Source organism: Bacillus sp. SB49 (assembly GCF_000469135.2).
Classification (GTDB): Bacteria; Bacillota; Bacilli; order Bacillales; family Halobacillaceae; genus Halobacillus.
Map to the genome: position 1 here is coordinate 3,430,003 of NZ_CP048117.1, position 57,671 is coordinate 3,487,673.

The window sequence follows — 57,671 nt, forward strand, 5'->3', positions numbered from 1 at the left end:
AAAAACGCGGAGTCGGTATGGTATTCCAAGACTATGCCTTATTCCCTCATATGACGGTTGCTGAGAACATCCGCTTCGGACTAAAAGGCATGAAGCAAAAAGAAAAGAAAATGCGCGTGGATGAAGTTTTGTCCTTAGTAAATATGACGGCATTTACAAAACGGTATCCGCATGAATTGAGCGGCGGACAGCAGCAGCGTATCGCTTTGGCCCGGGCACTTGCCCCAAAACCTTCTCTGTTATTATTAGATGAGCCTTTCAGTAATCTTGATGCGGATTTACAAATTAAAATCCGGAGTGAGTTGAAGGACATTATTAAAAAGACAGGAACCACATCCATCCTGGTCACGCACGACCGGGAGGATTCCAAGGCGATAGCGGACAGGATTCTCACCATAAGAGACGGCGCAGCTTATAACTGGGAATCCATCTGCACAATGAAACAGGACCCTTCCCCCCAGTCACAACTTGTTCATATGAAATAAACGTAAAAGACGGGCTTCTTTTAAAGAAGCCCGTCTTTTAATCATTTATTTTTTCCAAGGCAGGTCTGTCCCGAACTTCTCTGCCAGTTCTTTCGATTCTTTCCTGCGGTTTTTGCGGTATTCATGTCTCTTCTGAGCTCCCGCATGGAGCCATTTCTCTTCTTCTGATTCCGGATAGACTCCAGGCACTGGAGAAGGTTCATTATTCTCATCCACGGCAACCATGGACAGGAAAGCCGTCGTACATACTTTCCGTTCACCGGAAAGCAAATTCTCTGTCGTCGCTTTTACGAACACTTCCATCGATGTGTTATGTGTCCAAGTGACGAAGGCCTCCAGGCAGATCGTATCTCCTTCAAAAACCGGCTGCAGAAAGTCTACAGAGTCCGTTGAAGCGGTGACAACGGGTTTACGACAATGACGGACGGCGGCAATAGCGGCTACGTCATCAATATGGGCCATCAACTTTCCTCCGAACAATGTTCCGTGGCTGTTCGTATCCGGTGGGAGCACGTGTGAACTTTTAACAGTCAGTGAATCTATACATGGTTTTGCTTCCATCGTCTCTGTCCTCTCTTCTATGTGAAATCGTTCTCTGTTCCTATTATACCATGTTCTTCCGTTCTCACTCTCTTCTAAAAAACTGGACCTCGAAAACAGCCCCGGTCCCGTTCTTCTTGTTGGACGCGCTGATTTCTCCACCGCTCCGCTCAATAATGGCTCTGGCAATAGCGAGACCAAGACCTGTTTCTCCTCCTTTTCCTTTAATGAAACGCTCAAACAATTGTGGAAGCAATTCTTCCGGAATACCTCCTCCATCGTCTATAACACGGACCAAAAAACGATTCTCTTTCTCTTCCGTTTCGATAGAGACCTTCGTTTCGGCATGACGAACGGCGTTGCTTAAAATGTTGATCAGCGCCTGCAGTACTCTTTCCGGATCTACATTGGCGCGGAACGGCCTTGCATTTCCCATCTCCAACGCAATTTCTTTGTCTCTCGCCAATGGATAGATCAAGTCTTTGGCCTGATTGGCTATTTCAGAGAGATCCGTGTCTTCCGGATGGTAGACGTCTTCATTACTGTCCAGCTTAGCGAGTAAGATCATTTCATTTACAATCTTCTTCAATCGTTCCGTTTCGCTTACCATTACATTCAAGCCCTTTTCTCTTGCTTCCCCTTCAAACACCCCGTCCCTGATCCCTTCGGCATAACCTTGGATAGACATCAACGGGGTCTTCAATTCATGGGAGGCATTTTGGAAGAACTGCTTCTGCGAATGAATGTAGCGCGAGAGTTCTTTCGCCATCTGCCTTACGCTCTGCTCCACTTCCCGGATTTCTCCGGAAGCTTCCACCTCCTGAACATCAGAAAACTGCCGTTTCTCAATTTTCTTTAATTCTCGTTTCAATTTCGTCAGTGGAGTGACGAGCCTCCAAGTCAGCACATAGCTGACGATGATAGCCATGAACAGACCGATTACGAAAACAGCAAGCATCCGGAGCGCGAAGACGGATTGGACAGCCTGCAGGTCATTGAGCGGTGTAGCCATCACCAATACTTGATCGTTTCCGGAGTTCACTGCAAAATCGTAGACCACATATTTCTCTTCCCGGCTCTCCCACACTTCCTGCCCCATCAATTCATCCTCATACCTGTCGATCCAGGTGTATGCGATGTCTGCCGGCATCGTCCGGAACAATACTTCCCCCGTACTCCTGTCGAATAGAAGGATCGGATAATTTCTATCTTGAATCAGCTCGGACAACTGTGTGTTCCTGTCGGGTCCGTCTTCATTAATGACGTTGATCAGCAATTCGGCTCTCCCCTTCAATTGTCTCTGTTCGTCCTGAATCAGCATATCCATGAGCAGAGAATAAATGAAGAAAGCGGTAATGGACATGATTGCGATGATCAAGGCAGCAAATGCGGCATTCAGCTGGTATTGAAGCTTCATGACCCCTTCTCCCGGAGCCGGTAGCCATGTCCCCAAACGGTCTCAATCGGAAGCTGGCTCATTTTCTTCCGCAACCTTTTGATGAGATCATCCACCGCCCGATCGCTTCCGAAGTAGTCCTCTCCCCACACCTTGATGAGAAGTTCCTCCCGGGAAAAAGCACGATTAACTTGGGATGCGAGGATGCGGAGCATTTCGAATTCTTTTGTCGTCACTTCCACCTCTTCGGATCGGAAGTAAGCCCGACGCTCGGAATAACTCAACTCCAGCTCCCCTGCGATAACCCTGTCTCCCTGTTCTTCGGAGACAGGTCGTAATGCTTCCCATCTCTTTAAATGACGCTTCACACGCGCCATCAACTCTCTCGGGCTGAAGGGCTTCGTCAAATAATCATCTCCACCAAGCTCCAGCCCCAGGATTTTATCGACTTCATCATCCTTCGCTGATATGATTAAAATGGGTACTTCCGACGTCTGCCTTATCTTCTTACAAAACTCATACCCGTCCATACCTGGAAGCATAATATCCAGCACCCACAAGTCAGGTGTCTCTTCCTCAAATACCTCCCACGCCTTTTCAGCCGTATCGGAAGCGTAGACACGATAGCCTTCTTTCTTCAAATATCCTTCCACAATATCTCTTATATTCGGATCATCTTCTACAAGACCGATCTTATAGTCCATGCTTATTCCTCCTTCAAACGATCGTCCTCTACTTATTTTCTCATATTAGCGGGCGTTCTCCCTTCATTACACACTTTTTCCACATTTACTCCAAAGTCATTCCATATATCGAGCGTATTATAAAGAATGTAAGAGACATCAAGAGACATACATCGAAACGAAGAGAAAGGAGCCAGCGCTTCTCTATGTTTGATGACGAAAAACAGAAAAAACACCGAAAAAGCCAGTATAAGCGTTCTGGATTGGCCTTCAGCGTCCTAGGTGCCATCATCGCTGTTTTTCTTGTTACGACTGTGTTCCAATGGAAAGGAATTTCCATCCATATCAACACAGATCAGCCTACTGCTCAAGCGAACGAACTTGAGATTGGAGAAACACAAGAGGCCGTAACACAGGCGATAGATGAAGCCTCCCCAGCAGTCGTCGGGATAAGCAATATCCAGAATGGTTCACAAGGTGCAGAAAAAGCCGGTACTGGATCCGGGGTCATTTATAAGAAAGACGGTGATAAAGCTTTTGTTGCCACCAACCATCACGTAGTAGAGAATGCTTCCGAACTGGAAGTCATTTTAAGTGATGGAACGAAAGTGAATGCCGAATTGAAAGGCAGTGACCCGTTAACAGATCTAGCCGTTTTACAGATAGATAGCGAACACGTCCAAAAGGTTGCCCGGTTGGGTGAAGCGAAAGACGTAGAGGTCGGCCAGACAGCCATAGCCATCGGTAACCCGCTAGGCATGGAGTTCGCTGGATCAGCCACCAAAGGTATTGTCAGTGGTCTTAAAAGGGATATCCCTGTAGATATTAACGGAGACCAACAGCCAGACTGGCAGACCGAAGTGATCCAAACGGATGCTGCCATCAACCCAGGAAACAGTGGTGGGGCATTGATAAATCTGCAAGGGGAAGTCATTGGGATTAACTCGATGAAAATTGCCAAAGCAGAAGTGGAAGGCATCGGATTTTCCATCCCGATGGATGTAGCCAAGCCAGTCATCGAGGACCTGGAATCCAAAGGACAAGTAGAACGGCCTTATATGGGCGTTTCACTCCAAGATGTCACTCAGGTACCTAATCAAATCCTGCAGGATGAATTAGGGCTCCCGGAGGATGTTAAAGGAGGCGTGCTTGTACAGGGTATCGAACAAGGTTCCCCCGCCCAAAAGGCAGGAATCGACCGGTACGATGTCATTACGGAAATCGATGGGGAAGAAATAAAATCCCTCATTGATCTAAGAAAGTATCTTTATAACGAAATGGACGATGGAGATACTGCAGATTTGACCGTTTATCGTGACGGCAGCCCAATGAATATAAAACTTACGCTAACCTCTCAATAAGAACAACAGATAAGCTATTAATTTGATATGTCTTGAAACGTCTGGCGGTTAAAGGGGACCAGGCATACGATCCCCCCTCCAACCAATGCCTGATTGAACTTTGCCGCAGACCTTTCAGACACCATTATTATAACCAACCTCTCTCGAAAGAGCCCCTGCGCATTGCGCAGGGGCTCTTTTTATTTCCGCTTCTATTTAAAGAATCGGTGATAACAGCCTGGAAATGGCTTCTTTAAACCTTATCCATTTCGATCTGGATTGATAGAGCTTCAAAGTGAGCTCTGTCGAATCTGCAATGTCTTCCTGAAATCGGTCTGCCAGGGTTTTGGAGATATCCGGATGGTAGAGGAAGGCATTGACCTCGAAATTCAACCGAAAGCTTCGAACATCGATGTTTGCTGTTCCGACGGATGCTATATTCCCATCAACTACTAACGTTTTCGCATGCAGGAACCCCTTTTGATATACATAAATGGTTGCTCCCGCCTTCAGCATATCGCCGATATTGGAGTAAGTAGCCCAGTATACGAATGGATGATCCGGCTTGTTGGGGATCATAATCCTGACGTCGACCCCGGAAAGGACAGCTACGCGGAGTGCATCCAGCAAACTGTCATCAGGAATGAAGTAAGGCGTTTGAATGTACACATAATCCTTAGCAGACAGAATCATCTTAATGTACCCATGCTTGATCTGCTCCCATTCGGAATCCGGCCCGCTGGAAACGATCTGCATGCCGACATCCCCCTTCGGTTCCGCCTGATAATAACGCTCTTCATAGACGATATCCCTTCTGGAAGCCTGATTCCAGTCGAGAATGAAGCGCGTCTGCATGTGATTGACCGTTTCCCCTTCCACTCTCAAATGCGTATCACGCCAGTATCCGAAACGCTTGTTGAACCCTAAGTATTCATCGCCGATGTTGAAACCGCCGATGTAACCGATCTTCCCATCAATAATTGCCAGTTTTCTATGATTACGATAATTGATTTTGAAATTGACCTTTGGAATAAGAGACGGAAAGAAAGACTCGACTTGAACTCCTGCCTCGACCAGCTTCTTCTTGTACTTTCTCTTCAAGAGCCTCGAGCCCATATCATCATATAGTAATTTTACCTCAAGTCCCTGCTGTGCTTTCCTTATCAGGACGTCCGCCAGCCTCTGCCCGAGATTATCATCTCTAAGAATATAATACAGCAGATGAATGTGATCCTCCGCTTCTTCAATATCCTGCATCAGAGCATGGAATTTCTTCTGGCCGTCCGTGAATATTTCCACTTCATTGTTCTGGGACAGCAATGCATCATTATTCTTTAAGTGCATATAAATTAAATCTTCATATGGAATGATGTCCTCATGATACACTTCCAGCTTATCCTCCTTGATCGCCTGCAGCTGCTCCTGCACAGCGGTCAGTAAGCCAAGCCTGCTTTTCTTATCCCACGTAAAAATTTCTTTGTTGCTCAAACGCCTTCCGAAGATTAAGTATAAGATAAAGCCGACGATCGGTAAGAACAACAAGACCATCAACCATGCCCACGTCGCACTTGCATCCCTTCGTTCGAGGAACACAATCGCCAGAGCGAGAAGAACGTTAAATGCTAGGAGAAAGCTGAGTATGTGAGGTAAAAAATCCATTGGAATCACCTGCCTTTACCTATCTTACGATTATTATTTAAATATACCACACTCATCCCCGAAACCACCCTGATTAAAACAGAGGGATATCTCTTCCGCTTCATAAGAAAAAAGGGAGATGCTTCTTGATAAAGCATTTCCCTTTTTTCTGCATGGCTATTGATTCAGAAGAATACCGGCTTCTTGCAAGGCTTCTTCTGCTTCATCCAATGCTTCCTTATTATCCGCTGCTATCGTGTGGGTGTGAATACCTCCCGTGAGTTCCAAAAGATACGAGGCGTTGGTGGACTCGACCTTCCGAATGAACTTCTTCACATCCCGCCTGTTCGCTATGCGCAGCTGAGCTGTCAAGTCGCCGTAAATCGGATGTTCTACGACGACGTCCTGGACATGGACTCCGTGGTCAACAAGAATATTCAATTCTTCTTCCGTTGATTCACCGGCATGCTGGCAGACAATCGTCCGTTCGAATGCCATGTCTTCTTTCGCATCTGTCATGTACATGTACCCCTGACTAGTAGCGACAATCGGTTCATTGGCAGCTTTCAACAAGGACACATCGCCGACGATCACCTGGCGGGTCACGCTCATTTCCTCTGCCAGAGAGCTTCCCGTTACAGGAGTACGCTTCTGTTTCAATAACGTTAGAATATGGTCGCGCCGTTCACTTGCTTTCATTTTTTTAGAAGATTGACTCATCACATGACCCCTCCGTACGATTAACATAAGAACATTTTATCACAATCTGTATTTATTCTGGAAGCACACGTCCGTTAGCAATCAGGCGTGTTGAAAACCATCCAGCTTCCATTGTTCAATAGAGAATGTACTTTCACCGAGGGAGGTGAACAGAATATGTTCTTCTTCCGGCTGAGGGAAGATTCGTGAAGTCATAACTTCTTCCCCTTCATTTATGAATACTTCAAGAGAGGAGTGGTCGACGTACAAACGCATACTCTTCAACCCTTGTTCAAGGGCGACCCGACGGAATTCCGTTTTCGTTTTGTCCTCCAAATGGGGCCTGGACAAGGTGAGCACGCCGTCCTTATAACTTAAAGAAGCGTATTGGAAAAGCTCGATGGCGAATTGATCCTCAATTTTCTCAAACTCCAGGTTCCACTCAACGCTTTTCCCTTCTATCCCTCTGATTGCCTTTTGATCATTGTTAATCGTAATAGACGAATGAAGGAGCACCGGTCCTCTCATCTGCTTAAGCTCTTCCGCAGGCTTCTGAATGATCTGCGTGCCATTCCAGGTCAATTCTCTCGGAAGGGTCATGCAGTGAACCCACTGATATTCGATGGTTGGATGGGCCTGTTCATACTGGTCAGGCACACCCATCCATCCGAAGAGAAGCCTTCTCCCCTGTTCGTCCAGGGTCGTTTGAGGGGCATAGAACTCAAACCCTCGGTCTAGTTCCCGGAAGTCTTCGTGCTCAAGCTTTCCAGTGTTGTAATCAAGAGCACCTGCGAAGTATCCACTCTGATACGTATTGGCATAGTTCATACCTTGAGGTTGCAGCCCTTGAGGCGATACGATCAGGATGTCTTTTCCACCTAGTTCAAACAAGTCGGGACATTCCCACATATAACCGAAGGAGCCAAGGGTCCCCTCCCCGCTTCCTGTCACCGGACCCATCAACTCCCAGTTCTTTAAGTCTGATGACTGGAACATAACAACTTTCCCTTGAAGATCTTCGCTTTGTGCTCCAATGACCATATACCAATGATCGGCTTTCTTCCAAACTTTTGGATCTCTGAAGTGAGGTGTGTACCCTTCAGGAAGGTTGACAGCCACCCCTTGTTTCTCGAAGTGTACACCGTCTTGCGATACTGCGATGCATTGATAAGCCTCCCGGTTATCATTCTCGTCTTTTACATTTCCCGTATAGAAAAGATAGAGTTCATCATCATGAACCACTGCACTTCCTGAATAAACTCCGTTTTTGTCAAACCAGTCCGAAGGCGTCAAAGCTATGGGCTCATGCCGCCATTTCACTAAGTCTTCGGAGGCGTAATGGCCCCAAAACTTCGCACCATGGCCGGTGTCGAAGGGCATCCATTGGTAGAAAAGATGGTACGTACCTTTCCATTGAATAAATCCGTTCGGATCATTCAGCAGCCCGACCGGGGGCATATGATGATACTTCAGGCGGTAAGGATCGGATTCCACTGTGTCCTTATGCTTCTCCACTTCTTCGTTAGCTAGTCTTCGTAATTCTAAATCGCGTTCTGACAAAACGACGCCTCCCTTATTTCAAATATCCTTCGACCTCATCCAAGGTCGGTAATGCCGTCATTGCCCCTTTGGTCGCGGCCGCAAGCGCACCCGATACACTTGCAAAACGAGTAATCGATTCCATGTCTTCCATAGATAACTCGTCAACAGCTTGATTACGCTCGCTTAATTGATAAAGGATCCCTGAAACAAAGGCATCCCCCGCTCCTGTGGTGTCGACAGCTTTTACTTTCATAGCCGGAACGTGGACATGACCGGAATTTGTAAACAGATGACTTCCTTCCCCGCCCATCGTTACGTAAAGCAATGGAATGTCATACGATGCAAGTGCTCTTACACCTTTATCTATTTCCTGTTCCCCTGTAAGAAATTCCAATTCTTCTTCTGAGATTTTCACAACATCCGCCTCTCCGAGCATAGAAAGAATTGTTTCTTTCGCCTGCTCTCCGGAAGGCCACAACCCGAGTCGGAGGTTAGGATCATAAGAAACAATCATCCCTTCTTCTCGGGCACGCGCAACCGCCTTCTTGGTAGCAGACTTCGAAGGCTCATTGATCATGGAAATCGAACCGAAGTGGAATAAGTTATGAGCTCGGAATAAATCATCATCAATCTCTTCTTCCTCAAGAAAACGATCGGCACTTGGGTCGATGTAGAAATCAAAGCTTCGTTCTCCGTCTTCCCCAAGCGTAACGAATACGACACCGGTCCTCGTGTCCTGCGTTAAGTACATGTGGTCCGTATGTACACCATAGCTGCCCAGTGTCTCTTTCAAAAAGCGTCCGAGTACGTCGTCTCCTACTTTACCGAGGAACGTAGATTTTGCTCCAAGCCGTGCAAGACCGACGGCTACGTTAGCAGGTGCCCCACCGGGACTTTTTTGAAAATTTATGTTCTGATCATCCAAAGGGATAAAATCGATCAGGGCTTCTCCTAAACTGATGATACCTTTCTTCATATCACTCATCCTCTCTTTACAATTGGCCGTTCCCTTACCATTGGGACAAACTCTGTTTTCATTATACGTCGTTCCCGGTAACGTTTCCAATCCTAATCTAAGAAAGTTTCCGATCTAAAAAAAAGCCCTTGAAATACCTCATCAAGGGCTTGTCCTTTTATTTTGTCTGGAGTGTGGCAACGGTCGTCTGACCTGCGCTTGCACCGTCGGAATAAGCAGGGTCGAATTGATCGACGATATCATCATAGTTCGTGATGACCACTGGTGTAATCGTGCTTTTCGCTTTCTCTTTCACTAATTCAACATCGAACGTGATCAAATGATCTCCGACATCCACGTGGTCGCCGGTTTTCACATGTCCTTCAAACCCTTCTCCTTCCATGGAGACGGTTTCAAGACCGATATGGACAAGAACTTCCACACCGGATTTCGTTTTAATTCCGATCGCGTGATTCGTCGGGAACAGCTGGACAATTTCTCCGGAAACGGGTGCCACGACCTTTCCGTCGCTGGGTTCGACAGCGATTCCGTCCCCCATCATCCGCTGACTGAATACAGGGTCGTCCACTTCGTCCAGAGGTACAACCTTACCATTTACAGGTGCTACGATTTGCTCTTCTACACTTTTCTTACCAAATAGTTTCTTAAACATACTGCATCGTCCCTTTCTGCTTATCATTTGTATTTAGAGGGTATTGCTGTCCGTTTCCTTCCTCACATTATCCATGTGTTTCTTTTCCCTTCAAAAAATAAGGTAAACGCGGAACCTTTGTCCATTTAAAGAAGAAGCCGGTTCAAATTGCTCCGGCTTCTTCCCGCTCACACGGATAATGCTTGATATATATCATGCCAAATATCATCAGCTGCTTCAAGTCCTACGGACAGGCGGATCAGCGAATCGGTAATCCCCATTTCTTCCCTTTTGTGTGCCGGTACGACTGCATGGGTCATCGAGGCGGGGTGCTGAATAAGCGTCTCCGCATCCCCAAGGCTGACGGCAATCCGAATAAACGATAATCTGTCAATGAAGTTCTGCGCCTCACGCTTGCCTCCACTCAGTTCAAAAGCAACGACTCCACCGCCATTTCTCATCTGCCGGCCGGCCGGGCTGTCTATCTCCCTTACTCCAGGATAATAGACACGCTCTACTCTCGGGTGAGAAGCCAGCTTATCAGCAATCACTTGTGCATTTGAACTGTGGCGATCCATACGGACATGGAGCGTTTTTAATCCTCTCAAAAGCAGCCAGGCATCAAAAGGAGACAATACTCCACCTATGTCCTTCTGTTCCGACATTCGAAGACGGTTCATGAATTCTTCATCGCCGACCACAAGACCTGCAATAACATCTCCGTGTCCGCTGATATATTTCGTCGCACTATGGATAACAATATCGCACCCTTTTTCCAATGGGCGCTGGAGATAAGGGGTGCAGAATGTATTGTCCACCACGACCGGAACACCATATTCCTTAGCTGCTTTTGCGACCATCTCAAGATCAATCACCCGCATTGTAGGATTAATCGGCGTTTCAATGAAGACACACGTCGTCCTATCCGTTATTTGCTCCCGCACTTCCTCTTCTGTCCTCATATGACTGAAACTGTGTGTAATGTCATACTTCTCCTCCATCATGGTAAGCAGCCCGAATGTACATCCGTACAACCCGTTGGAACACAGGATATGATCCCCTGTTTTCGTCAGGGCGATCAACACAGCGGAAACAGCTGCCATTCCCGATGCAAAAGCAAGCCCTTTCTCGCCGCCTTCCAACACAGCGATTCTATCTTCCAACGCCCGCACGGTCGGGTTTCCGAGGCGCGTATATATATACCCTTCCTCTTCCCCGGCAAATCGGCGCTCCCCCTCCGCAGCCGATGAGAACGAAAAAGTGGACGTTTGAAAAATCGGTGCTGCTAAACTTCCTTCGTAGTTTCTTTCCGGACCACCATGGATCATCTCTGTCTCTATCTGTTTTTTCTCCCTTTTCATACCTATCTCTCCCACCTATATATTGTAAGCGTTTACAATAATCTTAACAAAAGAAGGAGGGAAAGACCTCCTTCTTAACTACTATATTCTATGCGGGGGCTCGCCTTCTGTTTCCTTCTTCCATGGAGAACCATATAAATGATGATCCCGGCAAAAACAAGGAAGGAACTATTGAAATACAGAGAAGAAAAGCCGATTCCTGATGCCACTGCTCCTACTACGTAAGAGCCGACACCCATTCCCGTATCGAAGATTGCGAAGAAAGTAGCTGTCGCGGCACCGGGGCGCTCCGGCACTTTTTTCAATGCAATCGTTTGAAAGCTCGGGACGATGGTTCCCCAGCCTAAGCCGATCAAACCGCCGGAGATGAGCAGCAGCAAGCCGCTGTCTGCGATGCTCAATAGAATCATTCCGATTCCAAAAACGGCAATCGCAGGAACGACGATGACATTCTCTCCGTGCTGATCAAACCATTTGCCTGTAAATGGACGAGAAAGGAGGAGCACGACCGCATATACGACAAAGAAGAATGTTGCATATGTTTCCAGTCCCAGCCCCTTCGCATACACGGATACAAACGACAGCACCCCGGAGTACGCGAGCGCCATCACTGCTCCCGTCAGCGCAATCGGGATGACCGTTACTTCAAAGAGGCCTGACACTTTCGGAACGAAGCTACGCTGCATCGATCCACTACGTTCCTCCGATATCGTAATAAACAGAGCCGTCACCAAAGCAGCAAAGGCGAAGACAAGGCACGTCAGGAACATGAAACGAAACCCCGTATTCTTAACAAGGAACAGCCCAAGGAAAGGTCCGATGACCATGGCAATATTCATAGACATGGCAAAGTATCCCATCCCCTCGCCTTTCCTCTGAACTGGAATAACATCTGCCGCCATCGCGCCCAGAACCGTCGTCCCCATACCAAATCCGATTCCTTGAAGAAAACGAATAGCGAGTACAGCCGTAAATGCGTCCGTCAACAGGTACAAAACTGCACTGACTCCAAAAATGGAGAGAGCGGTCAGAGCAATGCGGCGCCTTCCAATCGTCTCCACCCAATGTCCCGTCAATGGACGGATGAGAATGGCAGCGATAAGAAAGATCGTAATGACAAGTCCAGCTTCCCCCTCCCCGACGTGAAGACCGTCCATTGCATACAACGGCATCGTAACGAACATTAAGTAAAAGACGAGAAATAAGAAAAAGTTACTGGCGCATACCGTCAAAAAATTCTTCGTCCATAGTGGTTCCTTTTCCATCAATTTGACTTCCTTCTTTCCTTCGAAATTATATCCGATAAATGCTTGATTAAAGACTCAAGATCCCGTTCATTATCCGCACCCAGTTCCTTCAGAAGCCTTTCTTCTGAATCTTGGATGGCTTGCTGCCATCTCGGGAATGCTTTTGTGCCAGCCTCGGTAAGAGTGATGTCATTTGTTCGTTGATCTTCGCTGGGACCTTTGGATACGTATCCCAAACTCTCTAATTTAACGATGACCCTCGACAAAGGAGGCGCTTCGATATTAAGCCGCTCTCTCAATACGGACTGCGTCATCACTCCTCCATTGGAATACAGTTGGAACAGGACAGCCCAATGGGACATGTAGATTTCTTCCTCCTTGAGCGCTTCATTCAAATATTGATTCACATTACGGGATAATTGCTGAATGTGGTGAAAGATGAGTGACACTATACTCCTCCTTTCTTTACCTAGGTAACGGTTGTTGTAAAAAAATACTCTCTAAACACATAAAGAGTATTTTAACATGATGTTCCAGGTCTGTCTATTCTGTTATTTTTTCCATAAAGTTCTCTTGAAACAGCTCTTCCGTCCAAGAGACAGCCTGGGCGTATATTTCAAACACCGTAGACACGTTCAAAGGCATCCCGCCTAACGACTCTCCCAGCTTCTGAAAATCTGCCGTCTCCAAATGGACGGCCAATTCAAGGATTTTCCGGAAACGGTTTTCACCGCCTTGAAGAGCTGCTAAGATATCTGCCTCCAGCGGCAGGGTGCTTACTGCTTCCGCCAATGGGCGCTGAGTGATGACATCAATAAGAGAAAGAAATCCCGTTAGGAAATGTCCGTCTGCCATATCTCCTTCTCCTGAAGCCAAAGCCAGTTGTTCACACACCTTTGCCCTGGTCAGACTCGTTTTCATAACCAATTGCTCCCGAGGGTGCGTGGGAGGAGCAGCATTCTCTACCGTCAAGACGTACATCCACTTTTTCAGCGTCTCGGTGCCCAGCAGCATGACTGCCTGCTTGATGGAGTGAATGGAATACTTCGGCTTATAAAGGGAAGAATTGATCAAGCGGAGCAGTTTATAAGTTAATGCGAGGTCCTGCTCCAATATGGATGTCACCTTATCGACATCGACTGACTCCTCCAGAACAGACAATTCACGAATTAACCGCAGATACGTAATGTTCAGCGGCATAATAGAAGACGCTTGGACGATAACAGGCTTGCTGTAATAAAATCCTTGAAACAATCGGAAGCCTTCCTTCATACAACGCTGGTGTTCTTCCAATGTCTCCACCTTCTCTGCAAGAAGAGTCAAAGAGAAATCTTCCGCCAGCTGGATGATCTTCCTACGATTTTCATCAGAAACCGCTCGTACGTCCACTTTTAGAATATCAACATAATGCAGAAGTTCCATCAAGGCCGGCCTGTTAATATCGATCATGTCATCCAGGGCTATTAAGTACCCTTTCTGCTTCAAGTCCCTGCACACCCGGATCAAATCCAGACTTAAAGAGACGTTCTCGAGAATCTCGATGACCAGCTGATCCGGACGGAAATATTCCGGTACTTTCTCCAGCAATAAGTCTTCCGTAAAGTTAATGAAACATGGTTTGTTCCTGGAAAGGCGCTCCAAACCGATTGTAATAAACCCGTTCATCAACACCTCAGACGTCGCCTTGTTCGGATCTACCGGCACAAAACGATTCTCTTCACTATTCCTATATAACAATTCATAACCGAACACTTCATCGGCAACCGTTAAAATCGGCTGTCTCGCCACAAACACATACATTTTCCAACCTCCCTCCAACGCACGCATACACTTCCTCAATTATACTACAAACCCATTTACTTGTTAATTTTGGAGAGGATATACATGAAACGGTAAAGAAAGGAAATAATGAAGATAAAGAAACATTCATAGGAGGAAAAGCATGGGACATCACGAGAAATGGACACAACCAGAGCCGATGTGGCGCGAAAATTTACGCCTGCCTGCTTTCGAAGCACTCAAAGAAAATAAACAAACAGAAGTCACAGTCGTCGGCGGTGGCATCACAGGAATTACAACCGCTTATCTGCTTGCAAAAGAAGGCAGACAGGTAACCCTGATTGAATCAGATGTACTGTTGAATGGGACCAGCGGCCATACGACTGCTAAAGTAACGGCCCAGCACGGGCTGATCTACAATGAATTGTTAAAACACTTCGGGGAAGAATCGGCTGCCTTATACTACCAGGCTCAGATGGATGCACTCCAAACCATGGAGAATCTTATTACCAAACACAAGATTGACTGTGAATGGGAGAAAGAAGATGCATTTCTATTCTCCACTACGAAGCAGGGAGCTCATAAGCTCGAACAAGAATACGAGGCCTATCAAAAACTGAAAATTGAAGGTGCGATCGGAGACGAGGTCCCTTTTGACAGTGATGCCAACCGGACGCTCCTCATGACAAACCAGGCGCGATTTCATCCAGTGAAGTATTTGAAAGGACTTGTCGACGAATTTATCCGTCTTGGCGGCGAAGTCTGCGAACACACAAAGGCCGTGGACGTGAAAGAAGCCGAAAGAGTTCATGTACGCACCGGGGAAGGGTTCACACTTACAAGCGACTACGTCATCTCCTGCAGCCACTTCCCTTTCTATGACGGAAAGGGCCTCTACTTCAGCCGCATGTATGCAGAACGCTCTTATGTCATAGCTATTGAGCCGGAAAAGGCCGTACCACCAGGGATGTACATCTCTATTGATGAACCTAAACGCTCGATAAGAACAGCCGACTACAACGGAACTTCTGTACTGCTGATCGGAGGCGAAAGCCACAAAACAGGCCAGGGTGTCGATACTTCCTTTCACTACCGGGCCTTGGAAGAATTCGCCTCCGAGACATTCGGCATAAAACAGAAGCTGTTTCAGTGGTCTGCGCAAGACTTGACGACGCTTGATAAAGTACCTTATATCGGACCAATAACAAGGAACAATCATCGGGTTTTGATCGCTTCCGGCTTCCGCAAATGGGGCATGACGAACGGAACACTCGCAGCCATGCTGCTTCGTGATTATGTTATGAGAGAGCAGTCCCTCTATCACGAATTATTCAAGCCGGCCCGTTTCAAAGCAGATCCAAGCATGAAACACTTCCTGTCTCAGAATTTTGATGTCGCCAGTCACTTAATCGAAGGAAAACTGGAACTTGTCGCTGACCGTCCGGAAACATTGGATAAGGGCGAAGGGATGGTTGTCCAATGGAAAGGAGAGCGCGCCGGCGCCTTTAGAGATGAAGAAGGGAAGCTTCATGTTTTGGATACAACCTGTACCCATCTAGGCTGCGAAGTGGAGTGGAACAATGCTGAACGCACCTGGGACTGTCCATGCCATGGATCGCGTTTCGCTTTTGACGGGTCTGTGATGGAAGGACCTGCCGACCGTCCGCTTATGAAGCTTGCTGTAGAAGACGAAAAAGATATTCCTGTCCAACTAGAAGAGGATTCGAATGGAAATCAAGATCAAATCTGATTCGATAAAACCAGACACCACTTCCTCAGGTGTCTGGTTTTATTATCTTTCCTGCGTCTTTTTCCCTGCTGTCCTTTCCAGGAATCGGTGCTATAATGATTCGTATGAAAAATTTTAAGAGCCACACAGAAAGGACTTCTTCACATGGACAAAGAACAAAAAGCAGGCATCCTTCTCACTGCCGGTTCCTACATATGCTGGGGATTCCTCCCTATTTACTGGAAGTTGATTCAGCACATCCCAGCCTTTGAAATTCTCGCCCACCGGATCGTCTGGTCCTTCGTGTTCATGGGAATCGTGATTTTGGCTACTCGTAATTATCATGCATTCCTAAAACAGGCTCGATTGATTCTAAAAGATAAAAAACAGATCATCGGAATTGTATTTGCTTCGATCACCATCAGCATTAACTGGGTCGTTTACATACTGGCTGTCAATACAGGGCATGTGGTAGAGGCAAGTCTCGGCTACTACATTAATCCCCTGGTGAGCATCCTGCTCGGAATGATTATTCTTAAAGAGACATTTTCAAAAGCACAGTGGACCGCCTTCCTTCTTGCAGGTCTGGGCGTCCTCTACATGACATTCCATTTCGGTTCCATTCCATGGCTCGCCCTGCTGCTCGCATTCAGCTTCGGTGCGTATGGACTACTGAAGAAGCTCGTCCCGCTCCACGCTATGTTCGGACTTGCATTAGAAACCATGATTGTAACTCCTGTGGCCGTTGCCTTTCTTCTTCAACGACAATATGGGCAATGGGAAGAAATCACTGTGTTTTCATCAACAACTCTTCTCGTACTTGGTTCCGGTATCGTCACAGCCATCCCGCTGCTCTTATTCGGGGCAGGAGCGAAGCGAATCCCCTTGTCCATGGTCGGCTTCCTGCAGTACTTCGCTCCGACTATCATGCTTTTGATCGGCGTCTTCCTCTATGAAGAACCGTTCACATCCGTACACGCTGTATCCTTCAGTCTGATATGGGCAGGACTCGCCGTCTATACATTCAGCCGGATGAAGCGTCTGCAGAAATATTATAGAAAAGCGAGCTGATCCTTTACCGCCTCGCTCTTTAATCAAAAAAGCTCTCTGCGCACAGAGAGCTTTTTTACGTTATTACCAGCTTAGAAAAGCCGCAGCGTCTTTGCCGGATAGATAGGCACTTTCGAGTCTGGTCCTCCCCGCCTGATCATTCGGGCGAAGGAAAGCATCCCCGGCTGCGACGAGGCGACCGTCTCCCGACAAATCGAGATAGGATTGTTGGACGACCTTCTTCGCCTGCGCATACCGCCAACGCTTCAGCTGCTCCGACTCTAAATGACTCCAGTCGAGGTAAGTATCGACCTTGTCCTTAATCAGGGAAAGTACATAATCTTCCCCATAATGCTTTCTGGACCAATCCCCCTGCATATAAACACTGACAACAGGATCTTCAGATATTCCTTTTTTCTGATGGTCAACCACCCGCTCCACGCCCTCCGGGAGATCCTTATCCAGATGACCTCCATCCGGAAGACCCGTCGCTTCATTGAAATGATAAATCCCGACATAAGTAGGCTCAAACAAGATATCCTTCAGCTGTTTCCAAGAAGAAGGATCCATATCAAGATTACTGTTTCGTATCAACTCCACAACCTGCGGAGCCGGCATTGTGAACAGAACTTTGTCGGACTGCCATTCTGCACCATCTTCCCCAAACAAACGATAGCCGCCGTCTATTTCCATCAGCTTGACGACCTTCGTATGTAAGGAAGTACGGATATTTTGGGCGAGCTGTTTGGCTAACCCGTTCATTCCATCGACTGCTGTGTAGCGAGGATAGTCCTCCCCGAACCAACGTTTCACCCACCCCTCATCGAGCCACTCCTGCGTTTCCTCCTCCAACTCTTCGGTCCTCACTGTGAAGAACTGGGCGCCGTGATCCGCCTTCCCCTGAGCGACACGACGGGTAGCGAGACGTCCGCCGACACTTCTTCCTTTATCTACAAGAACGAAATTATCCCGGCCTTGTTTTTTAAACCTTCTGGCTGCCGTAATACCAGCAAGCCCTGCACCGACGATCGTAATCTCATAGTGATCCAATTAAGCCACCTCCATATTCCTTTTCGTAGAATGCTCTTTCATGAAAAAAGAACACCCCCGGACAATCCAAGGATGTTCTTATTTTACCACTTACTATTCAACAAGGGACATAGTACGGAAGTCGCCTACTCTTCTACTGTTACCCGCTTTTTCTTGCGGAATTTAGACAAAATCTCATAAACCAACGGAACAATCAACAGTGTCAGCAGCGTCGAGCTTGCCAGACCTCCGATTACCGTCACACCCAGCCCTTTACTGATGATCGAACCGCCTTCAAAACCAAGCGCAAGCGGAAGCAGCGCGCCGATCGTGGCTAATGCCGTCATCAGAATCGGACGGAGTCTTGTCACACCTGCATCAATCAAGGCTTCGCGTGTCGTAAATCCTTCTTTCTCTTTATGGATGACACGGTCAATTAGTACAATTGCGTTCGTTACTACGATACCAATCAGCATGAGTGCTCCAATCATAGCGGAAATACTCAAGGTTTCTCCGCTGATAAGCAGCCCAAGCACCGCTCCAATGATGGTGAATGGCAGCGAGAACAAAATGGCAAGCGGCGCAAGTCCTCCACCAAAGAAGATGACCAGAATCAAATAGACGATTGCAATGGCAGCAAGCATGGCCAATCCTAGTTGGGAGAAGGAATCAGCAATGTCTTCGGCTACTCCGCCCTGGGTGATTTCTACGCCGGACGGTGTATCGATATCCTGTGCTTTGTCATAAACGTCACCCGAAACGGCTCCGACGTCGTCTACCGTAATTTCTGCACTGACACTCGCATACACACGATTGTCTCGACGAGTAATCGTATCCGCAGTCGTTCCTTCTTCCACTTCAACCACTTCAGAAACCGGAACCGTCTGGCCTAGCGGCGTTTGAATTTCCCGCGAGGTCAAGTCTTCTATCGTTGATAATTCCGGTTCCTCCACGTTTAAGTAAACGTTCAAGTCTTCTCCATCCTGCTGCACGGTTGTCAGAACAGGTTCTTCTCTATTTTGGCTGAGTTCCATTCCTACCTGGGCAGCCGTAACGCCAAGTTCACTCAGTTTATCGTGATCCACTACGAGTGTATATTCATCGTAGGATTCTGAAAGGCTGGAGTCGACATTACGAAGGTTATCTTCTTGTGAAAGAAGATCTTCCAGCTCTGTCACAATCGGCTTGATTTCATCGATATTTTCTCCATATACCCTCAGTTCCAAGTTACTGCTTGAACCAGTACCAGAGAAGTCCTGGCTTACCCACTCTCCCTGATCTGAGTTCGCGTTTAATTCCTTAATGACCGTTTCCGTTTCTTTGTCAAAAGCTTCCGTGTCATCGTTGTATTCTACGAAGAACATCGCTTGATTCGACGCACCAGGGTTCATTGGGTTTTCTCCACCGACGGAATACTGGATTGTTTCCGCCCCATCACGGTCGAGGAAGAAGTCCTGCGCTTCATCAGCAACTGCCTCTACATCCTCTAATGTCTGACCCGGTTCCGGGTTATACGTCGCGATGACCATCTTCTGCTCCTGATCCGGAAGGAAACTCGTTCCGACAAGAGGAAGTAAGGCTATGCTCCCAACCAATACAGCAACAGCAATAATCGATGTAATGATCTTATGATTCAAAGCCTTGGTCAATATTGACTTATACCAGCGAGCGAGCCGGCCGCCGCCCTCTTCATGAGGCTGTTGCTTAATTTTATCGCTTTTCAATAACGTATGGGACAGCATCGGTACAATGGTGACAGCCACGAGTAAAGAAGCAAGCAAAGCAAATACTACTGTCAAAGCGAATGGAAGGAATATCTGTCCGACCGTTCCTTCCACAAGCCCAAGCGGCAGGAACACCGCGATAGTTACGAGCGTCGAAGAAAGAATCGGCATGAACATTTCTCTTGTCGATTCCCTGATCAGCGCTTTGCCCCGCAATGATTCTCCAGGCAGAGACATTCGCCTGTATATGTTTTCTACAACAACAATGGAATCATCGACGACACGTCCGATGGCGACCGTCATAGCTCCAAGCGTCATGATATTCAGCGTAATATTCATTTGATTAAGGATAATGATCCCGATCAACAGGGATAGAGGGATCGAAATAATGGATATGATAGTCGTTTTAATATTTCTTAAGAACAACAGAATGACAATGACAGCGAAGATTCCACCAAACAACGCTTTATTCAGCATCGTGCTGACAGATTCTTCAATCGGTTCTCCTTGGTCGAAGGAATAAATAAACTCCACTCCGTCCAATTCCGTTTGGAGGTCTTCTGTCTCTGCTTTCACCGCATTTACGACATCAACTGTATTCGCTTCCTGCGACTTGACGATTTGAACAGCAATAGAATTTTCTCCATTGGTTCTGGAAATGGATTCCGCTTCTCCAACGACTTGAATATCAGCGATGTCTCCAAGCGCTACTGTCGGGATGGAAGAAGTCGTTTGTGCCTGATCGGTGCCTGTCGGGCTGTTCTGGCCGCCCGGGGCCTGCTGCGCTTCCCCGCCTCCAGAAGCAGGTACAGCAGGAATCTCTAATTCTTTCAATTCTTCTATATTGGCTACACTGCCATCCAGAACGACAGATTTCTGTGAATCATCGAACGTAAACAGCCCTAATGGGAAATTGACATTCGAACCTTGTATCAAGTTCTTGATCGTCTCTGAATCAAGACCGCGTTCTGCAAGCGCGTCCTCATCCAGTGTCATACGGACTTCTTTCAGCTGTTGTCCGGAAACTTGAACATCTGCAACTCCCTCCAGACCTTCAAGTGCCGGTACGACAGTGTCTTCCATTTCCTGCGTCAGTTCTTCCAAAGAGGCATCTTTATCGATGGCACTGAAGCTTACGACAGGAAAAGCATTGAAGTTCAAGCGGGACACGGACGGCTCCTGAGCATCCTCAGGCAGGGCAACATCCGCAACTGCCTCTTGCAGCTCGTCTTCCGCTTCGTCCAAGCTCTTATCAAAGCTGTACTCCAGCTGAAGTGAAGATGCATTCTGATAGGAGGTCGAACTTACCGTCTTTACACCACTCAAGTTACCGACCTGTTGCTCCAGTGGTTCTGATATTTCGGATGCCACTTCTTCGGGTGTCGCACCCGGGTAAGTAGTAGTCACTGTTATAATCGGCGGCTCTATGTTTGGAATGGTTTCCAACTTCATATTCAATCCCGCATACAGTCCGGCGGCTGTAATCAGAATTGTCATGAGCCAAACAGCGAATTTGTTATTCATCGAAAAATCGATGATTTTTTTCATAAAAGAACTCTCCCCTTCCATTTGACCGTTCAGTCACTCACCAATATAATATATATGACCGAACAGTCATGGTCAAGTGGGAAGTCCACCTTTTTTCAACGTCAAAGGAGCGAAACATATATGGAACCGAAGTCCACCTATATCATTGAACAGTCAATCAAGTTGTTTGCCAAAAAAGGGTTCAGCTCGACATCAGTACAGGAAATTGCTACACAATGCGGAATATCGAAAGGTGCATTCTACCTTCACTTCAAGTCAAAAGACGCCTTGCTGATGGACATTTTCCACTATTACTATGATCAGATTCAAGGGAAGATCGACAGCATTAATGAATTAAATTTAGATGCCCGCCAAACCTTCCTGAAACAGATGCAGGTCACCTATGAAGAATTAGCAGCGCACAGAGATTTCATAATAATGCAGATCCGCGAGCAGGCCATTCCGTTCAATGACAATATTGAGGAGTTCATCAATAAAACACGACTTCAATCCTACCTCTTCTACCATTACCATCTAAGGAAAATCTACGGAGAAGACAAAGAGGATATCCTCTGGGAAGTCAGCCTGTTAATGCAGGGAATACTGAAGGGTTATATGGATTTAATTATTATTGAAGCAGCTGACGTAGACTATGAAGCGATTTCGCGTTCCATGTTAAGATACGCGGATTATATAGTGGAAGGGTTCGAGAAGCACAATGACCAACCAGTCATCAACGAATCCTTTATTAAGAACATTTTGCCGGATGCTTTTACAGACAATCGTAAAAAGGTCTTCCTGGAAGAATTAAAGACCAGAAAAAAAGAGGCAGATCGCGATACAGCGGATACGTTAACTGTATTGATGGAAGAGATCAAACGGGAGGAGCCACGTCCCGCCATTTTGAAAGCTCTCGCTGCCAATTTAGAACCCCTCGAGGATTATAAGGGGTTCCTGCAGGAGCTCCGCCTTTTCTACAGAATCTAAGATTACAAACCTGTGTGGAAACTGGAGAGGATAAAGATAGAACAATAATCCTCTCCGCATATGTAAAAACGTTTCTTGTTCAAACACTCTCTCGTTCCTTGACTTATAGTAGGACAATCTTGGGACATGAAAATGGGCAACTGGATCAGCGGAAACAGACAGGTCCCTGATAGAGAAAAGCTACGAGGAGCACTGGACGTCCCGTGGAAAGCCCGGAGCACACCGACTCCAAAACCACTGCGGAAGCAAACCAAAGCCAGTCACAAATGTGACTGGCTTTGGTTTTATTTCTCCGCTTCCATGATTTGATCGAGCACAGGATAAGCCGCTTCAATTCCTTCTTCCGCAACAAGACAAGCTACCCCGACCGGTGTATCCCAAAACGAATCCGGGATATATGGATTCTTCAAACCTGCCGGCTGATAAAGCGCGCGATAGATCCGTTCCAAGTGCTGCCTGGTCACTGCCTCTTCCTCTTTTCTTTCGCCTCTTGCCAACAGAAAAACGTGACGCATGGATTGAAACAGATTATCTCCCGGCATGAACGTATATTCCTTAAAGAATCCAAGCTGTTTCTCCGCCTGCTCCTTTAAACCATGACTGACACATAGATCATCCAAATGTTCACGAAGGTGCCGGTAAACTTGTTGGAACACTCTCCGCTTCTCCTCCTGCATGACCTTATCTGTATAAACCTCTTGCAGCTTTGCATATGCGGTTTCTTTCGTCCATTCCATCCCCATCACCTCTCTTTATATAGTTCGCCGTCAGGGAGAGGAATCCTTGTCATATCCGAATGCTTCCGCTTCCATTTCGACAGATTGGTAAAGCAGAGGAAAGTCTCTGGTCCCTTCTCTCAAATAATCCCCCAATTTCGGCGCCACTTTGTTCCATACCATCGGGTTGGCAGCCATCGCTTGAAACAGGGCAAGTTCATTCTTCGAGAACCTTTTTAACGAGTGGATATAATCCAGCGTCAACTGAAAGCCCGGGAAGAGGTGTTCATCCCGCTTTTTCTGGAAAGCTTCCATGACCACTTCCCTGTCATCACCTGCATCGATCCGCATGCACGCATCTGCGAGCAGAAACGCCTGCATGAAAGCATCATTAATACCAAGTCCTGTACTTGGGTCTTTACTGTGACCTGCATCGCCGATCAGGGCCCATCCGTTTCCATAAGGTTTACGGAAAAAGTTAGGCACCCCTGAGGTCCCGATGATACTTCCTTGCAAACGGGCATTCTCCAACCGCTTTTCCATTCCATACAGCTGCTTGTACATACGGACAAACGCTTCGGGGGAATCTTTCATCATAGTTTTAAACTCATCCGGATGAACCTCAAGACCGATACAATCTCTTCCTTGTTCCATTGGGAACAAAAAGCCGATTCTTCCTTCATGAAGAAATATTTCCGTAGTAGGCGTTTCCAAAGGGGGAATTCCCTCAAAATATCCGTACAGCACTGGTCTGAGAGGCGGTGTATCGTGATACACTTCCGCACCTGCCTGGCGGGCGATCGTCGAATGTTTACCATCTGCTCCGACAATTAAATCACCATACACCTCTTTCTCTCTCCCTTTCCCTTTTATCCTCACCCCTACCATGCGGTCTTGATCCCACAAAACCTCCCGCACAGCTGTTTCTGAAAGAAAGGTTACTCCCTCGTACAGGAAGGTGCGTTCTATAAGAAGCATATCCAGGCGGTCACGCTTTGGTATGACCGTGTAGGCAGACCTCGGGCCATCTATGTAACTGGAACCGATATGTGTCCTCATCCGATCCACCTTCCGCAGGCCGCCAGCCAGCAATTTGTCTAAAATGCCGAGTTCTTCTAAGTAACCGGTATGCGACATATAATGAGTTGATAACGTATCACTCGGGAAAGGAGCTTTATCTATAAGAAGTACTTTTTTTCCGAGTTTTCCAAGCAGAACTGCTAAACTCGCGCCTGCCACCCGTGCACCTGTAATGACCACATCATAGCGATTGTCCATAAAGATCCCCTCTTCTTTTCTACTAATCCTGCTTCCACTCTACCAGATTCATAACATAAAAAAACTCCCGTTTCCGGGAGTCATGTATTAGTACGTGCGCTCTTCTTCTACTTCGTGATTCTGATTCATAATGGAAAGCTTGCTTGGTGAGTTTCCTTTCGCCATTTCTTCAGCCTTTTCGATGGCAGTATCACGTTCATCGTAAAGATCTGTCGGAGCCACGTCTTCGATTTTAACAAACCAGCCTGTTACGTCTTTATTTGGGACTACACTATATTCTTTCATTCTATCTTCACTCCTCTACTATTTTTGAATGTAGTAAGAGCATTCCCAGCTGGATGCATACTCAAACATCAAAGGCCTCGGAGAAAGGGTTTGACATTGCACAGGCACACGTATATAATTTCAAACAAGTCAGACTAATCGAATACACTCTTATCGAGAGCGGCAGAGGGACTAGGCCCTACGACGCCCGGCAACCATCAAGCAAAGACTTGAAAAGGTGCTAAATCCTACAGATCCGGTGATCTGAAAGATAAGGGGAGGTAATCCGTACATACAGCCCTCTTCTTTCTTACAGAAGAGGGCTTTTCGTTTGCCTTCCGCCACCAAGGTAGAGGTTCCTAGGAACAACAATCCAAGGAGGAGAATGATTGATGACTTTCCCTAACCACCCGTACGGTCCAGAGACTTTGTTGTTACACGGCGGACAGGAGCCAGACCCGGCTACCGGTTCCCGCGCAGTGCCGATTTATCAAACGACCTCTTATGTCTTCCGAGACACAGACCACGCTCAGAACCTGTTCGCCCTTGCAGAACCGGGAAACATTTATACGCGGATCATGAACCCGACCGTGGATGCTTTCGAGCAGCGGATGGCTTTATTGGAAGACGGAGCCGCAGCTGTAGCTACTTCTTCCGGAATGTCAGCGATCACACTCGCCATTTTGAATATTGCAGGGGCCGGAGATGAAATCGTGGCTTCCTCCAACCTTTACGGCGGCACATACAACCTCTTCGTCCATACCCTTCCGAGGTATGGAATCCAAGTTCGTTTCATTGAAGGCAGCAGCCATGACGACTTCCAAGCAGCCATTACCTCAAATACAAAGGCTATTTTCGCGGAAACGATTGGAAATCCGAGTCTGGATGTTCTCGATATCGAGAAAGTGGCAGCTGTAGCCCACAGTCATCACATCCCACTTATTATCGATAACACCTTTGCCACCCCTTATGTATGCCAACCTTTCGCATGGGGCGCGGATATCGTCGTCCACTCCGCTACGAAATGGATCGGGGGACACGGCACGACGATTGGCGGTGTCGTCATTGACAGCGGCCGTTTTAACTGGGACCACGAGAAGTTCCCTGGATTTACAACTCCGGATGAGAGCTACAATGGAATCCGCTACGCCGATCTCGGTCCCGCAGCCTACGCGGTTAAACTCCGCGTCCAACTTCTCCGGGATATCGGGGCATGCCTAAGCCCGCAAAATGCTTTCCTGTTGCTGCAAGGGTTGGAGACGCTGCATCTCCGAATTAAAAAGCATGCGGATCAGGCACTCGAGATTGCCAGGTATTTAGAAAAACATGAAGGAGTCGAGTGGGTGCGTTATCCGGGATTACCCGATCATCCTACCCACCCCCTTGCTGAGAAGTACTTCCATTACGGCCACGGCTCCATCGTCGTTTTTGGTATTTCAGGCGGCAGGGAAGCTGGTCGTACACTGATAGACAACATCGAATTGTGGTCCCATGTAGCTAACGTCGGCGATGCAAAATCGTTAATTATTCATCCCGCATCCACCACACACCAACAGTTGAACGAGCATGACCTGAAGAAATCGGGCGTCACCGAGGAGCTCGTGCGTCTGTCTGTAGGCCTGGAGTCGGTTGATGACTTGATTGATGAATTGGATGCTGCCATCCGCCAAGCTACAGGTGCTGGGTCGGCAAGTAAAAACAGGAACCATCCAGCACTGCCGATTCTACAATCATCCTTGGATCGTTCAGAAGGCCAACTGAGGAAAAGGACGATCGGGTTTACCACAAGTCCTTCTCCGGAGGATGTAAACAGACTTGCTCAACTCGGCTATACGATTGTGGATCTATCCTCAGAAGAAGAGGCACCTACTTATGTGGATATCCTTCATTTTGACCGGTTGAACACAGATGAACCGATTATCGAGCAGCAGCCGCACGGAATTTTGTGGATTAATGAGGCAATAGCGGAGGATGAGGAAACCACGATTTCCGGTATACGAATATATGACGCTGTCGTAGCGGTTCGTACAGGAAAAAGCATCTCCTCCTCTCTACAATCGGTCTAATCGAAAGCATTACGGAAAGGAGAATTCGTTCATGTCATTGAAAAACCCAGTCAGCCAGGAAACAGAAAGTCCAGTCCTTTCCATTGGTCCTTTGGAATTAGAGTCAGGAGATAGGCTGACTGATGTAGAACTCGCTTACGAGCGTTATGGTAAAGCGGATGCTCCTGTCATTTTAGTCTGCCATGCGTTGACGGGAAACCAATTGGCAGTCGGATCAAAGGAAGAACCTGGCTGGTGGGCTGGCTTGATCGGAGACGACTGTCCCATCGATACGAAACACTATCAAGTCATTACCTTCAACGTGCTCGGCGGCTGTCACGGTTCTACAGGACCCGCGAGCATAAACCCTGACACCGGTAAGGAATACAAACAAACATTCCCACCTGTTACCATCCGGGACATGGTCAACGCCCAATTTGAAGCGCTTAGAAGACTGGGCATTCAGCAGTTAGAGGCAGTCGTCGGGGGATCACTGGGCGGTATGCAGGCATATGAATGGGGTCTGCTGTACCCGACCTTTATGAAGAAGCTGTTTATTCTCGCAGCCACTCCTTATTTGAGCGATTACGGGATTGCCTTCAACCACATAGGATCAAAAGCCATATGCTCCGATCCCGCATTCAATGGAGGAAATTACGAATCCAATACAGCTCTGCAGGGTTTTGAAATAGCGCGCATGACCGGAATGGTCACATACCGCAGTGGTACACTTTTTCAGCAGCGGTTCGACCGATCACAGGCCAAAGAAGATCGTTATGATATCCAGTCCTACCTCGATCATCAGGGAGCCAAGATCAAAGAACGTTTCGATGCCAACAGCTATTTATACTTGCTTGAAGCTATGAATAACCATGATATTGGAAAAAAACGAGGAGGATGGGAAGCAGCAGCCACCCTTTATGAAGCACCTATTTATACCATCAGTTTCGAACATGACCTCCTTTATCCGGAAAGTTTAATCGCCCGCTTCTCTGCTCTCGCACCCCAAGCGGAGCATTATCATGTGACGACTGATTTCGGCCATGATGGGTTTTTAGTCGAGTTCGAACGATGGGGGCAATGGATTAAAGAAAAATTAGACACATAAGAAAGAGGCCGGATGTTTTCACATCCGGCCTCTTCCGCTTGTTATTTTACTGAGTTCCTTGACAGTTTTTTTAAAGCTCCTCGCCATTAAGGGAAAAGACTCTTTCGCTTACTGCTTCCCTTCAGCTGTTTGATTCTGTCCGAGGTTTTCCAGATACTCTTCCTTCATCCATTCCTTTACTTCTTTCCTCTTCAGAAGCAGATGATCCGGCCAGTCTTCCTTCGATTGATCCAAGTACAAGAGGATTCCTTTGTCTGACAAGGCCAGGTTTCGAGGATCGATCTGAACAGATTCGTCGTCCAGCTCCTCGCGTGCAAGCTCTTCCGCCATACCTAAATAATCCTTGTCCGCTTTAAATATTTTCTCCATATCAATGGCAGAGCCCGTTTTCTTATCAAAATTCAAAACGGTCTGCATTTCGATGGGCTCTTCTGATCCTATCCTCATCGTTTCAAGAAAGCGCACATTAAAATAACGATGGTCCTGATGGATGACTTCAAAGTTTATTTGCAATTCCGTAGGCTGATCCACTTCCTGCTCTTGTGTACTCAAATAGCTTTTCTGCTTAAACATGGCTTTACGCTGATTCACATAATCCGTAATTTTTTGGTCAATTTGATTGTTGGGGGTATCAGGATATTGGATGGAGATGTGGTAATCCTGATAATCTTCTACATCCGATTCAATATCTACATCATAGATAGGCATTTTAGTTGATTGCTTCCCGTCTTTATCCTCGTTGGCATTGGCTATGAAGGAACAGGCGGACAAGAACAAGACTGCGATACCAAATATATATATAATAGGTTGATTCATAGAAATTACCTCTTTGTTTAATAATGATTGCACAACCTATTGTAACACAAATGTAATAATATTTTAATCACGCAGTCATATTCAGTCTTTTCTGTCGATTAAATACGGGTCCGGACGTCCCAAAGCTCCGGGAAGAAACGATGATCCAATACCTTCTTCAAATAACCTACGCCTGAAGAACCACCGGTCCCCTGTTTGTGACCAATAATACGCTCAACCGTCTTCATGTGCCTGAATCGCCATTGCTGCAGGCTGTCTTCGATATCAACCAACTTTTCCGCAAGTTGATACAGTTCCCAATAACGTTCGACATCCTGATAAACCGCGGCCCAGGCTGCCTCTACTTTTTCGTTTCGCCTATATGTCTGTGTATAATCGCTGCGGGAGTCAATAGAAAAGCCGGCTCTTGCAAGCTCCGCAATTGCCACGTCATATATACCCGGTGCTTCGTAGGCGGACTGCAACTGCTTATGTAACTCCGGATTTTTCTCATATATCCTTAATACATGGGGTGTCTTATATCCAAGGGAGAATTCTATCATGCGATACTGAAACGATTGGAATCCGGATGCTTTGCCCAAAGTATGACGAAACTCCATGTACTCTGCCGGCGTCAACGTGGAAAGCACATCCCAGGCCTGAATGATCTGTTTCTGAATGCTTGACACTCGTGCGAGCATCTTGAATGCTGGCTGTATGTTCTTATTTCGTATTGACTGAATAGAAGCTTGAAGTTCATGAAGAATCAACTTCATCCACAGCTCACTCACCTGATGGATGATGATGAACAGCATTTCGTCGTGGTGTTCAGAAAGCCGCTTCTGGGCAGAGAGGAGTTCGTCCAATCCAAGGTATTCCCCGTAAGTCATACTCGTAGAAAAATCCGTGTACACTTGTTCATCTTTTTCCTTTCCCACTTCATCCCTCCTCTATTCCAACAGTCCCCGCTCAGGAATGTTACGGACTGTCATCGGTAAATATTCGACATGGACCGTTCCTTCATACATGAGAAGTGTCCCCAGTGCCGGATGTTCCACATGCACGTGAACACGGATGGCATTCTCCCTCTCATCAAAGTGTTCATAAACAGAGGTGACAGCATTTAAAACCGTCTTTTCTTTTAACTGGAGACCGGCAGATTCCATATAAAGGCCGCCTTCCGGGGTAACATGCATGGACAAACTCGTCTGAACGTTTCCGCTTTTACCGAGTTCATCGACGATTGTCTGCTTCTCTTCATTAAAATGCATAGCAGCGTCAAAACCGCGAATAGCATAAGGAAAGAAGAAACGCCGGATCCAACTGACTGTTTCCCGCCCCTGTTCATCCTGATATGCATAATTCTCTATCGTGAAAGGAACGTCTTTCCCTCTTTCACCGAATACCAAATGATCGCGGACACCGAATTGCAGAAGAGGCCGAAGGACAGGGTGCGTACCTCTTATCTCCTGCATTCTCCCCTGACCAAGAATCATCAAATGCTGATCACTCGTCAAACCGAACTTTTTCTTTAATTCCGGGTGAAGCCTCTCAAATTCCTCTCCCAATGCCTGCTGATATATTGATTTCATCGTTATACTCCTTTCCGAATATCCCCAGAGCCGACCAGCATATTTCACCTGGATCAGTTATGGAAACCTACCATGTACTTGTCCAAATTATATCACAAGAAAACGCTTACCAAACCAATGATAATTAGGAAAAAAAAAGACCCGCATAAGCGCGGGCCTTCTCTTTGTAATGGATTCCATAACACGATTACATGACCTCTTCTGCGTAATCGCTCACAGAATATCCCTTTTGCTGTTTCATAAGCCACCCCCGCTTCTCCAGTTGATTAAAAATCTTCTGGATGTGCTTTTCCGGCCAATGAGATAACTGACCGAACCAACGTGTTTCATGCAGCTGCAGCGTCCTCAACTTATTCGTAGCCTTCCCTGCCAGTACTTGAACAAGGGTATGGGCAGGATGGTCCGTTCCATAGTAATAGATTAAATCCAATATCTGCTGCGTATCTGCAAAAGTGAGCGGGCGTCCTTTAACTGTCAGAATGATATCGTCATCCGCATAGCGCACTTCTTCAAGCTTCACCTTTAATTCTTCCAGCACATGACTTGTGAATGGATACACATGTTCAGGAACAAGCTTCTTCCATTCCTTTAATTGCTTTAATATACGAATGTCATGAAGCTCCACTTCCGACATCCAAAGCAGCTCTGACGATTCCAGGCAATCAGGAATGTAAGTCCTGCTCAGCTTGTCGTACATATCCAGCAGCGGATACGAGGTAAGATGTTCCTGCTTCCGCTGATATCGCTCTATCTGTTTGAAAACCTGCAGGCTTTCATCCAATGTCTTTCTCGCAGTAGCCAGCTGTTTTTTCAAAGCTCTGAGTTGAGCCAGCTGATCCAGGAGACGCGGATTCTGTTGGGCAACTTCGTTGAACTGTCTTTCTATAGTCGCCGTTCGTTTTGCCGCCCGCTCTACGTCGTACTCTTCTGATAAACGCACAATGTCGACATCTACATCATAGTAAAGCCTGAAATCGCACGTTTCACACTCGCACTGGATTGTGCGGCTGCTTGAATGGAAGGTCAGGACTTTATCATGGGAACAGCTGTCTTCCTTCCCTCGCACCCATGAGTCAGGAAAAGAACGGAACGGACGCATGATTATTTCGACGCGGTGCCGCCAATAAGCAACATCTTCGGGATAATTTAAAACAGACAGCAGCGAAGACTGATTCATCGTTTCCACAGCATCGATCACCTGCTGTTTTTGATGGTACAGCCGGACGAGCGGATGCTGCTGGAAAGCAGCAGCTATCTTCTTCAGCCAATGCTCCCTTTCTTCCGAGCTTATATGGGATAAGAACAGATAATCCTCCAGCACTTCCCCAATATGATCATTAAGCTGCTCTGAGGAAAGCTGCGTGTAATCTGTACCGTATTGATATTCGTCTTTTAAAGGTAGTCCATGTTCTTCAGGCAGGGACTTCCATAGAAATAATTCTGGGCGCAGTAAATGGTCATGGATTTCGTCTTTGCGGAACGAAACGGGAAGGACCGCATTTTCCTCCAATCCCAAATAACGGCGGATCGGTGTAACATCGAGTCCTTTTGCATCAATTTGGTCCATGATGGCGTCATTCAGCCTGGAAAGCAACCCCCGTTCAAACTTGTGACCGATCGAACGAATATACTTATTCTTCTTCCCGATCGGTGCAAGTACAATATACGGGTAACGCTGATCCTGGTAAGCAATCCTTTGTGGCAGTCCCATAATGATTCCCCTTTGAAATAAGGATTTACTTCTATTATAGAAAAAGTATTAAGATGTACCAATGATTATCCTGAAAATGGGCGTTATATCGTAAGAAATTCCACGGAATACCCAATAAACAGGCCTGTCTCCATCACTCCGGGGATAGCTCCCAGAGCTTTTTCCAAATCATCTTCAATAGTTATGAATTCCACATCGAGCAGAACATTTCCTGCTTCCGTAATAACAGGTCCGTCCTTCCCCGCTGCCATACGGAGCGTAACGGAGCGGATCGGAAACTCCTCAAGCTTCGTCTCCACAAGGTGGATCGCTCTCGGATCGACTTCAATCGGAACCGGTAGCTTTGCACCAAGTTCGGTAACGTATTTGCTGTCATCTACTAAAATATACGTTTTCGGAGAACTCGCCATTACAAGCTTTTCAGCAAGCAGTGCTCCTCCTCTTCCTTTAATAAGCCTCTTACGATCATCCGCCTCATCTGCTCCGTCGAATCCCCAGTCAGGTCTCGCCTGAATGAGGGAAGCTGTAGGAATGCCGAAATAGGCACAATTCATCTCGGCTTCTTTCGAAGTTGGAATCCCTGTGATGGTCAACCCCTCCTCCTTCACCCTGTCAGCAATCTGCTCCAGGGCTAAGTAGGCGGTCGACCCCGATCCTACTCCTATCACATCTCCTTCACGCACCAACCTGCTCACTTCTTGAGCGATTTTTTCTTTACCTGATCGGTTGGAGATTTCCCCTTGCCATACCGGCGCATCTGCCAGTTGATTGTTCCATCGCACGTGTATCACCTCTTCCTCTTTGGTATTCCCAAAAATGACAGAAAACAAGCATCATCCACCATACAGGAATCTCCATTGTTCCGAACACATAAGATGAGAAAAGAAATTATTTTCTGAAAGAAGGGATGGATATGAGAAAGTACTATATTAAATTGATCATCTTCTACTTGATCATCCTGACAACCTTCATATATGTCTCCTTAAATCATTAAAAAACTCCGACAAGGGTCGGAGTTCTCATTCGATCAGATCGTTCTTAAATGCATAGATAACCGCCTGGGTGCGATCAGATACTTGAAGCTTGCCAAGGATATTGCTGACGTGAACCTTAACGGTTTTCAAAGCGATGAACAGCTGCTCCGAGATTTCCTGATTCGTCCGGCCTTCCGCCATCAGTAATAGAACTTCTTTCTCCCGCGCGGTCAGTTGATCGTGCAGATCAGCCGCATCGGGTTTACGCATTTTTGTCATGATTTTCCCTGTCACTTCCGGTTCCAGCACAGACTGGCCATCGAATGTAGATCGTATGGCCTTCGCAATCTCTTCCGCTTTCGACGTTTTCAGCATGTAGCTGGTGGCGCCGGCTTCCAGAGCTGGATATACCTTCTCATCATCAAGAAAACTGGTGACAATGATGATCTTCGCCTCCGGCCATTGTTCCGTTATCTGCTTTGTCGCTTCAATCCCGTCCATATTTTCCATTACCAAATCCATGAGAATGATGTCAGGATGGTGACGTAACGCTAAATCGACCGCCGCCTGCCCGTCGTCCGCTTCTGCAATGACTTCAATATCGGGCTGTGCAGACAAATATGCCGACACACCAATACGGACCATTTCATGATCATCAGCAAACAGTACTCTAATCATGCACTTCTCTCCCTTCTTCACGGTGCGGCACTTTCACCTCAAGCCTCGTTCCCTGTCCTTCGACGCTGACAATTTTCAACGTTCCACCTACTTCCAGCGCCCTTTCCTGCATATTCTGCAATCCGTAGGAGCTTGCCTTCCCCTGCTCTACATCGAATCCGATACCATCGTCCACGATGCGGAGAATGACATTGTGATCCCTCTCAATCAGCATCACCTCAAGCGCTTCTGCTTTCGCATGACGCAGCGTGTTGGAAACAGATTCCTGAAGAATTCGGAACAATTGATCTTCCAGTCCTTTCTCTAAATGAAGGTCCTCCATGGTCCAACTGATTTCCATTGGCACTTTCTGTGTCAATTCACCAAGCAGCTCTCCCACACCCTCTTTCAATGTCTTATCTTTCAAAGCCACAGGACGGAGGTGGAGGAGCAGAGCCCTCATTTCCAGCTGAGATTGGTGTATCATCCGTTCCACCATCTGGAGCTGACGACTTCCCCGACCGTCATCAGCCGTTTCATTAATGGCTGACATCATCATAGAGGCTGCAAACAGCTGCTGACTCACCGAGTCGTGCAGCTCCCGCGCAAGGCGGTTCCTTTCCTGGACAACAACTTCCTGGAGGCTGCGCTCTCTTTCTTCCGCGCGCTCCGTGGCCAGCCGTTGATTGGCAATTGTCTGCTGAGCCATTTTCCTCTCTAATTTACGTATCGCTTCGTCTATCTGGCTGATTTCCTTCAAATCAGTTCCTTCGTAAAACAATTCATTACCTTTTACAAGTTCTTCGAGCTGGTACTGCACACCGTTCCACCTTCTTCTCCAGTACCACCCCTGGAGAACCCCTGATACTATTCCGCCCATTGCGGCAAGAAACAAAACGAGTAATACATATGGAAGATCCATGACTTCCCGGCTCCATAACTCCGCCAATGACCCCACCGGGAACGTAACAAAGGTAATACCCAGGAGGATCAGCGAAAACGCAAGAAACGTTAACAGACCTGTCATCACTTGCCTTTTCCATATATTCATACTCGCTTCACCTCAAGATCTCCTGAAACGTTGGACGTGATAATTTTCACTCGCGGTCTGGTGCTTCGATAGTTTTCTGTTTCATAAGATAGAACCTGGTTCAGGACTTTTGTATTCTTATATTGAAAGACTGTCGCACGACCGACCAAAGCACTATGGTGAATACTCACTTCCACTTCATACGGTACGTAGACAATTAAGTTTCCTATGAAGTGGCGAATAGAAATGACTGCCTCATCACCCGGGAGGACGGTTTGACTCAAGTCGATGATTCTGTCTCCGAACCCACCTTGAATATTGACATCTCTCCATCCATAGGAGCGGTCAGGCGTCTCCTGATCTCCAAAGAATTTCTGCTTTAACAACGGCTCCTGATACGGAAACTCTTGATAATTATCGATAATTTCAGGCTCGATCCGCTCCGGCTCCTTACGGGATTTCCAATAATCCCGAACAAACAGAAACAGAACAGCAACGATGAGAAAACGAACAGCTATCATACTTAACACAGTGAAAACAAGAATAATAATGCCAAGCCAAAAGCAAACCCTTCCCCACATTCGTCGATATTTCTTCTTCCCTACATATGTCAGAATCCCTGCAAAAAAGAGAGTGAAGACAAGGCCTCCATTAAAGAACGCAATTTCTACAATAAGGAGGATCACCCCTATGAATAAAATCAAGTTGATCGTATCTGTTTTCCATTTTTTAATCATATGAGTCATCCTCCTTGCTTCTAAAGGTAATAAAAAGACGCAGAAAACTGCGTCCTTATCATACCACGATTTCTATTTTGCAGACACTTCCCCGGATGTTTCCCATTCCTTCTCAATCTTGGCCATTTTACTGTCAAACGTATTGTGATAGTAAGCGGAGTTCACTTTATATTCCAGGTTATCAATGTAACGGTCGATTTCCGCGAAACGGGAATACGGCTTGTCCGAGGTATCTTCCATCACCCGGTTCATACGATGATGGGCTCTCGCTGTATTCTCCCTTCCCATTAATTCCATTCGTTTCAAGTGCATATCTTTCAGCTTGTGCTTCATCTCTTCATATTTGCGTTCCAGAGCTTCCAACTGTTCGATACTGTCTCTTCTCGCTGTCTGGAGACGTTCCGCACGTGCTTCATACTCCTGCTTTTCTTTTAAAGCGAACTCATACATATCTGTTTCGCCGGCTTTCTCCGCAATTTCAGATTGACGACGACGCTTGTCTGCCATATCCTGCGCCTGCTGGTATTCCCTTGTGAATTCATCTTTCAAACGATATTGACGCTCCACCAGCTTCCGGACTTTTTCCGTCTCCTTCTCACTCTCACGCAAGTATTGGTTAAGCATAGCCACTGGATTTTTCTGTTCCTTCTGATCCAAAGCTTCATGAAGATCTGCCGTAATGGAATCTTTCAATCGTTTAAATACGTTTGCCATTTCAAATCTCTCCTTTTTATTTGTTCATCTCTGCCCATTGTCTTTCGAAATTTGTAAACGGGTCATTGGATTCGACCGGTTCTTCTTCTCTGCTCGTCCAATTCTTAACAATCAAGTAAAGAACGTAAGCGGCAGCCAAACCGATCACTGCATAAATATTGGATAATGCAATACTGACCAATAGCAGCCCGACGACTGTCCAGCCGATCTTGCCGGCTGTGGAATCACTCTTCACAAACCGTTTAAAAACGACATACAACAGCCAGACGCTGACACCAAGCAGAACCATCGGACCCAGGTTAGCCAGCAGAACCCCGAGAGCGACCAGCCCGGCGATAAACAGTAAAAATTTCTTCATCCTTTTCCCTCCTCGCTCATTTCTTGTTTCTATCATACCGAGGAAAGAAAAATGTCGTAATGAGCCGGAGATATATTTTCACCTACGCCTGGAGACTTAGGCACATCTAGAACCATCGGAAAAAGGAGAGCAAAACCTTATACAGTATGCATGTATTCTTTCTTGAACATTTCCACACTCCCAGCAAGGAAGTCGACATATTCCTCCACTTTTTCAAGGGTGGTATAAGGCGAAATGGCAAAAAATTTATGGGCGTACACCGCCGTCCTTTCATCCGAATCGCAGGCAGGAACGAGTCGCTGCTTAGACGTACTACCGAAATAAAATTCCTCTCTCCTATGCCCGATATAGTCCGCGAACTCCGCATTAAACCCATTCACTTCATCCAGTTCCGCTGCAGTCATCTTGCCACACCTCTCGTCACCCCAGCTTACCCGCTCCGGGTAGATACGGAATGTCGTCACAGGAGAAGGGGCATTTGTCATAACCGCACATGGGACTTTCTCCGATAACTCCTTCCGGAAAGCAAGGTTTACAGTAATGTAGTTCCCAAGGACCTTTTGGTATCCCTCGATTCCCATCCCTGTCAAAGAAGCATAAATAGCGAGAGAACTTCCCATTCTGGAACACTCCAGCGTATAACCGGTATGGTAGCTCCCATAGCTTCTGTTTCCGACATAAGGCGTCTCGTCATGCTCCAGATCCACAGCACCAAGCAGACGTTTATCTTTAATGAGAAAGAGGCTGGATGTGTATGGCGTCTGTCCCAGCTTATGAAAATCAAACACCATACTATCGGCCAGCGAAAGCTGCCTGAATTTCGTCTGATAATCACGGAGGACGACAGCGGTATCTTTATCGAAGCATAAAGGATTGGCGTCAAAGTCGTACGCATTAAAGAAGGTGTACATTCCTCCCATCGCACTGTCTGCATGAATGTAGACAGGATCCAACCCATACAGACGCTCTATCTCCTCCGTCACGTTTTTGATAGATTCCACGGAATCAATCCCGAAAGTGTCTGTCGTTCCGGTACTAGCCAAAACATAGACAGGAATGCCCCCCTGCTTGATCACTGTATTCATCTTATGTTTCAAATCCTCTAAGTCCATCGAGTGATCTTCTTTCGTCTCTACACGAATTAAGTGGTCCGTACCGATTCCTGTCGCTTCGACCGCCTTGTATAAACTATAGTGGGATAACTCTGAACAGAAACAGTAGAGTTTACCCGGAAGACCCGTTTTATTCGAATCAGGGAAGCGTCTGGCTATGGCAAGCCTTAACGACTGAAAGACCGCTCCCTGCCCTCCCCACGTCGTATATCCTCCACTTTCGGACGGATCATACCCCACCAATTTGGAAAGCATACTGGTAATTTTAACTTCCGCAGCCGCGGCAGCAGATCCCTCCACATCCCACAGATTATTGCCATTCAGAAGCACCATGGTCAGATTACCGAGGATACTCGGGATATTAGGGAGTGGAGCAGCATTGGCGACATATCGGCTGTTTACAAACCGGTGCCCCTCCGCAAGCTCCGTTAACTCCTCTATTACTTTTTCAATAGACTGCCTGTTCAGGGGAATCTCTGCACGCTCGGAGAGGTTCTCATAGAATCTGTCGTCTTGTTCCGCCCCCTGTCCGAGTGTTAACTTTTCTGGATTTTTCTTTTCATCAACACCCTCCAGCAGCTGTCTTATATAGTGGATTATTTGATCCCGCTTCTCTGCATTTCCATCTTCACTAGGATACATTGCTTGTATTTCTTTCATTTCAAACCACCTCATTTGTATTAGGTCTTCCCACATAGAACATCGTCCAAAAGGTGGAAAAGGTTAAAAATATTATTTCGAGATAGAATAATAAACTTTTGCACCTGGCAGTTAAATAACAATCGAATCTTGTCGATAATCCTTATGAATAGACACGACCACTCTATAAGCGAGGAGATTATGTAAAATGACAGGAACTGTTGTTGATAAGAGAAAATATAAGATGGTCATTCAGGAACAGGAGAAAGAGGTAAGGATTCAAGTATTCGGATTGATTAAACAGGAGGATGCCGCAGAGTATATGGTCGATTTGCAAAGTACGATCGAAAAAGTCGATAAGCGGCGCTATAATCTGGTGATCGACGGCACCCATCAGACGACCGTTCCATCTTCTGTCGTCCGACAGCTTGATGACACACTCAACTATTATTCCAGTCTGGGTTTCAAAGATATCCATATGATTTATCCTACTTCGAAAATTGCACAGGTCCAGCTCCGTAATGCCCTTGAACGCATCCAATTTAAAGGAAAAGTGATTCAGCATTAAACAAACAAGGAGGCATGAACAATGATTCAAAAGCAAAAAACTTACACCTATCAGATCCTGACCTCCAAAGACGATCTCTTCATTCATAAAGCCAGCGCATGCTTAGCTACGTCTTTCATCGGAGTAGACGTAGCAGGCAAATGGGTTCAGGAGCCGATGGTCGGACTCCTGGATATTACCTATGACGACTTCTATCAATTCACAAAAGAGTATGTGGAGGCGACGGTAGATCAAGGCTACTGCATCGCAGCTGTCGACGAAAATGGGGAGGTTGGAGGAGTGCTTGCAGGTGATACGAATGCTCCAGAGATTATTGGAGAAGATGTCTTTGAAGGCTCCTTCAAAGACATGAATGTCATTCTGCACGTATTGGAAGATGTCGATCTCCAATTTAAAGAAGACTACAGAATCCGTAACGGGAAAGACATAGAAGATGGAGAAATGCTCCATCTGTTCATGATCGGGGTCACCGCTGAAGAGCAGCGTCATGATATTATCCAATCCATGACGAACACCCTTATGGACAGAGCCGTTGAAGAAGGCCTCTCAGCTGTCTATGGAGAAGCGACAAATCCGAAGTCCTTCCGTGTTATGGAAAAATACCATGGATTCCAAAAATATGAGACCCTCGCCGGGAAGCCGATCATGCATGAGTATAAGCAAAACGAACGCTTGAAAGGAATCCCTTCTTCTGTATCAGAGGGAACCATTATTGTGATCAAAGACCTTTCATCTGCACACAAGGAGAGGAATGAAGCATGACCCTATACCTGTTAGTTGCCGTCAGTATCGTCTTATTGGGTACTACCATATTTTTCGCCTACCGTTACAATGATTTAAGAAAAAAGGTTTTGGACGAAGAGTACCATACTCCTTTTGAACCGGAGTTGGTGACAGAGATTCCGGAAACCACCGATATCCCCCAAAAGGAATATGATACAGCCGGGCTCATAGACAAAGGGTACGAAGCTGTTGAGAAAGCAGAAATCGTCCGTGCTGCCATGGACGAAGTGGGTGTCGGACTTAATAAACAGCTGGCTGCAACGGAAGAAAGCTCTGCCGCGCTTGAGGAAATGAATTCAGCGATTCTTGATTTATCAAATCGATCGTCCGACATATCCGAACAGTCTTCCATGGCCCTGGAACGGACGCAGGAAGGGAATGGAACCATTCAAGGATCCATCGAACAGATGCGCAGCTTAAATGATACAGTTACAGACAGCTATGAAGTAGTTAAAAATCTGGGGACGAAGTCAAGAGAGATCGGTTCCATCGCCAAAGTGATCACGGACATATCCGAACAGATCAACTTACTTTCCCTGAATGCTGCCATTGAAGCAGCAAGAGCCGGTGAACACGGCAAAGGGTTCGCCGTCGTTGCTGATGAAGTACGCAAGCTTGCAGAACAGACGAAGAATTCATCTGATCAAGTGACCAGAATTGTCGATGGTACCAAACAGGAGACGGAAGCCGCCGTTTCCTCCATGGAAAAAGGCTTGAAAGAGTCCGATGAAACCTCGAAGTCTATGGAGGAAGTAGGCAGGTTATTCGGAGAAATACTTGCAGCAACACAAGTAATTGCGGAAAACAACGAAGCAACTTCCGTATCTACACACGAAATGTCTGCCGGTGTACAGCAGATCGTAGCAGCAGTAGAGCAAGTTACCTTCATCACCCAGGAGTCTGTCGAAATGTTTGATGAACTCAAAGAAATCAGCGACGATGAACTTGCCACGATGGCTGCGCTTGTCCATAAAGCAGAAGCACTCCAGCAAACGAGCACCAAGGATATGGCCACTCCTGAAATACCCGACACAGATCAACCAGCTGCCTCCTAATAAGAAAAGCCGCCTATTCAGGCGGCTTTTTCCAGTCTGTCATGAAACTTAAGTGGCTAAATGGTCAGACTCCCTTTTCCTGGAGTCCGCCCTCCCCACTTATTCCACAATTTCCAATTCTATCGGTGTTTTTGTCAACGTTTCACAGCCGTCTTCCGTAATTAATACGTCTTCTTCCAAACGAACCCCTCCAACGGCCGGATCATAAATTCCCGGTTCAATGGTATACGTCATCCCCGGCTTTAACACACCGTCATTTAAATGACTCATGGAAGGAAATTCATGGACATTGATTCCGAGTCCGTGGCCGATGCGGTGAGGGAATTTATCTCCATAACCGGCTTTTGTAATTACATCACGGGCAGCTGTATCCAAGTCTCCGATCCTCGTTCCCGGTTTACTGATGGCAAGTGAGGCCTCCAGCGCCTGTTTAACCGTATTATAAATCTCTTTCTGAGAATCATTGACAGATCGGTATGCGAAGGTTCTTGTAATATCCGAAGTATAGCCTTTCCAAACGACACCCAAGTCAAACAGCACGAGGTCCCCAGCCTTCAAACGGCGGTTTCCTGGATTACCATGAGCATGCCCGGATTTCTCACCGAAGAGAACCATGGTGGAAAAGGACATCTCCGCTACCCCTTTTTTCTTCAGCTCATACTCAATGGTGGCAAGCACTTCCATTTCCGTAACGCCTTCGTTAAGCGCTTCTTTCCCTACTTTCACTCCGTAATCTGCGAGTTCTGCGGCTTCCCGCATGATGGCTGTTTCGGTTTTATCTTTAACAAGACGCATATCATTAAGCATTCCTTCTACATCTACGACCGCCGCTTCTCTAAATATATCGAAGAAGGCTTCACTCCGTCCGTAAGATAACACTTCCTTCTCAATCCCTATTACACCAGCGCGGAGAAGCGCTTTTTCTCCAAGCTTTTCTTTCATCAGCGTCCAAGGGTTCTCATGATCGGCATAGCCGATTACGTCATACGCCCAACCGGCATCCCGCAGCTGTCCCTCTTCCATCCCAGGGAGAATAGCTATTGGATCAGCTTCCGGGAAGATCAGGAGACCCAGCAGTCTTTCATGAGGATCTGTGGAGAAACCCGTCAAGTAATAAAAGTTTTCTGCAGAGTTGATAAATGCTGCATCGATATTCTTTTCCTTCATATCATTCATGAATGTCGCTCTTCTTTGTTCCATCTTCATTCCCTCATTTCCTATGTATATCTACCACTATCATATCTTATGGCCCGCACCTTTCCAAATACAGGCCATTTGTTTTTATCATCGTTTGATTCTTACCGTCATAGTTTCCATTAAGAGGAAACTCATATATAATAACGTAAACCGAAGGAAACGGAGGCTCTCTTTATCTATGGATCGTACTCGATTTTTCATAAGAACTTCAGCCATTTATGCTTTGGTCGGGGCATTCATCGGCTCGCACATGGCCGGCGGTGGCGGACTGCAGCTCAGCGCTATCCATGCTCATATTCTCGTTGTCGGATGGCTGTCTTTGTTTGCGTTCGGCGTCTTCTATAAAGTATTTCCTATTCCGAAAGAGTCCAAGCTGGCCGCAGCACACGTATGGACGTCTTTTTTCGGTGTATTCGGACTGACTGTCGGCATGTGGCTTTACTATACGCAGCCTCTCCCCGGATTAGGAACTCTCAATACCGTATTTTTCATCGTCGGCGGCACGATCCTTCTTCTTGCGTTTTTCCTCTTTGCACTAATGACTTGGATTCATGGGAGATCCATAACAGAATAAACACAAAAAAGCAGAGGGAGCTCCCTCTGCTTTTTTGTGTCCTTCACGCCGATTGGCGCAGCGGCGTTTTGTACAGAAAAGATTTCTCCATACGATAGGCAAATAACCCGCCAAAGACAGCCAGGACAATATCCTTAATCAAAAATGGGACCATGCTCGTCCATGATACTACATAACTCACTGGATCTCCTTCGACCCAGAAATTCATTGCCCCATAGAACCAATTCACTCCGATCAAGTAATTGACCGCGATACCGACGAGCGCTCCGGCAATATATACCGGCAGCCGCCGATTCGTTTCTGCAACCTTTCCGGCAAAGTATGCAAGGATAAAATAAGAGATGATAAATCCGAATGTCGGTGAGAAGACCGTGGATAACCCACCGCCGAAGCCGGCAAAGATAGGCGCCCCGATCAACCCCAGGACGGCATACACAAGAATGGAAAAGAAGCCTAATCTACTACCAAGAATCAATCCTGCCAAAACTGCGATAAATGTCTGCAAGGTCAATGGAACACCAAGAACCTGCAGGAAAGGCAGGAAAGCCGTTATGTTTGCTCCCACTGCCATCAAAGCGACGAATAATGCACCTAATGTAATGTCGTATGCTGTCATCCTCGATTTCCCCATGGTCACTCCTCCTAGAACTTGTCTGCTATAAACATAAGGGAAAGGAAAACCTATTGTCAACTTTATTTTTTATAGGTTAACAAAAACATTTGTAGTGAATTCCCCTTATTCAGATTCGGGTATTTTCCTTTCCACAGAATCACACTCCTTCTAAAAAAAGCCCAAAACAAGACTATATACTCCCTCCCTTTGTTATTTTATTGGAACAATAAATGACTATAAGACTATTAATTGGTGACATTTACCTATAATTATAGTAATGTATACCTAAAAAGTACCAGGAGGGGTAGTATGTTCTCAAGACAAAGGTCCATGGGCCAGTACGGTACACCGCCGGAAACAGTAGAATACATGGTCCAGACTTTATCCAATCACTTGCCAGATAATAGAAGGAACCCGGAGATATTGGACCCTGCCACCGGTGACGGTGTCTTTGTTTATTCCTTATTGAAAGAGGGCTTCTCCCCTTCCCAAATTCACGCTTACGATATCGATACAGCTACTCCTTCCCCGCATGAGGGTATCACTTTCCGTCACGTCGATTTTCTTAAGGTCGAACTGGAAGAAAAGTTTGATGCCATTGTCGGCAACCCTCCTTACAAATCAAAACGTCAGAGCGACTACTTCACCGAAAACAAAAAAGCCATTACAGCATGCTACGGCGGCATCGGTGTGCATAATCTTTATTCTTTATTTATCCACAACGGGATCAAGCTGCTTAAGCCCGGCGGAGTCTTGACAATGATCGTGCAGGACTCTTTCCTTACGAACGTGTATTATCGAAAATTCAGAGCCTACTTATTGGAAAAAACCATCATAAAAGAGATTGTCCTTGCACCACGCAGACTGTTTCACAAAGGAAAGGCAGATGTTCGAACAGCCATCCTGACATTAAAAAAGAAAGAGGGAAATGAACGCCCGGAAGATATGGTCATGAAGCTGGTAGACCGTCTGGAAACGCAGGAATACCAAAATATCACAGAGGATAAGATCCAATACTTAAAGCAAGCGCACTTCCACGATCTTCCCAACAAAAACTTCGCAGTCAACGTTCCCGAGGAGATTCTTGCTCACTTTCTGCGTCCCCATGAAGAGTTAGGAAATGTCTTAAAAGGCGGTACAGGAATCTCAACAGGGAATGACACCCTTTTCCTGCGCAGGCGTGAGGATGTGAAAGATGATCAGGAATGGCTTCCGTTCTATAAAAATGGCGGGGTAAAGGATGCATGGTATTATGAACCGAAATTTTATATTCATAAAGATTGGGAAGATAATGAGGCGATTTATCCATCTTTCACCGTTAGGAACAGGGCTTATTTCTATAGACGGGGAATTACTTGTTCCTCCATGGGCGTAGACTTCTCCGCAGCCTACCTGCCGGAAAACAGCCTTTTCGGAGTGAATGCCAATCTATTCCCGGAAAATGAGGAGGATTTATTCTACTATTTGGGTTTGTTAAACAGCCAGCTCATTAAATATATGGTAAGAAAAGTACTCAACCGAACGAATATGATTACTTCCGGGTATATCAAGAAAATTCCGCATGTGCTGCCGGCGGAAGATAAGAAGCACCTCGTCATCCAAACAACAAAACAGCTGGTGGAAGGCAAAAAGGCCGATCCACAGATGGATACAGCCCTATTACACTCGATCGTTGATGGTGCGATTTATGACATATACGGAATATCCGGAGAAAACCGTACCCATGTCGAATCCTTCTGCCAGGATATCCTAGAGAAAATCTAAAATATCCTGGGTTTCATGGAATACTTACATTTTATTCCCCGGGAAATCTTATTATTTCATCATTCGATAATTTCCCCACTCCTCGGGAAGCAGCTGCAAGTATTTCCTTGTCAAGAAGCGGTCATCGATCAATTGGATAATGCCATGATCTTTCTCTGATCGGATGAGACGTCCACCTGCTTGAAGCACCTTGTTCATACCTGGATAAACGTAGGCATAATCATAACCATTCCGACCCTTGCTCTTAAAATAGTCCATGATCAGTTCTCTTTCGAAGCTTCTGGGTGCAAGACCGATTCCCACAACCGCTACGCCATTCAGCCGATCTCCTCTGAGGTCGACACCTTCTGAGAAGATCCCGCCAAGGACGGCAAATCCAATCAGGTTTCCGCCGGGAACGAATTGAGAGAGAAAATCTTCCCGCCTGTCTTCATCCATTCCCCGCTCCTGCATGACAGCCTTATAGTCCGATACGTTCCGGAAAGCATCATATACCAACTCCATGTACTGGTAGGAAGGAAAGAAAAACAAATGGTTTCCTTGAAGGTGTCCCGCTTGCTCATCAAGCCGTTCCGCAATGGCACGTGACGTTTCCTGTCGGTTTTTGTACCGTGTCGAAAGCGGAGTTATTTGCACATCAATTTGATCAGAATCGTACGGAGATGGAAGCTGGAGAATATAATCTTCTTTCGAACCTCCGAGCATCTCCTTGTAATAAGCAAACGGCGACAGCGTCGCCGAGAAGAAAGTACTGGACCGGAAGCCGCCGGATACTTTCCTCAGGACCAGAGACGGGTCCAGACAAAACAAAGTCAATTGAAAATCGCCTGCGCTGCTATCTCCTATGAAACGATAGTGGTCATCGACCAGCTCCAGTATCCGAAGGAAATTCTGTGATTGAAAGTACACATCCTGCAGGTGTTCTTTACGTACATCTTCTCCCCTTTCCTGGAGAACCGGCTCTGCCTGATTAATAAACCGTTCCACACCTTCTTCCAACGCCCCTGGAATTTCATCCAATTGTTTATGGGGCGTCTTCGGATCCTCCAGCCGGGCTAAGTCTTTCACGACAGAGTCGGCAGCGCGTGCCACCTCCTCCTGCTCTCCACGCCAGTCTTCAGCCACCGTTTCAAGATCCCTTTTCCCCAATTTAGAAGAATACATCTCTCGGGCACGCTCGACAAGATTATGGGCTTCGTCGACAAGCAGTGTCGTCTTCTTCTTTTTCTCCGGAAGCAGCCGCTTTAAAGCTACACGGGGGTCAAATATATAATTGTAATCTCCGATGACCACATCAGCGACATCCGACAAGTCCAGGGAAAATTCAAATGGACAGACGCGATGTTTGCGCGCATACTCTTCCACTGTGTGCCTCGTCATGGTTGTTTCCTTTCTCAATATATCAACAATCGCCCCATTGATTCGGTCATAATACCCGTCCGCAAATTCACAATACTCCGGCTGGCAGATGGTTTCTTCCTGAAAACAGATCTTATCTTTAGCCGTCAAAGTGACAGACCTGATTTCCAGACCTTCCTTTTCCATCAACTGCAGCGCCTCCTCGGCTGTGGAACGTGTGATCGTCTTCGCTGTCAGGTAATAGATTCTATCCAGCCCTCCCTCTGCGAAAGCTTTCACAGCAGGAAATAAAGTAGAAATCGTTTTTCCGATTCCAGTAGGAGCCTGTGCAAATAAATGCCGTTTTTCTTTGATGGTCCGATACACACTTCCAGCCAGCTTCCGTTGTCCTTTACGGTAGCCGCTGAAGGGAAACTCCAGATCCGGAACGGTACGTTTCTTCTGCTCTCTTATGTGCAGAAGAATTCCAGCATAAGAGGAGTAAGCCTTCACGGTCGTTTCCATGAATGCTTTCAGCTCTTCATACCGGAACGTCCTTCGCATCCGCTTTTTATCTTTCGTCTTTTTTTGAACATAAGTAAGCTGCACAACGATGTGATTTAAATGGTGGTCATGCATATACATGAAGGCATACCCTTTCGCCTGAGCCCAATAGACAGGGTGGGTGTCTTCATCCAATTCTTCCAACTCTCTCGCTGTCGACTTTATTTCGTCGACAACAGGGCCGTCCTCCCTCTGCAGCAGACCGTCACACCTTCCTTGAACGAGTAGAACTATTCCTTCCTGCTGAAACTCATGCTGAAGAAATAATTCCTTCTCATCCCCATCTCTATATGTCTTCTGGACTTCCTGATGAATTGCCGTTCCTTCCACTAAAGCGGTATTCGATTGAAAACGTTCATCGATACTTCCTGTCCGGTAAACATAAGATACAAGATCTCGTACCGATATCGTCATTTGATCTTCCATCGCTTCTCTCTCCTTTGAATAAATCGACCGCTCCACCCTCATGTTCTGACAAGGGCTCCCGTATGTTTATTGTATAGTCTTCGTGATATAATTGTAGATAAAACTTTTCCATTTCCCAAACATATGTCACCAGCATATAATAAAGCCAATACTTTCCAGGAGGGATGCACGTTGAAAAAATGGAGATGGATCGCTTCCATTTCACTCTCCTTATTCCTGGCCTTCTTCATAACAGCCGCATTTATCTATACTCCTGAAGAGCATTCGACAGATTCGGATCATTCAACAGTTAAAAAGGAGCGCTCGGAGTCCAAGCCGGCTTCCTCGGAACCGAAGGAACAGGAATTCTCACCCGACGAAGAAGATTCAGACAGAGCTATCAGCGAGGGACTGAAAGATGTATTCACCGGCGTCATCGACAGTGCGAAAGGGTTGTTCGTGAAAGATGACATGGAAATTGTAGCCCTCGGTGATTCTCTGACTCAAGGGGTTGGAGATGATACGGACAATGGCGGTTACGTAGGAATTTTAGAGGACACATTCAACAGTAATAAGGAAAGAGATTTGATTCACATTGATAACTTCGGGAAACGGGGAAACCGAACCGATCAACTGATCAGACGCCTGGAGGAGCAGGAGGAAATTTCCACCGCTTTAGAGGAAGCTGACCTTATTTTAATAACCATTGGAGCCAATGATGTAATGAAAGTTGTGAAGGATAATTTTACAAACTTAAATTACCAGGACTTTGTGGACGCACAGGATTCCTATCAAGCACAACTGGAAACGATTTTTTCCATGATTCGCGAAGAGAACCCGGATGCCCCTATTTACCTGATCGGTCTTTACAATCCTTTTAATCTTTACTTTGATAATATCCCCGAATTAGGGAAGATTATGGAAGATTGGAACGAAATCAGCAAAGAGGTCGTTGCAGAAGAGGAGAACGTTACTTTCATCCCGGTGAGGGACTTGTTTGAAGGATCCGAGGATGAACTTCTATGGGAGGAAGATAATTTCCACCCGAATGAACGTGGTTACAAGCAAATGGCAGAACGTGTGTTGGAATATATCAAAGATGACGTCGAACAATAACACAGGTGGAATGTAGAGATGAAACAATTATTATTCAGCAACAAATGGCGAACCTCTTTTTGGATACTGGCAATCATTAATTTTCTTGTGGTGGCTTCAGTAGTCGGTCTTATTTTCCTTCCCAGCTCTTATACCATCGTCAATGTCGATCAGCAGAAGGAAACACAGGATGCGGAATTCACTATTGTATCGACGAAGGAGAATCTGGAGCAGCTGGCAAACGACTACCTCGGAGAGTTCTCGGAAAAAACCGGCTTTGACTATTCCATATCTCTTGACCGTAACGTAACGTTGGCAGGGAATATTAAAGCCTTCGATCAGGTCATTCCGATTAAAGTGGAATTAAGTCCGGTTGTTCAGGAAAACGGAGATCTTATCCTGGAGCAGGAACGCATTTCCCTCGGAAAGCTTCCTCTCCCGAACAAAAAAGTACTGGAATTTGTTAAAGATAACTATGACTTTCCTGAGTGGGTAACCGTAAATCCCAACGAAGAGAACATTTATGTAGCCGTCACTCAGATGGACACAGCAAGTAATTTCAACGTCCAGGTAGATCGTTTCAACCTGAACTCCAATCAGCTGGCGTTCAAGATCTCCGTACCAAGAAACTCCTTTCAGTTAGCGCAGAAAGTGGTAGAAGACAAGTTCTGACAGAAAGCAGTGGATGTGATAACCGGTTTCCGACTGTGATAAACTAATAGTATTATCCCCACTACTAAAAGGAAGTGACAACATGCGCGTCGTTAACAACATAGCAGATTTGATCGGTGATACTCCGTTAGTCAAACTGAACCGTGTGGCTCCTGAAGGTGGAGCCGATATTTACCTGAAACTGGAGAAATACAATCCAAGCGGAAGCGTAAAAGACCGCGCCGCTTTCAATATGATGGAACAAGCAGAAAAAGAAGGGCTGCTTAAGGAAGGCGCGACCATTATCGAGCCGACAAGCGGCAATACCGGCATAGGGATTGCTATGAATGCAGCTGCAAAAGGATATCGCGCTATCCTCGTTATGCCGGATACGATGACACAGGAACGAATCAATCTACTGAAAGCATACGGTGCAGAAATCGTCCTGACGCCTGGAGATGCGAAAATGCCCGGAGCCATCGCGAAAGCCAAAGAACTCGTGGAAGAAATCGAAGGCAGCTTCATGCCGATGCAGTTCGAAAATGCGGCAAACCCGGATGCACACCGCCATACGACAGCTGCAGAGATCATCGAAGCTATGGATGAATTGGGCAAACCTCTATCTGCCTTCGTTTCTACAGCCGGGACCGGCGGGACGATTACAGGTACGGGAGAAGAGTTGAAAAAACGCTACAAGGATATGACTATCCATGTAGCAGAGCCTGCAGGATCCCCGGTTTTATCAGGCGGCAAGCCAGGGAAGCATAAATTGGTCGGGACAAGCCCTGGTTTCATTCCTTCCATCCTGAATCAGGATGTTTATGATGAAATCTTACAAGTGACCGATGAAGATGCCTACGAAATTACGAGACGTCTCGCCCGTGAGGAAGGGCTGCTCCTTGGAACCTCCTGCGGTGCCGCCTGTTGGGCTGCCATCGAAGCAGCTAAACAAAAAAATCCCGGCGAAGTAGTCGTATGTATCGCACCAGATACCGGTGAGCGCTACCTTTCCGGAGACCTTTTCCGTTATTAACTACAGAAGAACTCCGTATCACAAAGAAAAAATGAGAAAGTTTTCTTTCTCCTGTCCAAACTTGTCTTACTGCAGCTAATCGTAGAAAAGGCCGTCCCAAAGCGGGGCGGCCTTTTTATGATCAAATTCTATACAAATCCCGAAACCTTAGATGCCATCCTAATCGATAAGAGAACACCCTGCACAAGATAATCAGAATAAATAATGCATAAGTCTGCCACGCACTCCCTACATCTACAAGCCCGATGCCGACTGCCAGCCCCACAAGCATTGCCCATACTGCGTATATTTCCTGATGAAGAACCATCGGACGGCGCTGTGCAAGCACATCTCTGGCAACGCCGCCCCCGACTCCTGTCAGGATTGCCGAAAAAATGATGCCTCCAAGCGGAAATTGGTTGGCGACCGCAAAGGAGGCCCCTTGAAGAGCAAAAGCGGATAAACCAACGGCATCCGGATAGAAATTCCATCTGTCCCATGCCATCACCCATGTCTTCGGAAAGAAATAGACAACAGCGATTGTTCCAAGCGCGACATAAAACAGATATCCCTGCTGCCAAACATGGACGACCGGGATCCCTAATGCGATATTACGAATAATCCCACCTGCGAACGGTGTCGCAATCCCGAGAATAAACGTACCGAATATGTCGTACCTTTCGTTGAGAGCGACAATGGCCCCGCTGAAAGCAAAAGCGCTGACAGCTAATATATTCAGGATTTCCCAAGTCATCCTTTTCCTCCTCTTCCCCTTGAAAAATGCAAGCCGATTTGATTATATCAGACCTGTAGGCGAAGCTATGTATTTTTTTACACAGCTGCTAAAAATTTCGTCGAACATACTCGAAATAAATCGTTATAATTACTATTTATACGAAAGTTTTCTTCTAAGCAAAGAAATTCCACTACGTTGCAAACTGCCACAAGGATTTTATATATATAGGAAGAAATATTTATATGAAAAAAGAAAGTAGGGTGTGATTTTAACCATGAGAAGATGGCTTATCAAACTTAGAAAAGAACAACGACTGACACAACAACAAATCGCAGCAGGCGCACATATCGACCGGGCCTATTATGCTCAAATCGAAAATGGAACGCGCAATCCCAGCATGGCGGTCGCTTCTCAAATTGCTTCGTTTCTTCACATAAATCCTTCACTCTTTTATACCGAACACCTGAGCGAACCATTTGAAACAGCATTGGTCCATTCTCCAATTACCGTCGCACACTGCGACTTGGATCTACGCTATACCTGGATGTATAACCCGCACCCTGATTTCAAAATGAACTCCGTGATCGGGAAAAGGGATGATGAATTGGATGATAACGTCGGTACTACTGAATTAATGCAATTAAAAAGCAAGGTCATAGAGGAAGGACAGAGCATCAGAAAAACAATTCCTTTCCCGTTATCCGAGGGATTGATTCGTTACGACGTATTCTGCCAACCTATCTTTGATTCACATGGACGAATTATAGGAGCAGCTACGGCATCGACCGCACTTCCGTCATAGCAAAGTAAAGGGGGCAACCGCATGATTGTCGAAAGGCTCTCCTACAAGGTGTTGCAGGACTCTCTAAAAAGAGCAGTGGATTTGAACCTGGAAGAAGAATTCATCCTCTTGCTGAAGAAAGAACTGCACAAGCGAGAAGAGCGGAAAAACGTTCCGCTCCGAATGAAGTGACGATCTTCACATTCATGTATGATTCTCCCTCCCTGCGGGTAAACCATTGGGGAGGTGATGAGAATGTCTTCAAAAAAATGGATTATGCATCAGGAATGGGAAGATCTTATCTTCCTCCATTGGCCCGTACCCGCTGAGATTTTGGCCAGGTATATACCAAGTGTGTTTGAGTTGGACGAATTTGACGGTTCGGCTTGGATAGCCGTCGTCCCGTTTCGTATGAACCACATCCGGTTCAAGAACCTTCCTTCTCTTCCTTTCGGCAATCAATTATTGGAATTGAATGTCCGTACCTATGTCACTTATAAAGGAGAACCAGGAGTTTATTTCCTCACTTTGGATGCCGATCACCCCCTCGGCGTTTTTTTAGCCCGAACAGGATTTTCTCTTCCTTACGTGCATGCATCCATGCGGATGGACACGACACCGGAGAGGATTCATTTCTCCAGCAGAAGAATTCATAAAGGCTATCCGAACGCTCATTTCCATATGGAGGCATCTCATTTTTCCCCTGCCGTTCATCCTGCACCAGGATCCCTTCTTTACTGGCTTACCGAACGATATGCCCTCTGGACAGTCCGAGGCCAAAAGGTGTACAAGGGACCAATCCAGCATAAGCACTGGCGGTTGCAGAAAGTCAAAGTCGACCTTCCTGTCAATCAATTGCTCGATTTCCTCCCCTCCTTCGTAACAGAACAAGATCCAACCGCCTATTATTCTAAAACTTTACAAACGAGGATTTTTCCATTTGAACGAGTAAAGTAGCTTCTTTTGACAATGTATCCTCTGCGTATTATAATTATCTTGAATTCGAGATAATCAGAGGAGGAACCTTTATGGAACTTAAAGGCATCCATCACGTATCAGCCATCACAGCAAATGCAGAGAAAAACTTTGACTTTTATACCCGCATATTAGGAATGCGTTTAGTTAAAAAAACCGTCAACCAAGACGACCCTTCCATGTATCACTTGTTTTATGCCGATGAAAAAGGACGTCCCGGAACCGATTTAACTTTTTTTGAAATTCATCGCGCCGGACACACCTATCCGGGCTCTCAGAGCATATCGACGACCACGCTGCGCGTCCCAAACGACGAAGCACTGAATTATTGGCTCGAGAGATTCCAACAGTATCAAGTAGCCCATGATCCAATGGAGGAGCGCTTCGGACGCCTCACTCTGTCTTTCCGTGATCCGGAAGACCAACGGTTAATGCTTGTATCCGATCAACATAACAAGGGTGTAGCAGCCGGAATCCCATGGAAAGGATCCGAGGTACCTGCTGATTTTGGTATTACTGGGCTGGGACCTGTAAGACTTACTGTCTCTGATAAGAGTAAAACGGAGCATGTCCTTACAGAAATTCTGCGATTCCGAAAAACAGGTGAGTACGACAATTGGACTGTCTTCAGCACAGGCGAAGGTGGCACAGGTGCAGAGGTCCACGTGGAAGAGACGGATGCAGACAGACGGGAACGACCTGGAAGAGGAAGCGTCCACCACGTCGCCTTCCGGGTGGAGAACAAGGAAGAACTCACCAAATGGAAAGAAATCATTGATGCTGCCGGGTACCCGAATTCCGGGCTTGTCGATCGCTACTACTTCCAATCCCTTTATTTCAGGGAAGCGAACCACATTTTATTTGAACTGGCGACAGATGGTCCTGGTTTCGCCACGGATGAACCGGAAGATCGTCTGGGGGAAGCGTTGGCACTTCCGCCGTTTCTTGAACAAAAACGGGAAGAAATCGAAAGAAACCTTAAACCGATTCACACAACAGCTCAACAAGACTAATAAAGAAAGCCGGCACCTTTTCAGGTCCGGCTTTTCTATTTGTATTAAATCAGTCCTTATCCAGGCGCTCCTTCACCCAATTGATCAGACCGCCCGCCTTCATGATTTCAATTTGACGCTCCGAAAGAGCATGCTCCACTTCAATCTGTAGGTCTTTCCCCTTTACCTCGACATGAAAGGTAGAGGATTTAGAGAGTTTGTTTCGCAGATCCTTAAATTGAAGAACATCTCCCTCTTCCAGCTTCTCTAGATCATCAGCATTGGTAAAGGTTAGTGGTAGTACACCGAAGTTAGCAAGGTTCTGCCAGTGAATACGGGCAAAGTCTTCGACAATAGCCACTTGCAATCCAAGATACTTCGGAGCTAAAGCCGCATGCTCCCTGCTCGATCCCTGCCCGTAATTCGCACCGGCAACAACCGCATGACCTCCGGATTCCTTCACATCCATCGCCCTTTCATAATAGGTGTCATCTACAATTTCAAAGGCAAACTTACTGATTTCCGGAAGGTTGCTTCGATAAGGAAGGACTCTCGCCCCGCCTGCTAATATTTCATCTGTCGAAATGTCATCCCCCATTTTCATTAATACAGGGAGCTCCATTTCATCTGGAAGCTCACCCATTTCCGGAATGGAAGCCACATTTGGGCCTTTCACGAGGTCAACCTTTTTTGCCTCCGACAGAGGAAGCGGATCGTCAAGGAGCCGCGTATCTACCGTCGGCTTTTCAAGGTCAACGACAGAAGGATAAGCGAGGCCCGATTTTCTAGGGTCTGTAATCTTCCCTTCCAACGCACTTACTGCAGCAGTCTCCGGACTGCATAGATACACGCTGTCCTCTTTCGTTCCGGAACGCCCTGGAAAATTCCTAGGAGTCGTCCGCAAGCTGTTTCTTCCTGTCGCCGGTGCTTGTCCCATGCCGATACATCCGTTGCATCCCGCTTGGTGAAGCCTTGCTCCTGCCTGGAGGAAATTGGCTATATGACCATTCTGAGATAGATCGACGAGCATCTGCCTGGATGTCGGGTTAATATCAAACGAAACACCGTCCGCAACTTGTTTACCAGCGACGATTTCTGATGCTACTGCAAAATCCCGGTACCCAGGGTTAGCGGAAGAACCTACATAGCTTTGATAGATCGCCTCCCCTTCCACCTCTTCGACCGGCACCACATTCCCCGGACTGGAAGGCTTTGCAATGAGAGGGGCCAGGTCAGAGAGATGCAATTCGTCATGCACATCGTACCCCGCTCCCTCATCAGGCAAGAGCTCAAACCACTCTTTTTCCCTCCCATGCCGTGCCATGAAACGACGCGTAACTTCGTCCGCTGGAAAAACCGTTCCCGTAGCGCCTAGTTCCGCTCCCATATTTGCAATGACATGGCGGTCCATCGCCGTAAGGTTTTTCAAACCCGGGCCGTAATATTCAAAAACATGATGGACGCCCCCTTTTACTCCATGTCTACGCAGCATTTCAAGAATGACATCCTTTGCGCTTACCCAATCAGGAAGCTCACCGGTCACCTTCACTCCCCACACTTTCGGCATTTTCACATAAAAAGGCTCTCCTGCGATAGCCATAGCAACATCGATTCCACCTGCCCCCATGGCAAGCATGCCCATACAGCCATTCGCACACGTATGACTGTCCGATCCAAGCAGCGTCTTCCCGGGAGCAGCGAGCCTCTGCATATGGACGGGATGACTCACTCCGTTTCCCGGCCTGCTGAAATGCAAACCGAAACGCTTGGATGCACTTTCCAGGAACAGGTGGTCATCCGGGTTCTTATTGTCTTCCTGTATTAAGTTATGGTCGACATATTGAGCGGACGCTTCCGTCTGTGCCCGCTCCACCCCCATCGCTTCAAGCTCAAGCATCACCATTGTCCCTGTTGCATCCTGGGTAAGGGTTTGATCAATTTTTAATCCTATTTCCGAACCTGGTGTCATTTCTCCTTGAATAAGATGGCTGTTAATCAGCTTTTGTGTGACGTTATAACCCACACCGATTCCTCCTTCACATGGTTTACCGCCTGGTAATTTGGCGTTTTTTTCCTATAAACCCCATACCCGTAAGACATCGTCCCTATGCAAGGTTTCCTTATAATGACAAATTACGATAGTTTTCTCACCATGGAAAATCAGGTTTCCCTTTATATCAGGAAAGTCACCAGTCAAAAAACCTCTTAAAGGGCCGTTTAAAGGGAGACTTGGGAAACTGGTAAATATAGTTGATTATTACTAATTGAGGATGTATTCTAAAAATAGATTCGAAAGAGCAACATCTCTTAAGAGTCGACAGTTGATCAACTAGGTGTGTTGAAAATGGAATATGGTAAAGTGCTCCGGTTCCATCGGGTGAAACAGGGTTTGACGCAAAACCAGTTAGCAGATGGAATCATCTCGCCGGCATATCTGTCTAAGATTGAGAACAATCAGACCGTGCCTGCCTCCGAAGTGCTGGAAATGCTATATGAACGTCTGGGATTGGAATTCCATGACGCTTCCTACAGCCACCCTTCCAAAGAAAAGCTGAAAAAGTGGTATGAAGCTATCATGTTCAAGCGGAAGGAAGAAGCACGAAGGTTGAAGGAGGAGCTGCTCAGTCAGCAGGATATGCGGAACAATCATCACCTTTATATTTACTACAAGCTGTACAGCATCCGCCACTTTTTGTTAGAAAACGAAGTGGAGGAGGCTTATGAAGCATGGAGTGAAATAAAGCAGCACCTGGATACATTTGATGATGAGATGAAGTACTACTATCATTTGAGCAATGGACTGCTCCAGTATTACCGAAGTGATTTCGAGGAATCATTCCAGCAGTTGATGAAGGCGGAAGTCTTATCGCGCTCCATGAATATGGAAAGCTGGGAAGTGAGCGACCTTTTCTACCACTTGGCACTAAGTTCAAGTCAGGCGCACCATGTGTCAGCTTCTATTTTTTATACAGAACAGGCACTCCGCATTTATAAAGATCATTACGACCTAGGAAAGAGTGCTGATTGCCATCTCATTTTAGGAATAAGTTTCAGCAGGCTCCAGAATCATGAAAAAGCGAGGGAGAATTACGAGTCTGCTCTCAAGATCGCTTCTCAGACTAAGGACCACCAGCAGTTGAAACTGGTTTATATTAACATGGCTGTTTTAGACTCTAATCTAGATAATCATACGTTATCCATCGAGCATTACAAAAAGAGCCTGGAGTACACAGAAGCATCATCTTCCACCTATGATATCTATGAATACATGAATATTATTCACGGATTAATCCTCGAGCACTACCTCATAGGTAACAAGGAAGGATGCCTCTATTGGGTAAATGAAGGTAAACAAAGGCTTGTAGATTTCCCTTCAAAAGAGCACACGTATCATTTTGATGTTTTTCAAAAGATACTAACGAACGCTCCAGATACCCTTGAATTTCTTGAAGATGAAGTACTTCCATATTTCAAAGAAATGAAGGATCCGGAGTATGTCATCAGATACGCTAAATTCCTAGCCGACTTATTTGAGAAGCAAAGGATGTATAAGCGTTCTTCTGAATATTTAAGGTTAGCAATGCAATTGTTAAATAAACATTCTCATTTAGGAGGCATGATCTTATGAAGAAAGCCATCGCTTTCATCGCTGCAGTTGGCATTGTTGTTTCTGTCTTAGCTCCTTTGACACAGGATGAGGCAGTACGTACCTACCCAAGACCATTAGTTGAAGACGTAGTTTAACTTCTTTTTAGTAGTATGTAACAGTTTTTAAGCACCTCCCCTAATCCTATACCTATATAAACATTTACCTCTACCCTGACCCGGTAGAGGTCTTTTTTTCATGAAAAAAATCAGCAGCGCCGGGACAGCACTACTGATTTTGGAAATATTTAATGAAAGTTTTATAAGGATAAGTATGCTCCAGCGGACGGAAAGGCATCTTATTATTTTCTTCATTTATTTTCTGGGCATCAATGTCTTCATAGGCTTGGCCTTGGATCTGATGTTCCATCGTAGATTTAAGATCATTCATGATGCCTATGACCCGCCTGTTTTTTGTTTTCGTATATACGATTTCATCTGCCGCCCTAAGCATTTCTTCCCCAACAGACTCGTCAATTTCAAGCAGTTGAAATAGCTGCTTGAGCGAACCTTTAATGACGGTGTCGAGGTGGTCGAATTGCGGCTTTCTCAATCCGAATAAGGTCAGGTTAAGGCCTGTCGCATTGTTGACAAGGATTAAACATTTCCTGCGGTTGAAAGTAACCAGGTTCGCATGCCATTGATGGATTTCAGGTACTTCTTTATATGCTTCTACGTCCTGGATCGGCTTATCTATCTCATTCTGTAATTTCTTTGTCGCTCCGATAACGAACACTTTCTCCACCCCTTTCTCTCGTGTGCCTCTATTCTAACGCTTTCTGTAAGAAAAACAAAGAAGAACCGTTGCGGTCCTTCTTTGCATCATGTTT

54 protein-coding genes and 1 riboswitch (1 of these 55 running past the window's edge) are annotated in these 57,671 nt (G+C 46.4%); of the genes, 20 read left to right on the top strand and 34 right to left on the bottom strand.

Going from position 1 to position 57,671, the window contains the following annotated elements; all coding sequences use genetic code 11:
* A protein-coding gene (locus tag M662_RS17850; RefSeq protein ID WP_008634972.1) for an ABC transporter ATP-binding protein crosses the window boundary here: on the top strand, positions 1-485 show its 3' portion. It extends 232 nt beyond the left edge of the window; the window shows 485 of its 717 coding nt (coding positions 233-717); its start codon lies off the left edge, out of view; its stop codon occupies positions 483-485.
* 45 nt (positions 486-530) lie between these two features.
* On the opposite strand, the gene M662_RS17855 is transcribed toward M662_RS17850, so the two are convergent.
* The 3 genes from M662_RS17855 to M662_RS17865 form a co-directional block, all read right to left on the bottom strand.
* Positions 531-1,046 (bottom strand): acyl-CoA thioesterase, encoded by a 516-nt coding sequence (locus M662_RS17855; protein ID WP_008634970.1) that lies wholly within the window; start codon positions 1,044-1,046, stop codon positions 531-533.
* A 64-nt stretch (positions 1,047-1,110) separates the two neighbouring features.
* Positions 1,111-2,442 (bottom strand): sensor histidine kinase, encoded by a 1,332-nt coding sequence (locus tag M662_RS17860; protein ID WP_026577817.1) that lies wholly within the window; start codon positions 2,440-2,442, stop codon positions 1,111-1,113.
* Positions 2,439-3,125 (bottom strand): response regulator transcription factor, encoded by a 687-nt coding sequence (locus M662_RS17865; protein ID WP_008634967.1) that lies wholly within the window; start codon positions 3,123-3,125, stop codon positions 2,439-2,441. The genes M662_RS17860 and M662_RS17865 overlap by 4 nt, the downstream gene beginning before the upstream one ends.
* Positions 3,126-3,310: 185 nt before the next feature.
* On the opposite strand from M662_RS17865, the gene M662_RS17870 reads away from it, so the two are divergent.
* Positions 3,311-4,465, top strand: a complete 1,155-nt coding sequence (locus M662_RS17870) for a S1C family serine protease (protein ID WP_008634965.1) — start codon at positions 3,311-3,313, stop codon at positions 4,463-4,465.
* Positions 4,466-4,660: 195 nt separating this feature from the next.
* Here the strand turns inward: M662_RS17870 and cls are convergent, their stop codons facing one another.
* The 9 genes from cls to M662_RS17915 all read right to left on the bottom strand — a co-directional run bounded on the left by cls (position 4,661) and on the right by M662_RS17915 (position 14,338).
* Positions 4,661-6,103: a cardiolipin synthase gene (gene cls / locus M662_RS17875; RefSeq protein ID WP_008634964.1), complete on the bottom strand. Its 1,443-nt coding sequence runs from the start codon at positions 6,101-6,103 to the stop codon at positions 4,661-4,663.
* 156 nt (positions 6,104-6,259) lie between these two features.
* Positions 6,260-6,802 (bottom strand): transcription repressor NadR, encoded by a 543-nt coding sequence (locus M662_RS17880; protein ID WP_026577816.1) that lies wholly within the window; start codon positions 6,800-6,802, stop codon positions 6,260-6,262.
* Between the two features lie 81 nt (positions 6,803-6,883).
* Entirely contained in the window at positions 6,884-8,341 is a 1,458-nt protein-coding gene (locus M662_RS17885) for a glycoside hydrolase family 32 protein (RefSeq protein ID WP_008634961.1), read from the bottom strand.
* Positions 8,342-8,354: 13 nt separating this feature from the next.
* Positions 8,355-9,299, bottom strand: a complete 945-nt coding sequence (locus M662_RS17890) for an aminoimidazole riboside kinase (protein ID WP_026577815.1) — start codon at positions 9,297-9,299, stop codon at positions 8,355-8,357.
* Positions 9,300-9,456: 157 nt separating this feature from the next.
* Positions 9,457-9,951, bottom strand: a complete 495-nt coding sequence (locus M662_RS17895) for a PTS sugar transporter subunit IIA (protein ID WP_026577814.1) — start codon at positions 9,949-9,951, stop codon at positions 9,457-9,459.
* A 167-nt stretch (positions 9,952-10,118) separates the two neighbouring features.
* Positions 10,119-11,291 carry a methionine gamma-lyase gene (gene megL / locus M662_RS17900; RefSeq protein ID WP_026577813.1) on the bottom strand — a complete coding sequence of 391 codons (1,173 nt, stop codon included), beginning with the start codon at positions 11,289-11,291 and terminating at the stop codon, positions 10,119-10,121.
* 74 nt (positions 11,292-11,365) lie between these two features.
* The gene (locus M662_RS17905; RefSeq protein WP_008634957.1) at positions 11,366-12,556 is read right to left on the bottom strand and encodes an MFS transporter; all 1,191 of its coding nucleotides are present in this window, start codon (positions 12,554-12,556) and stop codon (positions 11,366-11,368) included.
* A complete protein-coding gene (locus M662_RS17910; RefSeq protein WP_008634956.1) occupies positions 12,556-12,987 on the bottom strand; it encodes a MarR family winged helix-turn-helix transcriptional regulator in 432 nt (143 codons plus the stop codon). The genes M662_RS17905 and M662_RS17910 overlap by 1 nt, the downstream gene beginning before the upstream one ends.
* Before the next feature lie 94 nt (positions 12,988-13,081).
* Positions 13,082-14,338, bottom strand: coding sequence for an EAL and HDOD domain-containing protein (locus M662_RS17915; RefSeq protein ID WP_026577812.1), 1,257 nt, complete (start codon positions 14,336-14,338; stop codon positions 13,082-13,084).
* 142 nt (positions 14,339-14,480) lie between these two features.
* On the opposite strand from M662_RS17915, the gene M662_RS17920 reads away from it, so the two are divergent.
* Together M662_RS17920 and rarD are read left to right on the top strand one after the other, a co-directional pair.
* The gene (locus M662_RS17920) at positions 14,481-16,067 is read left to right on the top strand and encodes an FAD-dependent oxidoreductase (protein ID WP_026577811.1); all 1,587 of its coding nucleotides are present in this window, start codon (positions 14,481-14,483) and stop codon (positions 16,065-16,067) included.
* Positions 16,068-16,211: 144 nt separating this feature from the next.
* Positions 16,212-17,117, top strand: a complete 906-nt coding sequence (gene rarD / locus M662_RS17925) for an EamA family transporter RarD (protein ID WP_026577810.1) — start codon at positions 16,212-16,214, stop codon at positions 17,115-17,117.
* Between the two features lie 63 nt (positions 17,118-17,180).
* Here rarD and M662_RS17930 read toward each other — a convergent pair whose 3' ends face one another.
* Both M662_RS17930 and M662_RS17935 read right to left on the bottom strand, forming a co-directional pair.
* Complete coding sequence (locus M662_RS17930) at positions 17,181-18,146, bottom strand: NAD(P)/FAD-dependent oxidoreductase (protein WP_008633702.1); 966 nt, start codon at positions 18,144-18,146, stop codon at positions 17,181-17,183.
* Between the two features lie 125 nt (positions 18,147-18,271).
* The gene (locus M662_RS17935; protein ID WP_026577809.1) at positions 18,272-21,397 is read right to left on the bottom strand and encodes an efflux RND transporter permease subunit; all 3,126 of its coding nucleotides are present in this window, start codon (positions 21,395-21,397) and stop codon (positions 18,272-18,274) included.
* Between the two features lie 120 nt (positions 21,398-21,517).
* Between M662_RS17935 and M662_RS17940 the strand changes: the two genes are divergently transcribed.
* The gene (locus M662_RS17940) at positions 21,518-22,363 is read left to right on the top strand and encodes a TetR/AcrR family transcriptional regulator (protein ID WP_026577808.1); all 846 of its coding nucleotides are present in this window, start codon (positions 21,518-21,520) and stop codon (positions 22,361-22,363) included.
* Between the two features lie 284 nt (positions 22,364-22,647).
* On the opposite strand, the gene M662_RS17945 is transcribed toward M662_RS17940, so the two are convergent.
* From M662_RS17945 to M662_RS17955, 3 genes are all read right to left on the bottom strand, one after another.
* Entirely contained in the window at positions 22,648-23,100 is a 453-nt protein-coding gene (locus tag M662_RS17945) for a hypothetical protein (RefSeq protein ID WP_008633705.1), read from the bottom strand.
* Between the two features lie 30 nt (positions 23,101-23,130).
* The gene (locus tag M662_RS17950; RefSeq protein ID WP_008633706.1) at positions 23,131-24,357 is read right to left on the bottom strand and encodes an NAD(P)/FAD-dependent oxidoreductase; all 1,227 of its coding nucleotides are present in this window, start codon (positions 24,355-24,357) and stop codon (positions 23,131-23,133) included.
* A gap of 87 nt (positions 24,358-24,444) precedes the next feature.
* Complete coding sequence (locus tag M662_RS17955; protein ID WP_026577807.1) at positions 24,445-24,642, bottom strand: DUF2188 domain-containing protein; 198 nt, start codon at positions 24,640-24,642, stop codon at positions 24,445-24,447.
* A gap of 147 nt (positions 24,643-24,789) precedes the next feature.
* Positions 24,790-24,899: riboswitch (SAM riboswitch) on the top strand.
* Positions 24,900-25,013: 114 nt separating this feature from the next.
* On the opposite strand from M662_RS17955, the gene M662_RS17960 reads away from it, so the two are divergent.
* Complete coding sequence (locus tag M662_RS17960) at positions 25,014-26,687, top strand: O-acetylhomoserine aminocarboxypropyltransferase/cysteine synthase family protein (RefSeq protein WP_026577806.1); 1,674 nt, start codon at positions 25,014-25,016, stop codon at positions 26,685-26,687.
* Positions 26,688-26,718: 31 nt separating this feature from the next.
* The gene (gene metX / locus M662_RS17965) at positions 26,719-27,774 is read left to right on the top strand and encodes a homoserine O-acetyltransferase MetX (RefSeq protein ID WP_026577805.1); all 1,056 of its coding nucleotides are present in this window, start codon (positions 26,719-26,721) and stop codon (positions 27,772-27,774) included.
* 108 nt (positions 27,775-27,882) lie between these two features.
* On the opposite strand, the gene M662_RS17970 is transcribed toward metX, so the two are convergent.
* The 11 genes from M662_RS17970 to M662_RS18020 form a co-directional block, all read right to left on the bottom strand.
* Positions 27,883-28,590, bottom strand: coding sequence for a hypothetical protein (locus tag M662_RS17970; protein ID WP_026577804.1), 708 nt, complete (start codon positions 28,588-28,590; stop codon positions 27,883-27,885).
* 98 nt (positions 28,591-28,688) lie between these two features.
* Positions 28,689-29,459 (bottom strand): tryptophan 2,3-dioxygenase, encoded by a 771-nt coding sequence (gene kynA / locus M662_RS17975; protein ID WP_235601514.1) that lies wholly within the window; start codon positions 29,457-29,459, stop codon positions 28,689-28,691.
* Between the two features lie 60 nt (positions 29,460-29,519).
* Positions 29,520-30,161: a DUF4166 domain-containing protein gene (locus tag M662_RS17980; RefSeq protein ID WP_008633713.1), complete on the bottom strand. Its 642-nt coding sequence runs from the start codon at positions 30,159-30,161 to the stop codon at positions 29,520-29,522.
* A 187-nt stretch (positions 30,162-30,348) separates the two neighbouring features.
* Positions 30,349-31,872: an RQC-minor-2 family DNA-binding protein gene (locus M662_RS17985; protein WP_026577803.1), complete on the bottom strand. Its 1,524-nt coding sequence runs from the start codon at positions 31,870-31,872 to the stop codon at positions 30,349-30,351.
* Between the two features lie 83 nt (positions 31,873-31,955).
* Positions 31,956-32,654, bottom strand: coding sequence for a ribose 5-phosphate isomerase A (rpiA, locus tag M662_RS17990; protein ID WP_026577802.1), 699 nt, complete (start codon positions 32,652-32,654; stop codon positions 31,956-31,958).
* A gap of 237 nt (positions 32,655-32,891) precedes the next feature.
* A complete protein-coding gene (locus M662_RS17995; RefSeq protein ID WP_008633720.1) occupies positions 32,892-33,524 on the bottom strand; it encodes a response regulator transcription factor in 633 nt (210 codons plus the stop codon).
* A complete protein-coding gene (locus M662_RS18000) occupies positions 33,517-34,554 on the bottom strand; it encodes a sensor histidine kinase (protein ID WP_026577801.1) in 1,038 nt (345 codons plus the stop codon). Before M662_RS18000 ends, M662_RS17995 begins: the two co-directional genes overlap by 8 nt.
* Positions 34,551-35,270, bottom strand: coding sequence for a cell wall-active antibiotics response protein LiaF (gene liaF / locus M662_RS18005; RefSeq protein ID WP_008633723.1), 720 nt, complete (start codon positions 35,268-35,270; stop codon positions 34,551-34,553). The genes M662_RS18000 and liaF overlap by 4 nt, the downstream gene beginning before the upstream one ends.
* 72 nt (positions 35,271-35,342) lie before the next feature.
* Positions 35,343-35,984, bottom strand: a complete 642-nt coding sequence (locus M662_RS18010; RefSeq protein WP_008633724.1) for a PspA/IM30 family protein — start codon at positions 35,982-35,984, stop codon at positions 35,343-35,345.
* Positions 35,985-36,000: 16 nt separating this feature from the next.
* A complete protein-coding gene (locus M662_RS18015) occupies positions 36,001-36,342 on the bottom strand; it encodes a lmo0954 family membrane protein (RefSeq protein WP_008633726.1) in 342 nt (113 codons plus the stop codon).
* Positions 36,343-36,479: 137 nt separating this feature from the next.
* Entirely contained in the window at positions 36,480-38,114 is a 1,635-nt protein-coding gene (locus M662_RS18020) for a pyridoxal phosphate-dependent decarboxylase family protein (protein WP_026577800.1), read from the bottom strand.
* 187 nt (positions 38,115-38,301) lie between these two features.
* Between M662_RS18020 and M662_RS18025 the strand changes: the two genes are divergently transcribed.
* The 3 genes from M662_RS18025 to M662_RS18035 all read left to right on the top strand — a co-directional run bounded on the left by M662_RS18025 (position 38,302) and on the right by M662_RS18035 (position 40,499).
* Positions 38,302-38,661: a hypothetical protein gene (locus M662_RS18025; protein ID WP_008633729.1), complete on the top strand. Its 360-nt coding sequence runs from the start codon at positions 38,302-38,304 to the stop codon at positions 38,659-38,661.
* A 21-nt stretch (positions 38,662-38,682) separates the two neighbouring features.
* Positions 38,683-39,423, top strand: coding sequence for a hypothetical protein (locus tag M662_RS18030; protein WP_008633731.1), 741 nt, complete (start codon positions 38,683-38,685; stop codon positions 39,421-39,423).
* 371 nt (positions 39,424-39,794) lie between these two features.
* Positions 39,795-40,499 carry a methyl-accepting chemotaxis protein gene (locus M662_RS18035; RefSeq protein WP_442858837.1) on the top strand — a complete coding sequence of 235 codons (705 nt, stop codon included), beginning with the start codon at positions 39,795-39,797 and terminating at the stop codon, positions 40,497-40,499.
* Between the two features lie 99 nt (positions 40,500-40,598).
* Here the strand turns inward: M662_RS18035 and M662_RS18040 are convergent, their stop codons facing one another.
* Positions 40,599-41,699, bottom strand: coding sequence for a M24 family metallopeptidase (locus M662_RS18040; RefSeq protein WP_026577798.1), 1,101 nt, complete (start codon positions 41,697-41,699; stop codon positions 40,599-40,601).
* A gap of 175 nt (positions 41,700-41,874) precedes the next feature.
* Between M662_RS18040 and M662_RS18045 the strand changes: the two genes are divergently transcribed.
* Positions 41,875-42,270 carry a hypothetical protein gene (locus M662_RS18045; protein WP_008633737.1) on the top strand — a complete coding sequence of 132 codons (396 nt, stop codon included), beginning with the start codon at positions 41,875-41,877 and terminating at the stop codon, positions 42,268-42,270.
* A gap of 43 nt (positions 42,271-42,313) precedes the next feature.
* On the opposite strand, the gene M662_RS18050 is transcribed toward M662_RS18045, so the two are convergent.
* Positions 42,314-42,901, bottom strand: a complete 588-nt coding sequence (locus M662_RS18050) for a biotin transporter BioY (RefSeq protein ID WP_008633739.1) — start codon at positions 42,899-42,901, stop codon at positions 42,314-42,316.
* Between the two features lie 291 nt (positions 42,902-43,192).
* Here M662_RS18050 and M662_RS18055 point away from each other — a divergent pair, with 291 nt between their 5' ends.
* Positions 43,193-44,647 carry an Eco57I restriction-modification methylase domain-containing protein gene (locus M662_RS18055; protein ID WP_026577797.1) on the top strand — a complete coding sequence of 485 codons (1,455 nt, stop codon included), beginning with the start codon at positions 43,193-43,195 and terminating at the stop codon, positions 44,645-44,647.
* Between the two features lie 51 nt (positions 44,648-44,698).
* Here M662_RS18055 and M662_RS18060 read toward each other — a convergent pair whose 3' ends face one another.
* Positions 44,699-46,975, bottom strand: coding sequence for an ATP-dependent DNA helicase (locus tag M662_RS18060; RefSeq protein ID WP_026577796.1), 2,277 nt, complete (start codon positions 46,973-46,975; stop codon positions 44,699-44,701).
* 171 nt (positions 46,976-47,146) lie between these two features.
* Here M662_RS18060 and M662_RS18065 point away from each other — a divergent pair, with 171 nt between their 5' ends.
* The 3 genes from M662_RS18065 (at position 47,147) to cysK (ending at position 49,733) form a co-directional block, all read left to right on the top strand.
* On the top strand, positions 47,147-48,070 hold the full coding sequence (locus tag M662_RS18065; RefSeq protein ID WP_026577795.1) for an SGNH/GDSL hydrolase family protein: 924 nt from the start codon (positions 47,147-47,149) through the stop codon (positions 48,068-48,070).
* A gap of 18 nt (positions 48,071-48,088) precedes the next feature.
* Positions 48,089-48,721, top strand: coding sequence for a YpmS family protein (locus tag M662_RS18070; protein ID WP_008633747.1), 633 nt, complete (start codon positions 48,089-48,091; stop codon positions 48,719-48,721).
* Between the two features lie 82 nt (positions 48,722-48,803).
* A complete protein-coding gene (gene cysK, locus M662_RS18075; RefSeq protein WP_008633750.1) occupies positions 48,804-49,733 on the top strand; it encodes a cysteine synthase A in 930 nt (309 codons plus the stop codon).
* A 121-nt stretch (positions 49,734-49,854) separates the two neighbouring features.
* Here the strand turns inward: cysK and M662_RS18080 are convergent, their stop codons facing one another.
* Complete coding sequence (locus M662_RS18080; RefSeq protein WP_008633753.1) at positions 49,855-50,466, bottom strand: trimeric intracellular cation channel family protein; 612 nt, start codon at positions 50,464-50,466, stop codon at positions 49,855-49,857.
* Between the two features lie 256 nt (positions 50,467-50,722).
* On the opposite strand from M662_RS18080, the gene M662_RS18085 reads away from it, so the two are divergent.
* The 4 genes from M662_RS18085 to M662_RS18100 all read left to right on the top strand — a co-directional run bounded on the left by M662_RS18085 (position 50,723) and on the right by M662_RS18100 (position 53,217).
* Positions 50,723-51,250, top strand: a complete 528-nt coding sequence (locus M662_RS18085) for a helix-turn-helix domain-containing protein (RefSeq protein ID WP_008633756.1) — start codon at positions 50,723-50,725, stop codon at positions 51,248-51,250.
* A gap of 21 nt (positions 51,251-51,271) precedes the next feature.
* Positions 51,272-51,421: a sporulation histidine kinase inhibitor Sda gene (gene sda / locus M662_RS18090; protein ID WP_081594774.1), complete on the top strand. Its 150-nt coding sequence runs from the start codon at positions 51,272-51,274 to the stop codon at positions 51,419-51,421.
* A 63-nt stretch (positions 51,422-51,484) separates the two neighbouring features.
* The gene (locus tag M662_RS18095) at positions 51,485-52,186 is read left to right on the top strand and encodes a YqjF family protein (RefSeq protein WP_026577794.1); all 702 of its coding nucleotides are present in this window, start codon (positions 51,485-51,487) and stop codon (positions 52,184-52,186) included.
* A gap of 71 nt (positions 52,187-52,257) precedes the next feature.
* Positions 52,258-53,217: a ring-cleaving dioxygenase gene (locus tag M662_RS18100; protein ID WP_026577793.1), complete on the top strand. Its 960-nt coding sequence runs from the start codon at positions 52,258-52,260 to the stop codon at positions 53,215-53,217.
* 49 nt (positions 53,218-53,266) lie between these two features.
* Here M662_RS18100 and M662_RS18105 read toward each other — a convergent pair whose 3' ends face one another.
* Positions 53,267-55,219 (bottom strand): aconitate hydratase, encoded by a 1,953-nt coding sequence (locus M662_RS18105; RefSeq protein ID WP_026577792.1) that lies wholly within the window; start codon positions 55,217-55,219, stop codon positions 53,267-53,269.
* A 321-nt stretch (positions 55,220-55,540) separates the two neighbouring features.
* Between M662_RS18105 and M662_RS18110 the strand changes: the two genes are divergently transcribed.
* Complete coding sequence (locus M662_RS18110) at positions 55,541-56,824, top strand: helix-turn-helix transcriptional regulator (protein ID WP_008633772.1); 1,284 nt, start codon at positions 55,541-55,543, stop codon at positions 56,822-56,824.
* 246 nt (positions 56,825-57,070) lie between these two features.
* Here M662_RS18110 and M662_RS18115 read toward each other — a convergent pair whose 3' ends face one another.
* Complete coding sequence (locus M662_RS18115) at positions 57,071-57,577, bottom strand: DUF6933 domain-containing protein (protein WP_008639659.1); 507 nt, start codon at positions 57,575-57,577, stop codon at positions 57,071-57,073.
* Between the last annotated feature and the right edge of the window lie 94 nt (positions 57,578-57,671).

Excerpts from the sequence above, each read along its gene's own strand:
- M662_RS17960 (WP_026577806.1), top strand. The coding sequence starts at position 25,014 with ATGACTTTCCCTAACCACCCGTACGGTCCAGAGACTTTGTTGTTACAC.
- kynA (WP_235601514.1), bottom strand. The coding sequence starts at position 29,459 with ATGACTTACGGGGAATACCTTGGATTGGACGAACTCCTCTCTGCCCAG.
- M662_RS17890 (WP_026577815.1), bottom strand. The coding sequence starts at position 9,299 with ATGAAGAAAGGTATCATCAGTTTAGGAGAAGCCCTGATCGATTTTATC.
- M662_RS17955 (WP_026577807.1), bottom strand. The coding sequence starts at position 24,642 with ATGAAAGAATATAGTGTAGTCCCAAATAAAGACGTAACAGGCTGGTTT.
- M662_RS18095 (WP_026577794.1), top strand. The coding sequence starts at position 51,485 with ATGTCTTCAAAAAAATGGATTATGCATCAGGAATGGGAAGATCTTATC.
- rarD (WP_026577810.1), top strand. The coding sequence starts at position 16,212 with ATGGACAAAGAACAAAAAGCAGGCATCCTTCTCACTGCCGGTTCCTAC.
- M662_RS18015 (WP_008633726.1), bottom strand. The coding sequence starts at position 36,342 with ATGAAGAAATTTTTACTGTTTATCGCCGGGCTGGTCGCTCTCGGGGTT.
- M662_RS18030 (WP_008633731.1), top strand. The coding sequence starts at position 38,683 with ATGATTCAAAAGCAAAAAACTTACACCTATCAGATCCTGACCTCCAAA.
- M662_RS18110 (WP_008633772.1), top strand. The coding sequence starts at position 55,541 with ATGGAATATGGTAAAGTGCTCCGGTTCCATCGGGTGAAACAGGGTTTG.
- M662_RS18000 (WP_026577801.1), bottom strand. The coding sequence starts at position 34,554 with ATGAATATATGGAAAAGGCAAGTGATGACAGGTCTGTTAACGTTTCTT.
- M662_RS18060 (WP_026577796.1), bottom strand. The coding sequence starts at position 46,975 with ATGGAAGATCAAATGACGATATCGGTACGAGATCTTGTATCTTATGTT.
- M662_RS17860 (WP_026577817.1), bottom strand. The coding sequence starts at position 2,442 with ATGAAGCTTCAATACCAGCTGAATGCCGCATTTGCTGCCTTGATCATC.
- M662_RS17995 (WP_008633720.1), bottom strand. The coding sequence starts at position 33,524 with ATGATTAGAGTACTGTTTGCTGATGATCATGAAATGGTCCGTATTGGT.
- M662_RS18025 (WP_008633729.1), top strand. The coding sequence starts at position 38,302 with ATGACAGGAACTGTTGTTGATAAGAGAAAATATAAGATGGTCATTCAG.
- M662_RS17920 (WP_026577811.1), top strand. The coding sequence starts at position 14,481 with ATGGGACATCACGAGAAATGGACACAACCAGAGCCGATGTGGCGCGAA.
- M662_RS17895 (WP_026577814.1), bottom strand. The coding sequence starts at position 9,951 with ATGTTTAAGAAACTATTTGGTAAGAAAAGTGTAGAAGAGCAAATCGTA.
- M662_RS18040 (WP_026577798.1), bottom strand. The coding sequence starts at position 41,699 with ATGGAACAAAGAAGAGCGACATTCATGAATGATATGAAGGAAAAGAAT.
- cysK (WP_008633750.1), top strand. The coding sequence starts at position 48,804 with ATGCGCGTCGTTAACAACATAGCAGATTTGATCGGTGATACTCCGTTA.
- M662_RS18085 (WP_008633756.1), top strand. The coding sequence starts at position 50,723 with ATGAGAAGATGGCTTATCAAACTTAGAAAAGAACAACGACTGACACAA.
- M662_RS18070 (WP_008633747.1), top strand. The coding sequence starts at position 48,089 with ATGAAACAATTATTATTCAGCAACAAATGGCGAACCTCTTTTTGGATA.
- M662_RS18055 (WP_026577797.1), top strand. The coding sequence starts at position 43,193 with ATGTTCTCAAGACAAAGGTCCATGGGCCAGTACGGTACACCGCCGGAA.
- sda (WP_081594774.1), top strand. The coding sequence starts at position 51,272 with ATGATTGTCGAAAGGCTCTCCTACAAGGTGTTGCAGGACTCTCTAAAA.
- megL (WP_026577813.1), bottom strand. The coding sequence starts at position 11,291 with ATGAAAAGGGAGAAAAAACAGATAGAGACAGAGATGATCCATGGTGGT.
- M662_RS17935 (WP_026577809.1), bottom strand. The coding sequence starts at position 21,397 with ATGAAAAAAATCATCGATTTTTCGATGAATAACAAATTCGCTGTTTGG.
- M662_RS17915 (WP_026577812.1), bottom strand. The coding sequence starts at position 14,338 with ATGTATGTGTTTGTGGCGAGACAGCCGATTTTAACGGTTGCCGATGAA.
- cls (WP_008634964.1), bottom strand. The coding sequence starts at position 6,103 with ATGGATTTTTTACCTCACATACTCAGCTTTCTCCTAGCATTTAACGTT.
- M662_RS18080 (WP_008633753.1), bottom strand. The coding sequence starts at position 50,466 with ATGACTTGGGAAATCCTGAATATATTAGCTGTCAGCGCTTTTGCTTTC.
- M662_RS18050 (WP_008633739.1), bottom strand. The coding sequence starts at position 42,901 with ATGGGGAAATCGAGGATGACAGCATACGACATTACATTAGGTGCATTA.
- M662_RS18010 (WP_008633724.1), bottom strand. The coding sequence starts at position 35,984 with ATGGCAAACGTATTTAAACGATTGAAAGATTCCATTACGGCAGATCTT.
- M662_RS18035 (WP_442858837.1), top strand. The coding sequence starts at position 39,795 with ATGGCCCTGGAACGGACGCAGGAAGGGAATGGAACCATTCAAGGATCC.
- M662_RS17945 (WP_008633705.1), bottom strand. The coding sequence starts at position 23,100 with ATGGAATGGACGAAAGAAACCGCATATGCAAAGCTGCAAGAGGTTTAT.
- M662_RS17940 (WP_026577808.1), top strand. The coding sequence starts at position 21,518 with ATGGAACCGAAGTCCACCTATATCATTGAACAGTCAATCAAGTTGTTT.
- M662_RS17950 (WP_008633706.1), bottom strand. The coding sequence starts at position 24,357 with ATGGACAATCGCTATGATGTGGTCATTACAGGTGCACGGGTGGCAGGC.
- M662_RS17855 (WP_008634970.1), bottom strand. The coding sequence starts at position 1,046 with ATGGAAGCAAAACCATGTATAGATTCACTGACTGTTAAAAGTTCACAC.
- liaF (WP_008633723.1), bottom strand. The coding sequence starts at position 35,270 with ATGATTAAAAAATGGAAAACAGATACGATCAACTTGATTTTATTCATA.
- M662_RS18100 (WP_026577793.1), top strand. The coding sequence starts at position 52,258 with ATGGAACTTAAAGGCATCCATCACGTATCAGCCATCACAGCAAATGCA.
- M662_RS17870 (WP_008634965.1), top strand. The coding sequence starts at position 3,311 with ATGTTTGATGACGAAAAACAGAAAAAACACCGAAAAAGCCAGTATAAG.
- M662_RS17980 (WP_008633713.1), bottom strand. The coding sequence starts at position 30,161 with ATGAAATCAATATATCAGCAGGCATTGGGAGAGGAATTTGAGAGGCTT.
- M662_RS17865 (WP_008634967.1), bottom strand. The coding sequence starts at position 3,125 with ATGGACTATAAGATCGGTCTTGTAGAAGATGATCCGAATATAAGAGAT.
- M662_RS17880 (WP_026577816.1), bottom strand. The coding sequence starts at position 6,802 with ATGAGTCAATCTTCTAAAAAAATGAAAGCAAGTGAACGGCGCGACCAT.
- M662_RS17985 (WP_026577803.1), bottom strand. The coding sequence starts at position 31,872 with ATGGGACTGCCACAAAGGATTGCTTACCAGGATCAGCGTTACCCGTAT.
- M662_RS17970 (WP_026577804.1), bottom strand. The coding sequence starts at position 28,590 with ATGAATCAACCTATTATATATATATTTGGTATCGCAGTCTTGTTCTTG.
- M662_RS17905 (WP_008634957.1), bottom strand. The coding sequence starts at position 12,556 with ATGGAAAAGGAACCACTATGGACGAAGAATTTTTTGACGGTATGCGCC.
- M662_RS18020 (WP_026577800.1), bottom strand. The coding sequence starts at position 38,114 with ATGAAAGAAATACAAGCAATGTATCCTAGTGAAGATGGAAATGCAGAG.
- M662_RS18045 (WP_008633737.1), top strand. The coding sequence starts at position 41,875 with ATGGATCGTACTCGATTTTTCATAAGAACTTCAGCCATTTATGCTTTG.
- metX (WP_026577805.1), top strand. The coding sequence starts at position 26,719 with ATGTCATTGAAAAACCCAGTCAGCCAGGAAACAGAAAGTCCAGTCCTT.